At 72.5% G+C, this 52155-nt stretch carries 54 protein-coding genes and 1 pseudogene (1 of these 55 only partly in view); 35 read left to right on the top strand and 20 right to left on the bottom strand.

The window, feature by feature from the left end; translation table 11 throughout:
* Positions 1 to 144 precede the first annotated feature (144 nt).
* From ADL05_RS17885 to ADL05_RS32475, 6 genes and pseudogenes are all read left to right on the top strand, one after another.
* Positions 145 to 588 (top strand): hypothetical protein, encoded by a 444-nt coding sequence (locus ADL05_RS17885; RefSeq protein WP_156365892.1) that lies wholly within the window; start codon positions 145 to 147, stop codon positions 586 to 588.
* A 273-nt stretch (positions 589 to 861) separates the two neighbouring features.
* Positions 862 to 1326 carry a hypothetical protein gene (locus ADL05_RS30620; RefSeq protein ID WP_156365891.1) on the top strand — a complete coding sequence of 155 codons (465 nt, stop codon included), beginning with the start codon at positions 862 to 864 and terminating at the stop codon, positions 1324 to 1326.
* 339 nt (positions 1327 to 1665) lie between these two features.
* A pseudogene (locus ADL05_RS17875) lies at positions 1666 to 2013 on the top strand (transposase); the annotation flags it as partial.
* Positions 1971 to 2621, top strand: a complete 651-nt coding sequence (locus tag ADL05_RS32480; RefSeq protein ID WP_156365890.1) for a hypothetical protein — start codon at positions 1971 to 1973, stop codon at positions 2619 to 2621. The pseudogene ADL05_RS17875 and the gene ADL05_RS32480, both read left to right, overlap by 43 nt.
* Positions 2622 to 3092: 471 nt before the next feature.
* On the top strand, positions 3093 to 3581 hold the full coding sequence (locus ADL05_RS17865) for a VOC family protein (RefSeq protein ID WP_231640796.1): 489 nt from the start codon (positions 3093 to 3095) through the stop codon (positions 3579 to 3581).
* Entirely contained in the window at positions 3578 to 4039 is a 462-nt protein-coding gene (locus ADL05_RS32475; RefSeq protein WP_369800958.1) for a DUF397 domain-containing protein, read from the top strand. The genes ADL05_RS17865 and ADL05_RS32475 overlap by 4 nt, the downstream gene beginning before the upstream one ends.
* Here the strand turns inward: ADL05_RS32475 and ADL05_RS17860 are convergent.
* On the bottom strand, positions 3936 to 5795 hold the full coding sequence (locus tag ADL05_RS17860) for an acetolactate synthase large subunit (protein ID WP_369800957.1): 1860 nt from the start codon (positions 5793 to 5795) through the stop codon (positions 3936 to 3938). The genes ADL05_RS32475 and ADL05_RS17860 overlap by 104 nt on opposite strands.
* A gap of 376 nt (positions 5796 to 6171) precedes the next feature.
* The gene (locus ADL05_RS17855) at positions 6172 to 6906 is read right to left on the bottom strand and encodes a CPBP family intramembrane glutamic endopeptidase (protein ID WP_053618097.1); all 735 of its coding nucleotides are present in this window, start codon (positions 6904 to 6906) and stop codon (positions 6172 to 6174) included.
* 201 nt (positions 6907 to 7107) lie between these two features.
* On the opposite strand from ADL05_RS17855, the gene ADL05_RS17850 reads away from it, so the two are divergent.
* Together ADL05_RS17850 and ADL05_RS17845 are read left to right on the top strand one after the other, a co-directional pair.
* Positions 7108 to 8256, top strand: coding sequence for a sensor histidine kinase (locus ADL05_RS17850; protein ID WP_053618096.1), 1149 nt, complete (start codon positions 7108 to 7110; stop codon positions 8254 to 8256).
* Complete coding sequence (locus tag ADL05_RS17845; protein WP_053618095.1) at positions 8253 to 8855, top strand: DNA-binding response regulator; 603 nt, start codon at positions 8253 to 8255, stop codon at positions 8853 to 8855. Before ADL05_RS17850 ends, ADL05_RS17845 begins: the two co-directional genes overlap by 4 nt.
* An 85-nt stretch (positions 8856 to 8940) precedes the next feature.
* Here the strand turns inward: ADL05_RS17845 and ADL05_RS17840 are convergent, their stop codons facing one another.
* Positions 8941 to 9498 (bottom strand): TetR/AcrR family transcriptional regulator, encoded by a 558-nt coding sequence (locus tag ADL05_RS17840; protein WP_053618094.1) that lies wholly within the window; start codon positions 9496 to 9498, stop codon positions 8941 to 8943.
* 101 nt (positions 9499 to 9599) lie between these two features.
* Here ADL05_RS17840 and ADL05_RS17835 point away from each other — a divergent pair, with 101 nt between their 5' ends.
* The 5 genes from ADL05_RS17835 (at position 9600) to ADL05_RS17820 (ending at position 13465) form a co-directional block, all read left to right on the top strand.
* Entirely contained in the window at positions 9600 to 10217 is a 618-nt protein-coding gene (locus tag ADL05_RS17835; RefSeq protein WP_053618093.1) for a DUF2867 domain-containing protein, read from the top strand.
* On the top strand, positions 10214 to 10714 hold the full coding sequence (locus ADL05_RS17830) for a DUF6463 family protein (protein WP_197285838.1): 501 nt from the start codon (positions 10214 to 10216) through the stop codon (positions 10712 to 10714). Before ADL05_RS17835 ends, ADL05_RS17830 begins: the two co-directional genes overlap by 4 nt.
* Positions 10711 to 10881, top strand: coding sequence for a hypothetical protein (locus tag ADL05_RS30615; RefSeq protein WP_156365889.1), 171 nt, complete (start codon positions 10711 to 10713; stop codon positions 10879 to 10881). The genes ADL05_RS17830 and ADL05_RS30615 overlap by 4 nt, the downstream gene beginning before the upstream one ends.
* A gap of 431 nt (positions 10882 to 11312) precedes the next feature.
* A complete protein-coding gene (locus ADL05_RS17825) occupies positions 11313 to 11819 on the top strand; it encodes an RDD family protein (protein ID WP_197285837.1) in 507 nt (168 codons plus the stop codon).
* A 368-nt stretch (positions 11820 to 12187) separates the two neighbouring features.
* Positions 12188 to 13465, top strand: a complete 1278-nt coding sequence (locus ADL05_RS17820; protein WP_053618091.1) for an Ig-like domain-containing protein — start codon at positions 12188 to 12190, stop codon at positions 13463 to 13465.
* Between the two features lie 30 nt (positions 13466 to 13495).
* Here ADL05_RS17820 and ADL05_RS17815 read toward each other — a convergent pair whose 3' ends face one another.
* The 3 genes from ADL05_RS17815 to ADL05_RS17805 form a co-directional block, all read right to left on the bottom strand.
* Positions 13496 to 14158 carry an enoyl-CoA hydratase/isomerase family protein gene (locus ADL05_RS17815; protein ID WP_053618090.1) on the bottom strand — a complete coding sequence of 221 codons (663 nt, stop codon included), beginning with the start codon at positions 14156 to 14158 and terminating at the stop codon, positions 13496 to 13498.
* Between the two features lie 441 nt (positions 14159 to 14599).
* Positions 14600 to 14833 carry a BldC family transcriptional regulator gene (locus ADL05_RS17810; RefSeq protein ID WP_053618089.1) on the bottom strand — a complete coding sequence of 78 codons (234 nt, stop codon included), beginning with the start codon at positions 14831 to 14833 and terminating at the stop codon, positions 14600 to 14602.
* 71 nt (positions 14834 to 14904) lie between these two features.
* Entirely contained in the window at positions 14905 to 15432 is a 528-nt protein-coding gene (locus ADL05_RS17805; RefSeq protein WP_053618088.1) for an ATP-binding protein, read from the bottom strand.
* Positions 15433 to 15624: 192 nt separating this feature from the next.
* Between ADL05_RS17805 and ADL05_RS17800 the strand changes: the two genes are divergently transcribed.
* The 3 genes from ADL05_RS17800 to ADL05_RS17790 are packed head-to-tail and all read left to right on the top strand — an operon-like array spanning position 15625 to position 17583.
* The gene (locus ADL05_RS17800) at positions 15625 to 16428 is read left to right on the top strand and encodes a helix-turn-helix transcriptional regulator (RefSeq protein ID WP_053618087.1); all 804 of its coding nucleotides are present in this window, start codon (positions 15625 to 15627) and stop codon (positions 16426 to 16428) included.
* A 2-nt stretch (positions 16429 to 16430) separates the two neighbouring features.
* The gene (locus ADL05_RS17795; protein WP_053618086.1) at positions 16431 to 16619 is read left to right on the top strand and encodes a DUF397 domain-containing protein; all 189 of its coding nucleotides are present in this window, start codon (positions 16431 to 16433) and stop codon (positions 16617 to 16619) included.
* A 4-nt stretch (positions 16620 to 16623) separates the two neighbouring features.
* On the top strand, positions 16624 to 17583 hold the full coding sequence (locus ADL05_RS17790; protein ID WP_053618085.1) for an AraC family transcriptional regulator: 960 nt from the start codon (positions 16624 to 16626) through the stop codon (positions 17581 to 17583).
* A gap of 217 nt (positions 17584 to 17800) precedes the next feature.
* On the opposite strand, the gene ADL05_RS17785 is transcribed toward ADL05_RS17790, so the two are convergent.
* Together ADL05_RS17785 and ADL05_RS17780 are read right to left on the bottom strand one after the other, a co-directional pair.
* Complete coding sequence (locus tag ADL05_RS17785) at positions 17801 to 18649, bottom strand: NAD(P)H-binding protein (RefSeq protein ID WP_053618084.1); 849 nt, start codon at positions 18647 to 18649, stop codon at positions 17801 to 17803.
* A 97-nt stretch (positions 18650 to 18746) separates the two neighbouring features.
* Entirely contained in the window at positions 18747 to 19487 is a 741-nt protein-coding gene (locus ADL05_RS17780; RefSeq protein ID WP_053618083.1) for an AAA family ATPase, read from the bottom strand.
* Between the two features lie 317 nt (positions 19488 to 19804).
* Here ADL05_RS17780 and ADL05_RS17775 point away from each other — a divergent pair, with 317 nt between their 5' ends.
* Both ADL05_RS17775 and ADL05_RS17770 read left to right on the top strand, forming a co-directional pair.
* Positions 19805 to 19984 (top strand): DUF1918 domain-containing protein, encoded by a 180-nt coding sequence (locus ADL05_RS17775; protein WP_053618082.1) that lies wholly within the window; start codon positions 19805 to 19807, stop codon positions 19982 to 19984.
* 406 nt (positions 19985 to 20390) lie between these two features.
* Positions 20391 to 21191, top strand: coding sequence for a Crp/Fnr family transcriptional regulator (locus ADL05_RS17770; RefSeq protein ID WP_231640795.1), 801 nt, complete (start codon positions 20391 to 20393; stop codon positions 21189 to 21191).
* Positions 21192 to 21409: 218 nt separating this feature from the next.
* On the opposite strand, the gene ADL05_RS17765 is transcribed toward ADL05_RS17770, so the two are convergent.
* The 4 genes from ADL05_RS17765 to ADL05_RS17750 all read right to left on the bottom strand — a co-directional run bounded on the left by ADL05_RS17765 (position 21410) and on the right by ADL05_RS17750 (position 24681).
* Positions 21410 to 22459, bottom strand: a complete 1050-nt coding sequence (locus ADL05_RS17765) for an NAD(P)/FAD-dependent oxidoreductase (RefSeq protein ID WP_053618081.1) — start codon at positions 22457 to 22459, stop codon at positions 21410 to 21412.
* A 103-nt stretch (positions 22460 to 22562) separates the two neighbouring features.
* Positions 22563 to 22871, bottom strand: coding sequence for a hypothetical protein (locus tag ADL05_RS17760; protein ID WP_231640794.1), 309 nt, complete (start codon positions 22869 to 22871; stop codon positions 22563 to 22565).
* A 104-nt stretch (positions 22872 to 22975) separates the two neighbouring features.
* Complete coding sequence (locus ADL05_RS17755) at positions 22976 to 24160, bottom strand: helix-turn-helix domain-containing protein (RefSeq protein ID WP_053618080.1); 1185 nt, start codon at positions 24158 to 24160, stop codon at positions 22976 to 22978.
* 14 nt (positions 24161 to 24174) lie between these two features.
* Positions 24175 to 24681 carry a flavoprotein gene (locus ADL05_RS17750; protein WP_053618079.1) on the bottom strand — a complete coding sequence of 169 codons (507 nt, stop codon included), beginning with the start codon at positions 24679 to 24681 and terminating at the stop codon, positions 24175 to 24177.
* Between the two features lie 175 nt (positions 24682 to 24856).
* On the opposite strand from ADL05_RS17750, the gene ADL05_RS17745 reads away from it, so the two are divergent.
* The gene (locus ADL05_RS17745; RefSeq protein ID WP_197285836.1) at positions 24857 to 25312 is read left to right on the top strand and encodes a hypothetical protein; all 456 of its coding nucleotides are present in this window, start codon (positions 24857 to 24859) and stop codon (positions 25310 to 25312) included.
* An 82-nt stretch (positions 25313 to 25394) separates the two neighbouring features.
* Here the strand turns inward: ADL05_RS17745 and ADL05_RS17740 are convergent, their stop codons facing one another.
* A complete protein-coding gene (locus ADL05_RS17740) occupies positions 25395 to 26297 on the bottom strand; it encodes a metalloregulator ArsR/SmtB family transcription factor (RefSeq protein ID WP_053618078.1) in 903 nt (300 codons plus the stop codon).
* A gap of 93 nt (positions 26298 to 26390) precedes the next feature.
* On the opposite strand from ADL05_RS17740, the gene ADL05_RS17735 reads away from it, so the two are divergent.
* The gene (locus ADL05_RS17735) at positions 26391 to 27923 is read left to right on the top strand and encodes an NAD(P)-binding domain-containing protein (RefSeq protein ID WP_053618077.1); all 1533 of its coding nucleotides are present in this window, start codon (positions 26391 to 26393) and stop codon (positions 27921 to 27923) included.
* A gap of 290 nt (positions 27924 to 28213) precedes the next feature.
* Here ADL05_RS17735 and ADL05_RS17730 read toward each other — a convergent pair whose 3' ends face one another.
* Positions 28214 to 29293: an ArsO family NAD(P)H-dependent flavin-containing monooxygenase gene (locus ADL05_RS17730; protein ID WP_053618076.1), complete on the bottom strand. Its 1080-nt coding sequence runs from the start codon at positions 29291 to 29293 to the stop codon at positions 28214 to 28216.
* 76 nt (positions 29294 to 29369) lie between these two features.
* Here ADL05_RS17730 and ADL05_RS17725 point away from each other — a divergent pair, with 76 nt between their 5' ends.
* The 4 genes from ADL05_RS17725 (at position 29370) to ADL05_RS17710 (ending at position 35408) form a co-directional block, all read left to right on the top strand.
* The gene (locus tag ADL05_RS17725) at positions 29370 to 30275 is read left to right on the top strand and encodes an SDR family oxidoreductase (RefSeq protein WP_053618075.1); all 906 of its coding nucleotides are present in this window, start codon (positions 29370 to 29372) and stop codon (positions 30273 to 30275) included.
* A gap of 450 nt (positions 30276 to 30725) precedes the next feature.
* On the top strand, positions 30726 to 33731 hold the full coding sequence (locus ADL05_RS17720; protein ID WP_053618074.1) for a LuxR family transcriptional regulator: 3006 nt from the start codon (positions 30726 to 30728) through the stop codon (positions 33729 to 33731).
* Between the two features lie 40 nt (positions 33732 to 33771).
* Positions 33772 to 34398 (top strand): DsbA family protein, encoded by a 627-nt coding sequence (locus tag ADL05_RS17715; RefSeq protein WP_053618123.1) that lies wholly within the window; start codon positions 33772 to 33774, stop codon positions 34396 to 34398.
* Between the two features lie 35 nt (positions 34399 to 34433).
* The gene (locus ADL05_RS17710) at positions 34434 to 35408 is read left to right on the top strand and encodes a zinc-binding dehydrogenase (protein WP_053618073.1); all 975 of its coding nucleotides are present in this window, start codon (positions 34434 to 34436) and stop codon (positions 35406 to 35408) included.
* 114 nt (positions 35409 to 35522) lie between these two features.
* Here the strand turns inward: ADL05_RS17710 and ADL05_RS17705 are convergent, their stop codons facing one another.
* The 3 genes from ADL05_RS17705 to ADL05_RS17695 all read right to left on the bottom strand — a co-directional run bounded on the left by ADL05_RS17705 (position 35523) and on the right by ADL05_RS17695 (position 40519).
* Entirely contained in the window at positions 35523 to 37772 is a 2250-nt protein-coding gene (locus ADL05_RS17705) for a serine/threonine-protein kinase (RefSeq protein WP_053618072.1), read from the bottom strand.
* 223 nt (positions 37773 to 37995) lie between these two features.
* Positions 37996 to 38583 (bottom strand): TetR/AcrR family transcriptional regulator, encoded by a 588-nt coding sequence (locus ADL05_RS17700; protein WP_053618071.1) that lies wholly within the window; start codon positions 38581 to 38583, stop codon positions 37996 to 37998.
* A 49-nt stretch (positions 38584 to 38632) separates the two neighbouring features.
* The gene (locus tag ADL05_RS17695; protein ID WP_082376509.1) at positions 38633 to 40519 is read right to left on the bottom strand and encodes an MFS transporter; all 1887 of its coding nucleotides are present in this window, start codon (positions 40517 to 40519) and stop codon (positions 38633 to 38635) included.
* A gap of 357 nt (positions 40520 to 40876) precedes the next feature.
* On the opposite strand from ADL05_RS17695, the gene ADL05_RS17690 reads away from it, so the two are divergent.
* The 10 genes from ADL05_RS17690 (at position 40877) to ADL05_RS17645 (ending at position 48986) form a co-directional block, all read left to right on the top strand.
* Positions 40877 to 41209: a hypothetical protein gene (locus ADL05_RS17690; protein ID WP_231640793.1), complete on the top strand. Its 333-nt coding sequence runs from the start codon at positions 40877 to 40879 to the stop codon at positions 41207 to 41209.
* A 145-nt stretch (positions 41210 to 41354) separates the two neighbouring features.
* Positions 41355 to 41891 carry an NADPH-dependent FMN reductase gene (locus ADL05_RS17685; protein ID WP_082376507.1) on the top strand — a complete coding sequence of 179 codons (537 nt, stop codon included), beginning with the start codon at positions 41355 to 41357 and terminating at the stop codon, positions 41889 to 41891.
* A 142-nt stretch (positions 41892 to 42033) separates the two neighbouring features.
* Positions 42034 to 42546 (top strand): flavin reductase family protein, encoded by a 513-nt coding sequence (locus tag ADL05_RS17680; protein ID WP_053618068.1) that lies wholly within the window; start codon positions 42034 to 42036, stop codon positions 42544 to 42546.
* On the top strand, positions 42543 to 43346 hold the full coding sequence (locus ADL05_RS17675) for an ABC transporter ATP-binding protein (RefSeq protein WP_053618067.1): 804 nt from the start codon (positions 42543 to 42545) through the stop codon (positions 43344 to 43346). The genes ADL05_RS17680 and ADL05_RS17675 overlap by 4 nt, the downstream gene beginning before the upstream one ends.
* A gap of 14 nt (positions 43347 to 43360) precedes the next feature.
* Positions 43361 to 44203: an ABC transporter permease gene (locus ADL05_RS17670; RefSeq protein ID WP_082376505.1), complete on the top strand. Its 843-nt coding sequence runs from the start codon at positions 43361 to 43363 to the stop codon at positions 44201 to 44203.
* A 17-nt stretch (positions 44204 to 44220) separates the two neighbouring features.
* On the top strand, positions 44221 to 45330 hold the full coding sequence (locus ADL05_RS17665; RefSeq protein WP_053618066.1) for an ABC transporter substrate-binding protein: 1110 nt from the start codon (positions 44221 to 44223) through the stop codon (positions 45328 to 45330).
* An 87-nt stretch (positions 45331 to 45417) separates the two neighbouring features.
* The gene (locus ADL05_RS17660) at positions 45418 to 46557 is read left to right on the top strand and encodes an LLM class flavin-dependent oxidoreductase (RefSeq protein WP_053618065.1); all 1140 of its coding nucleotides are present in this window, start codon (positions 45418 to 45420) and stop codon (positions 46555 to 46557) included.
* The gene (locus tag ADL05_RS17655; protein ID WP_197285835.1) at positions 46554 to 47258 is read left to right on the top strand and encodes a cysteine hydrolase family protein; all 705 of its coding nucleotides are present in this window, start codon (positions 46554 to 46556) and stop codon (positions 47256 to 47258) included. The genes ADL05_RS17660 and ADL05_RS17655 overlap by 4 nt, the downstream gene beginning before the upstream one ends.
* A gap of 5 nt (positions 47259 to 47263) precedes the next feature.
* Positions 47264 to 48592 carry an NtaA/DmoA family FMN-dependent monooxygenase gene (locus ADL05_RS17650; protein WP_231640800.1) on the top strand — a complete coding sequence of 443 codons (1329 nt, stop codon included), beginning with the start codon at positions 47264 to 47266 and terminating at the stop codon, positions 48590 to 48592.
* A gap of 139 nt (positions 48593 to 48731) precedes the next feature.
* Entirely contained in the window at positions 48732 to 48986 is a 255-nt protein-coding gene (locus tag ADL05_RS17645; protein WP_053618062.1) for a DUF2795 domain-containing protein, read from the top strand.
* An 89-nt stretch (positions 48987 to 49075) separates the two neighbouring features.
* Here the strand turns inward: ADL05_RS17645 and ADL05_RS30610 are convergent, their stop codons facing one another.
* Together ADL05_RS30610 and ADL05_RS17635 are read right to left on the bottom strand one after the other, a co-directional pair.
* The gene (locus tag ADL05_RS30610; protein WP_053618061.1) at positions 49076 to 50074 is read right to left on the bottom strand and encodes a HEAT repeat domain-containing protein; all 999 of its coding nucleotides are present in this window, start codon (positions 50072 to 50074) and stop codon (positions 49076 to 49078) included.
* 280 nt (positions 50075 to 50354) lie between these two features.
* On the bottom strand, positions 50355 to 51311 hold the full coding sequence (locus ADL05_RS17635) for an acyl-CoA desaturase (RefSeq protein WP_156365897.1): 957 nt from the start codon (positions 51309 to 51311) through the stop codon (positions 50355 to 50357).
* A 207-nt stretch (positions 51312 to 51518) separates the two neighbouring features.
* Here ADL05_RS17635 and ADL05_RS17630 point away from each other — a divergent pair, with 207 nt between their 5' ends.
* On the top strand, positions 51519 to 52007 hold the full coding sequence (locus tag ADL05_RS17630) for an MFS transporter (protein WP_053618059.1): 489 nt from the start codon (positions 51519 to 51521) through the stop codon (positions 52005 to 52007).
* Positions 52008 to 52074: 67 nt separating this feature from the next.
* Here ADL05_RS17630 and ADL05_RS17625 read toward each other — a convergent pair whose 3' ends face one another.
* A protein-coding gene (locus ADL05_RS17625; RefSeq protein WP_156365888.1) for a hypothetical protein crosses the window boundary here: on the bottom strand, positions 52075 to 52155 show its 3' end. 1035 nt of this gene lie beyond the right edge of the window; the window shows 81 of its 1116 coding nt (coding positions 1036-1116); its start codon lies off the right edge, out of view; the stop codon is at positions 52075 to 52077.

The following is a 52155-nucleotide window of genomic DNA, read 5'->3' as shown; positions in this document are numbered from 1 at the left end:
CAAGGTCTACTGCGCGGTGGTGCTGGACGTGTGCTCGCGGCGTGTGGTCGGGTGGGCGATCGATTCCTCGCCCACGGCGGCGTTGACCACGAACGCGCTCGCACGGCAGGTGGCCGCCCTCCTGGCCGCTGGGGAGGGGGACCGGTGAGACCCGGAGAGGACTTCTGGAAGCGCCTCGATGCGGCACAGGAGTTGGGCGCCCGGATGCGCGCCCAGGACCGGTTGCGGCGCCTACGGTCCGGGAAGACCGTGCCGCGCACAGCCGACGAGGCCGCACAGTGGTGCGCGGACGTCGACGACCCGGCGCCGACCCTGCGCAGGATCACCCACGACACCAGACCGAAGATGGGGAAGGTCGTGGCCACCCCCGGGCCGCACGAGGGCGAACGGGTGTGGTGGGTCGACGGGGTGACCTACACGGCCGACCCCGACGTCATCCGGATGTTGGCGCGCAAGCGAACCGTGGTCGAGGACGCCCCGGACGGCATCCCCGCGGAGTACACGGCCCGCGTCGAGGCAGAGCAGCGGCGCCGGGCCGAACGGGAAGCACGCCGCGCGGATAGGCGCCCAGGAGCCACCTCCCATTGACCAGCCGTGGCATTTCCGCAGGTCAGAAGGTAGACCAATCCGGGCGTTCAGAGTGGTCTACCTTCGCCGCGTGCTATGTCCACTTATCGGACGGTTCTGACCTCCGATGACGGCAGCTGCGAGTGGGTGCTCGCGCGGGCCTCCAGCCTCTTCCGCGTAAGTGTGGCCACATCCGGCCATGCCGCACCCGCGCGCCCCTGAGGTCTTGGCTGATCGGCCATGGTGCGGCACACTGTCCTCGCCTATTTACCTTTGACACGAGGAGTTTCCGCCATGCTGTGGAAGAAGAAGGCCGCCGCGGCGGTAGCCGTCGCCTCCGTCGCACTCGGGCTGAGCCTGGCCACCGCCACACCCGCCGCCGCCGCGACCGGTACGTGGGTGCGGTACGGCAACACGAACCCGATCACCTCCAGCTCCAGCACCTGGCGCTGCGACGGCAGTGAGAGCGTTGGCACCAACCTGGTCGCACAGGTGTGCGCGATCAGATCGCCGAGTGGGGCGAGCGTGCAGGGGGCGGTGATCGTGCGGAACAACGGCAGATACAGCCAGTACGTCCCTGCACGGGTGGCCCTGAATAGCTCATATGCCGCCAATTGGGGCAACTGGGACTGTGGCACGGGAACCGTCCTGTTGAACTCGTGGTCGGTGTGCTTCGGGTCGACCATCGAAGTCGCTGAAAGCGTGTTTGCCTGGGGCTACGCCAATAGCTATTCCCTCGAGGGCTCACCGAGGGTCTGAGTAGCCGGAGCCGGAGAAGCCCGACATGGGGGTGTTCGGAGACGGCGAGTAACCCGACCACGATGACGGCCCCGCCCGAGCCGGGCGGGGCCGTTCGTGGGTGCGGCGACGCCGTACTCACGTCATGCCGTAGACACGGCACGGACCCGGGCGAGGAGGGCCGCTACAGCGGTTGGCGGTGGACCCCCGTGTTTGATCACGGAACGGTCACGGAACCGGTGGCGTAGGTACGTCATGCCGTAGGCACGTCACGCCCCGGTTGTGTATCAACTTCTGTATTAACCCCCGATAGCACCCTTTTAGAGCTCATCTCATTTGGATTCTCGGTAACCTGGCCGCGTGTCGATGGTTGAACGCCTTGTGCCGGATGAGCTGTGGGAACTGTTCCAGCGGGTGGTGCCCGAACCGCCCACCCGACCCCAGGGTGGCGGTAGGCGCAGACACGGCGATCGTGAGGTGCTGGCCGCGATCATCTTCGTGTCCACCTCCGGCTGTACCTGGGCGCAGCTCCCGCCGGTGTTCGGCCCGTCCGGGCCCACTGCGCACCGCCGCTTCACCGAGTGGACCCGCGCCCGGGTCTGGGCCAAGCTGCACCGGCTGGTCCTGGACGAACTCGGTGCTCGCGGTGAGCTGGACTGGTCACGGTGCGCCATCGACTCGGTCAACATGCGCGCCCTCAAAGGGGGGACCTGACAGGTCCGACCGGCCTCAAAATCGCTTCCATCCTGAGTTTTGTCATCGCCGGTCTATTCACGCTCAGCCTGCTCTTTCAGATCCTTATCGCGGCGATGACCCCGGATCTCGCTGATACCGGCCAACTCACCTATGCGGAATGCGTTGAGATGCTCAACGAGCCGGACAGCATTCTGGTGATGTCCGACTGCAGGGCCCTCGACGACCCCGACACCTCCGGACCAATCATCCAACGAGCCGTATCACTGGCGCTGTTCGTCGGCCTGGGGGTCACGTTCTTCGTCATCCGCAAGGTCAGGCGCCGAGCAGCGCTGGCCGACCCGATCCTGCAGAACGAGGCCGCGGCGAGGATCGAAAGGTGGGGGTTCGATCCGCTCACGACGCAGGGCCCGTCGTACGCATGGCACGAATCGCAGGGTTTCAACGGCTATGCCGACCGCATCGAACACATGGTGCGGACAGGCCCCTCTCAGCGCCCACAGCCCTCGCAGCTCATCCAGCTCCAGGTGCCGACTCCCCGTCCGCCTTCTGGCAGGCTTCCCGCCGAAGTCAACAATGTCCTGGCCTCGTTCCAGCAGGAGAACGAGAGCCTTTCCCGCTGACAACGAAGAGGTGGCGCCACACTGCGGGTGTCATTTCCACCGTGCACAGAGCAACCCCCATGGCGGCCGGCTTCGCGCACAAGATCACCGCCAGCCCCGCACAGCCCCTGTTCGAGGACGGGTGCTCCGGACCGGAATCGCTCCGTGATGGCTCCGGTGTTTCGGAACCAGGTAGGCCCCGGTGGTCTTGCACGGCCTCCGGCAGCCCCACGACGCCGGGGCAGAAAATAACAAACAAGCACATAACGGAACGAATCCCCCGCATTCACGTGGACTTTTGATCCGCGGGTTCAGGGCTCGATCCCCTGGACCACCCCTCCATTCTCAAGGTTTTCTCGTGTCCGGCACCTCGAAAGTGCTCCTGGTGTGCTCTTTGGTACAAGGCGAGTGCAACCCCACCTCGCGATGAGTTCGGCCGGCGCCGAAGGTCAGAGCGGGTGACCATGCCAGGCACACGGCGAACGGAGCCCCATGTCCTCGCTCACCGGCACACTCGTCATCAGCCTTCCCATCGCCGACCGGTGGCGCGCGATGGTGTTCAACCGCGAGGCCTTCGGCTTGGAACCCATGGGCGAACCGGCCGAAGACGGTGTTCCTGAACCGCTCCAGTTCCAGATCAACGACCAGGCACTGCTGATGCTCGTCCCCACAGGAGGGTTCGGCTGGGTCCTCGGTGACGACCGCGAGGTCGCACCGTCCGGGTCCAACGAGTGCCTGCTGAGCATGGCGGTCACCACCCAGAGCGACGTCGCCGACGTGATCGAACGCGCCCCAGGCACGCCGGGGGAGAGGTCGTCACCGAGCCCGAGCGGCACCCGTGGGGTTACTCGGGGGTCTGCGGCGACCTTGACGGCCATCTCTGGCAGATCATCGTCCAACCGTCGGCCGCTCCCTGAGCGGGACCGGCTCTGGACCCGCCCGAGGCATTCCAGCAGTGGCGCAACGACGACCCCCACATGACGAAGCAGACCAGGGCGCCCGCCACCGCGATCCGCACGGAGGAGGACCCGGCCAGGTCGGCGGCCCAAGAGGTCGAACCACCTCCGAGCGGCGGCCATCTCCCAAGAGCGTTCCCGCGACCTGATCCGAACCCGAATCACCGAACTCGACGCATGAACGAGGTCCCACAGATGAGCATCCCGACAGAGTCCTGGCACAAGTCCAGCCACAGCAACGAGGCCGGGACCTGTGTAGAGGTCTCGGAAGGGGCCGTCACCGGCGTCCGGGATAGCCAGAACCCCCACCTGCCCTCCCTGGAGTTTCCCGCCTCGGCCTGGACCGGCTTCCTCTCGGGGATCGGCTCTCTTCGTGTCCTCACGCGCCGTCGCCGAACGCCGCCTCGTGGTCGCGTGCGTACTGGATCCGGTCGTTGCCCACGCCCTGCGGCACCATCGGCCACACCATGGCGTCGGCGCTGACGACGAAGTCGATCAGGACCGGCCGGTCGCTGATCCCGAGTGCCGTCTCGATCGCCGCGTCGATCTCGGATTCGTCCTCCACCCGCAGAGCCGCGCACCCGTACGCCTCGGCCAGACGGACGAAGTCGGGGATGCGGGCGGTGTCCCGCCCGGAACCGAGGTCGCTGTTCGAGTAGCGCCGATCGTAGAACAGGTTCTGCCACTGCCGGATCATCCCCAGCGACGAGTTGTTGATGACGGCGACCTTGATCGGGATGTCGTTCAGGGCGCACGTCGCCAGTTCCTGGTTGGTCATCTGGAACGAGCCGTCCCCGTCGATCGCCCACACGACCCGGTCGGGTGCGGCGACTTTCGCGCCCATGGCCGCGGGGATCGAGTAGCCCATCGTTCCGGCTCCACCGGAGTTGAGCCAGGCGCGCGGGCGCTCGAAGCCGATGAACTGGGCGGCCCACATCTGGTGCTGCCCGACACCGGCCGTGTAGATCGCGTCCGGGCCGGTCAGCAGGCCGATCCGTTGGATCACGTGCTGAGGCGCGATACGCCCGTCGCTCGTCGGCGAGAAGCCCAGCGGATACCCCTGCCGGAGCCCTTCGATGAACGACCACCACGCGCGGAGGTCCGCTCGCGCGTCCTCCCCGAGCGAACGAAGTGTTCGGCTCAGCTCGGGGAGTGCGGTGCGCGCGTCGGCCACGAGGGGCACGTGCGCGTGCCGGAGCTTGGAGATCTCCGCCGCGTCGATATCGATGTGCACGACGCGCGCGTCCGGTGCGAACAGTGCCCGGTCCCCGGTAACACGCTCGTCGAATCGCGCCCCGATCGCCACGAGGAGGTCGGACCGCTGCATGGCGAGCACCGCCGGCACGGTTCCGTGCATGCCCGGCATCCCGAGATTGAGCGGGTGTGAGTCCGGCAGGATTCCACGGGCCATGAGCGTCGTGACGACCGGCGCTCCGACCAGATCGGCGAGTTCGCGCAGTTCGGCCGCTGCCCCGGCCTGCACCGTTCCGCCGCCCACGTAGAGCACCGGCCGGTGAGCCCGCGCGATCTCGTCGGCGGCACGACGGATCTGCGACCGGCTCACCTTGGCTGTGGAGACGGCGGGCGATTCGTGGCCCTCCGGCGGCCAGACGAAGGGGGCCGTGCCCTGTTGGGCGTCCTTCGTGATGTCCACGAGCACCGGCCCCGGCCTGCCGTCCAAGGCAAGCCTGTAGGCCTCGGCGATGACGCCGGGGATCTCCGACGCCTCCGTCACGAGGTAGGAGTGCTTGGTGATGGGCACCGTGATGCCCACGATGTCGGCTTCCTGGAAGGCATCCGTTCCCAGCGCCGCGGACGGCACCTGCCCGGTGATCGCCAACAGGGGCACCGAGTCGAAGCGGGCGTCCATGATCGCCGTGACCAGGTTCGTGGCGCCCGGCCCGCTCGTGGCCATCGCCACACCGACCCGGCCGGTGGCGGCGGCGTAGCCCTCGGCGGCATGTCCAGCGCCCTGTTCGTGGCGGACTAGGACGTGCCTGATGCGGGACGAGTCCATGAGCGTGTCGTAGGTGGGAAGGATCGCGCCACCCGGAATGCCGAAGACGTCCGTCACCCCGAGCATTTCGAGTGAGCGTACGATCGCCTCGGCGCCGGTCGACTCGGGTTCGGTCCGGGTATCAGTGGGTCGCTTCGCCACGGTTCTGGCCGCCGTGGACAGGCGACCGGCCGTGGTGGGCGGGAGGGGTGCGGGCGTGGACGGGCTGTGTGCCGCAGGCACCGATGAGAGGGACAAGAGGACACTCCTCGACGCGTTGGATCACGCACCGCGGCCCTGCCCACGACAAGGGAGGGCGGCTGCGATGCGAGGGGGACGGTCGCCGGGCTCAGAGTGATCCAGATAGGAACTGCCCACACCGTGGTCGCACTGCCGCGGCGGATGGCTCGCGGCGTCCGGGCGACCCGGCTGCGCCGGATACGGCCGGGCGGTCCCAGGGATCGGTACCGCCAAGGCTCCGAGCCAGCGTAGCCCACGCGGTCACGGACCGGGAAGCGGTTATGAAGGTTCGCATCCCTTCTGCCACTACTGGTGGCCTGGTCCCGCGGAAGGCGCCCAGTCTTCCGATCCTGTTCAGGCGGGCAGGTTCGGCTCCTGGTCAGGCCGGGCCGGTGGTGCCCGTGACGAGGACCAGCAGCGGCAGGGCGAGGTTGTTGACCGCGTGGACGGCCACCGCGGGCCAGACCGAGCCGCTGCGGCGCATCACCTCGGCGGCGATGACGCCCACGACGAACGCCGCGGGCAGGATGATGTTGATCCCGTGGAAGAGGGCGAAGACCGCTGAGCCGCCGAGGACTCCGACCATGGGGCCGTAGCGCAGCAGGGCGTTGGTGATGACGCCGCGGAAGAGGAACTCCTCCCCGATGGGGGTCAGCACGGCCAGGAAGAGAGCGGTCAGTGCCAGAGCCGGCGCGCCGCCGCCAGCCGCGTCGTAGTACATGCCCTGCGGGTTGCTGTCGAAGCCGGTCAGCGCGGTGATGCCGAGGATCAGCGCACCCTTGGCCGCGAGCGCGACCACTCCCCAGGCCGCGCCGATCATCATCCAGCGCCACGTGGTGCGCCGGATCCCGAAGGCACCGAGCGAGCGCACGCGCAGCACCGCGGCGGCGGCGAAGCCGACGAGCCCGGCGACGCCGGACCAGGCGGCCACGACGAGCCCGAGGACCACCGGGTCCAGGTCCAGGGGGCCGCGCGGGCCGAAGAACACGAGGGCGGCCGCGGTGGCCGTCAGCGCGAGCAGGCCGACCACGATCTCGGGCCAGCCCGGACGTACCGGGGACGTGGCACCGGCCGTGGCCGCAGGACGGGGGTCGGCGGAGTGGTCTGTCGGCATGGCGGCGGGCTCCCTGTTCTCTCGGTCTCCGATGTCCCGGTTCCGAGTACAGCCGTCGGCGCGCCCGTCCGGCAGTGGCGCCGCGTCACGACCGCGCCATGACGCATCGACGGGTGAAGAGGTGACGCGGCGTCACTGGTGGCCCCTTGGAGCCGGGTGAATACTGGGACCGACCCGCCGTCCCATCCCGGAGAGGCCCGTATGACGTCCGAGAACGCGGGGACGGCGCCGGAACTCCTGCGCGCCGTCAGCCGCTCGATCGTGACCGCTTCGCTCTCCGTCGTCGGGGCGCTGCTCGTGTCGATCGACGCGCGGACCTGGCAGGAGGCGGCCCTCCTCGCCCTGGGTCTGGTGGCGGCTCTGGTGGCCGTCTCACGGCGGGGGTCGGTCCGCGGCTCCCGCGTCCTGCTCCCCTGCCTGGCCGTCACCGCGGGCGTGTGGTTCGCCGGTGTCGTGCTGGCGGACCTGGGGACGGCCTCCTTCGGCCTCGGGGTGACGGGCACGCTCGCCGTCCTCGACCTGCCGCGACACCGCCGCGCCGCGGCCCTGGGGTTGTCCGCCCTGTTCTGCGCGGGGCCCGTGGTGAAGCTGTTCCAGGGGCAGGAGGACGTTCTCGGCGTGCTGCTCCGGTACGTCCTCGTCTCCGCCTGCATCGCCGCGGCCGCGGTCGTCCTGACCTTCCTCGACCGGGTGGTCGGCGACCTCGTCACGCGGTTGGAGGCGTCCCGCGAACGCGAGGCGGAGCTGGCCGTGGCGCGGGAGCGCGTGCGGTTCGCCGGGGACCTGCACGACATCCAGGGGCACACGCTCCATGTCGTGAAACTCAAGGCCGCCCTGGCCGAACGGCTGGTGCGCGCGGACGCCGACCGGGCCGAGGAGGAGCTCCGCGAGATCCACGCCCTGGTCGGGGACACCATCACCCGGACGAGGGAGCTCGCCTACGCGCAGCGGCGCCTCAACCTCTCCGCGGAACTGGAGAACGCCAAGAACCTCTTCGAGGCCGCGGGCATCGACGTGCGCGTCGACCGCGAGGCCGAGGCCGACACCCGCACGAGCGAGATGCTCGGCCAGGTCCTGCGGGAGACGACGACCAACGTCCTGCGGCACGCACAGGCGGAGCGGGTCCGGATCACCCTGACGGAGACGGGCATCAGCATCGTCAACGACGGCGCGGCGGCGACGGTACCGCCGGACCTGGCCGGGCTCGCCGCGCTCAGGGAACGGGTGGAGGGCGCCGGCGGCGAGCTGACCGCGGAGCAGGACGAGGGCCGCTTCGTGACCGCCGCGTCGTTCCCGCGCCTCGCCCCCCGGCCCACCGGGCAGGAACAGAACGTGGAGGACGACCGATGACCACCGTGGTGCTCGCCGACGACGAGGCCCTGCTCCGCAAGGCGATGGCGGCCCTGCTTCCCCTCGAAGGGGACGTCACCGTGCTGGCCGAGGCCGAGGACGGCGAGTCGGCCGTCGAGGCCACGCTCCGGCACCGGCCCGACGTGCTCGTCATCGACCTGGAGATGCCCGGCCTGGACGGCCTCGGCGCCGTGGCGCGGATCCGCGACGCCCTGCCCGAGCAGGTGATCCTCATGCTGACCAGGCACGCGAGGCCCGGTGTGCTCCGCAGGGCGCTCAAGCTCGGCGTGCAGGGCTTCGTGAGCAAGGCCGCCGAACCGGCGCACATCGCGTCGGTCATCACGACCCTGCGCGCGGGGCGCCGGTGGGTCGATCCGGACGTGTCCGCGCTCGCGGTCATCGACGACAATCCGCTCACCGACCGGGAGGTCGACGTGCTGCGGGCGACGGGTGAGGGCTACTCGGCCGCCGACATCGCCGCCCGGCTGCACCTGGCGGAGGGCACGGTGCGCAACTACCTCTCGAACGCCATGCAGAAGACCCAGACGCGGACCCGGCACGAGGCGGCGCGGTACGCGCGGGAGCACGACTGGCTGTAGCCGACGGATCGGCGATCGGCCTCGCGCCCCTGGGGCGAGGGGCGGGGCCCGGGCCGCGCCGGAGCCCGGGAACGCGAGGGCGTGCTCAGGCCAGCGGGCGCAGGAGGAGTTCGCCCGCCAGCATCACGGCTTCGCGCTGGGTGCGTCCCCCGTGGTCCGCGGCGATGAAGTGGCGGCCGATCGCGAGCCCGAAGGCCAGCGTGCACCGGGCCTCCACCTCGTCGGGGTCGTCGACGAACGACCGGAACGTCGTCCGGAGGAACTCCATCCGGACGTTGTCGACGCGCCGGAGCCGTGCGGCGACCTCCGGGTCCTGGCGGGCCCACTCGCGAACGGCGATGTCGATCCGGTGCAGGTCGTCGGAGAACGTCAGCTCGCCGACGCGCCGGAACCTCTCGGCCGGGTCCCCTCCCTCGGACTCGACCCGGGCGAGGACGTCGTTGGTGCTGCGGGCCTCCCAGGCGTCGAGCATCTCCCTCAGCAGTGCCGCGCGGCCGTCGAAGTAGCCGTAGAAGCCGCCCTTGGTGACGCCGAGGTCGGCGGCCAGGACCTCGACGCGCACGGCGTCGGGACCGCCCCTGGCCAGGGCGTCCAGACCCGCGTCGATCCAGCGGCCGCGTGGGGTACGGGCGGTCGGAGGCACGTGCTCACCTGTTCCTCGGGGTCCCGGTCTGTCGTGTCGATGATGTGTACGGTACCGTACAGAAACAATATACGGCTCCGTATAGAACGAGAGGTCGAAGCATGGCACGCCTCGCGAAGACCGCCCACACCGAGCACCCCTGGCTCATCCGCCGACTGGCGCCCGACTTCGAGGTCGAGGACGTGTGGGCCTACCGCACGCCCGGGGCCGGGCCCGACGACTTCCCCGTGATGCTGGAAGCGATGCGCGGGATCGACTGGGTCCCGCGGCAGGCGGGTCTGGCCAGGCTCCTGTTCGCCGTCCGGTGGAGACTCGGCGCGCTCCTGGGCTGGGACGACCCGAAGGCGGGAACGGGCGCGCGCGTCGCCTCCCTCCGCGACCGCCTGCCCGACGACCTGCGCGACGCCTTCCCGGGCCACGACAGCGACGACATGCCCTTGAAGGCGGTCTACGAGACCGCGACGGAGTCCGCCCGCGAACTCGCGAACAGGACCGTGCACACTGTCATGCACCTGGGATGGGTGCGGGGCGCGAACGGCGACCACGAGCTGAGGATGGCCGTCCTCGTCAAGCCGAACGGCTGGTTCGGGCGGCTCTACATGGCCGCGATCGCACCGTTCCGCTACCTCGTCGTCTATCCGGCGCTGACCCGGCAGTGGGAGCACGCCTGGCTCCACCGCGACGGCTCGCCGACGGCACAGGGCGGTGCGAACCGGTGACGCGCCCGGGCGTGCGCCTGCTGCGCTGGGCGAGCGGCATCATGATCGTGCTCGGCGCGGGGCACCTGTCGTTGCTGGCCGTCTTCTCCTGGACCGACATCGCGGGCTGGGCGGGCCGGGGCGTGTGGGCGGCCGTCCCGCTCGACCTGGCCGGAGCGGAGGTGACCGCGGCGGCCCTGCGGAACGCGCTGACGTTCTGGGCGGGGCCGGGCAGTTTCGCCGTCCCGCTGATCCTGCTCGGCTGTCTGACCTGGCACCTCGCCGGGCGCGGCGTGTCCGTGCCCGCGTGGCTCGGCTGGGGCCTCGCGGTGTGGTGCCTCGTCGGCGGTGTCCTGCTCGTGCCGTCCCCCTACTTCGTGGGCGCCATCGCCGGTGTGCTCGTCGTCCTGGCGAAGCGGAGACAGGACCGCGCGGACCGGGAGGGCCGGAAGGGCCGGGCGGACCGCACGGACCGCACGGACCGGGCGACCACGGCTCCGGCTACGTTCGACCGATGAACGGATTCGCGACGAACGAAGACCTGTCGGACGCGGTGCGCGAGGCGCTGGGGTCCGCCTACCGGATCACCGGCGTCGAGCGGCTCGACGGGGACTTCCCCGAACGGGAGGTGATGCTGGGCATCGCCGAGCACAACCTGGGGCGGGCGCTGGCCCTCCTGCCCTGAGTCCTGTGTCCGGACCGGACGCCACCACCCGCGCCCGTGCCCGCGAGTCCGGACCGGTGTGTCGAAGAGCCCCGGTCCGTGTGCCGGACCGGTATGCCCCACGCCTGCCAAGTCCCGATCAAGACCCCGGACATATTGGTGCAAAAGGAGAATCGCGCAGGTCGGACGGGGGATAACGCGGGCGACCGCGAGCAGCGGTCGGCACGGACGGCCACGCACGGCCCTTCGGGATCTCGGGAGGAAGCATGAGTACGGGAGAACACAGGCCAGATCCCGGCGATCCGCGCTCGGGAACCCGGGAAGAGCACCCCGCACCGCCCCCGCCCCGGCCCCACGCGGAGGGGCGGCCGCCGACGGAAGCGGACGTGCCCCACCAGGAACGGCGCGGACCCGGACGGCACGAGGCGACCGCCGGCCAGGAGGGAGAGGCGGTGCCAGTCGCGCCGCCCTCTGCCGCCGCCGCCTACCGGTCCGAGCCCGGCGACGTCAATGTCGTGTGGCGCAGGGCCGCGCAGTACATCATCGACACGGTGGTCACCGGGATCGCCGTCGCCATCGTCATCAGCCTCGCCTTCGCGGTGTTCGTCCCACTGGGGATCGCGCCCGGCCAGGACGGCGCGCTCGCGCCATGGGCGGCGGTGCTCGCCAACACGGTGTTCGCGGTTCTGGCCATCGCCCTCTTCCTGGCCTACTGGGCGCTCGTTCCGGCCATGAGTGTGAAGGGACAGACGCCCGGCATGATGCTGATGGGGATCAGGATCATCCGCGGTGACGGCAGCCCGGTGTCGGGGGCACGGCACCTCGTCCGTGTTCTGATGTTCATCGTCGACGGCCTGCTCTACGGCCTGGTGGGGCTGGTGGTCATCCTGGCCTCCGACCGGAACCAGCGGGTGGGCGACATGGTGGCGGACACGCTCGTAGTGCGCACCCGCGACTGAGCCGACGTGCGCGCGCAGGCACGGGCCCGCCCTCGTTCGGGGGCGGGCCCGACGCGTGGCGGCCCCGGTGGCCGCAGGCACGAACCAGCCGCCCCGGGCAGATGTACGTCGTCCCGGCGGAGACAGGCCTTCCCGGGCAGGCACAGGGCGCCCCAGGCATACACGAACCGATGGTTTCGGGCATGTACAGGTCATCCAGGGAAGATGTAGCTCGTTCCAGGCAGGTACGGGCATGAACCGGCCCCCACGGGGACGGACCACCCCCAAAGGTCACCAACGCATACCGTTCGGCGCCGTGTCCGAACCTTCCCCGCCCTCACGCGTCCCACTCCGTGAAGGGTGTGCGCGCAGCGGGGGGTACGGACGTGATGACCAGGATCCACCAGTCGGCGAGGCGGAGAACCGGTGCCGTGGCGGCGGTGCTCGTCCTCGCCGCGACCGCCTGCACCTCCGGTTCCGAGCCGCCGGCCGGCGCCGCGGATCCGGTCGAGGTGAGCATCACCCCCGAGGCCGGGGCCGAGGAGGTCGCGCCGAACACCCCCGTCCGCGTCAGTGCCGAGGGCGGCACCGTCACCGACGTGCGCGTGGAGCAGGTCGTGGTCGACGAGGCCGGCACGGTGGGCGACGAGGACGACGATCCCGCGCTCTACGAGGTCTCGGGAACGCTCGACGAGGACGGCGGGGCGTGGGTCGCCGACTGGGCCCTGCGGCCCGGCGCCGAGGTCGTCGTCACCGCCACCGTCGAGGACGGGTCCGGCGCGCGGAGCGAGGAGGTCGCCGAGTTCACGACCGCCCCGGCCGTCGCCGGGCAGCGCCTCGAACTGGTGCGGAACTTCCCCAACAGCGGCGAGACGGTCGGCGTGGGCATGCCGATCGTGGTCGAGTTCGACCTTCCGGTGACCAACAAGGCGCAGATCGAGAACGCCCTGGAGGTGGTCTCCGACCAGGGCGTCGAGGGCGCCTGGGGATGGCTCGACGGCGACCGGACGGTGGTCTTCCGGCCGGAGGAGTACTGGGAGCCCCACCAGAACGTCCGGGTCGACATGCACCTGGCCGGTGTGGAGGCCGCCGACGGCGTGTTCGGTGTCCGCAACTACAGCCTCGACTTCGAGATCGGAGCCGAGCGGATCCTGACGATGCACGTGCCCGACCACGAACTCGTCGTCACCACCGACGGCGAGGAGGAGCGCGTCATCCCCGTCAGCAACGGCCTCGCCAGTGAGCACTTCAACACCACGACCAGCGGCGTCCACGCCCTGATGGAGCGGCGGGAGACCGTGGAGATGGACTCCTCCACCACCGACAAACCGGACAACCTGCCCTCGTACAACACCACGGTCCAGTACGGGATCCGCGTCACCAACTCCGGCGAGTACCTGCACGAGGCGTCCTCGAACACCAACATCGGCATCGCGAACACGTCCAACGGCTGCACCAACCTGCGGATGGACGACGCGAGGTGGCTGTACGAGAACACCCTCATGGGCGACGTGCTGGAGACCACCGGCACCGACCGCGAGGTGGAGTGGAACAACGGCTGGGGCTACTGGCAGCGCTCCTGGGAGGAGTGGCAGGACCTGAGCGGCGCGGGCGGCTACGCCACGACCGGGGGAACCCCCGGGTCCGTGCACGGCGAGGGCCTGTGATCCCGGGGGCGGCCGTCGGCCGCCGCCGGGTCAGCCGCGTTCCCTGAGCAGCTCCAGGACCGGGCCGTACAGGCGGGACTTGATCGTCCCCAGGGTCGGGTGCGCCGCCTTGGCCGCCTGCGCGCCGGCGATCTCCACCGCGGTCGGGCGCACGTCGTCCTCGGGCACGGCGTGGTCGACGATCCCGGCGGCGAGCGCGTCGTCGCCGCCGTAGCGGCGGGCGGTGGTCATCGCCACGTGCGCGACCTGCGGGGCCAGTCGTGCCTGGATGAGCGCGGACATGCCGGGCGTGAACGGGATGTTGATGTCTGCCTCGGGCAGGCACCAGAAGCCGCGGTCGGCGCGCATGACGCGGACGTCGTGGGCCAGGGAGAGCATCGCACCGGCGGCGAAGGCGTGCCCCTGGACGGCCGACACCGTGAAGACCGGCAGGGACAGCATCCGTGCCAGGAGGTCCTGGACCCGCGCGACGTAGTCCGGGTGCTCCTCGGGGTGGGCGAACAGCCAGTCGAGGTCCAGTCCGTTGGAGTAGAACTTGCCGGTCGCGGTGGTCACCAGGGCGCGCGGGCCCTCGGCCTTCTCGACCTCGTCCAGGGCCGCGTCGACCCCGGTGAGCCAGTCGGGGTGCAGGCGGTTCTCACCGTCACCGAGGTCGAGGACGAAGACGTCGTCGTGGCGGTCAAGGGTGGGCATGCGGCTCCTCAGGGGGTGACGTCGGCCACTACTGATAAGTAACCTACACCGCCGCTGTCCGACGGCACGGAGAGCCCTGAGGGCTGCCGTCGCGCACCCGGATACCGGACGACCGGAGCCGGGGCACCTGACACGCGCTGCCGCACGCGACCTGGCCGAACGCTCCGATGGGCCGCTCGGCCGGGATCTGACCGAGCGCTCCGGTGGCCCGGCCGGGCCCTTTCCCGTACGAGTCCAGCCGGGCGCTCCCTTACGAGAGCCGGCCGAACGCTCCGCCGCGGAACTCGGCCGGAACCCGGCCGAGCGCTCCGGTGGCCCGACCGGGCACACGCCCGCGAGACCCGGCCGACGGCTCCGGTGGCCCGGCCGGGCGGGGGGCGATCCTGGTGGGCGCCCGGCCGACGGTGTTCCCACGACCGGGCCCCGGCTCGGGCGACCCGGTCAGCTCCGGATCGGGGTGTGGCTGCGGGCGAGCAGGGCGTGGACCTCGCCCGAGGGGAAGCGGCGGTGTCCGCCGGGGGTGCGGAAGCTGGGCAGGCGGCCCTGGACCGCCCACCTGGACACGGTCTTGACGTCGACCCGGAAGAGGGCGGCCACCTCCGGTGACGTCAGCAGGTCGTCCTCGTCTTCGAGGGAGGCGCTGGAGTGCGCGGGGAAATCGGGGTTCGGGGGCACGTGAGGGTCCTTTCCTGGAAGGGCGGGGGCGGGGTCCCCGGGGGTTTCGCGGGTACGCGGTACGGCGGCGCTCACCGGCACACGCGCGACGGACCGGGCAGGTCGAGGTCGAACCACACGCCGGTGCGCCCGTCACCGGGGTGTTCCACGCCCCAGCGCGCGGCCTCCGTCGACACCACGCGCAGTCCGAGTCCGCCCGGTTCGTCCAGGTCGAGCGGCCGCACGTGCGGGCCGCCGACCGACTCCGGACGGGGGCCGTCGTCGACCATCCGCACCCGGATCCGGTCGGGCCACTCGTACACGCCGACGGTGACCGTCCCGCCCGGGTCGCCGCTCCGGCTGTGCAGCACGGCGTTCGCGAACAGCTCGGAGCCCATCCACACCGCCGGGGCCGCGGGCACCGGCAGGTCGGCGGTGAGGTCGTGCAGGTAGCGGCGGACCGCGCGGGCCTGGGACGGCAGGCCCGGCACGGTCAGCTCCAGGGCCACCGGCCGCCCGCCTTCGGGCAGGACCGGTGCGAGATCGCCGGGCGATCCCGGGCGTCCGATTCTGGCCTCGGTGAGGCTGATGTTCACGGACAGGGCGGGTCGAGTGTCCACGGCTGCTCCCGGTCGGCGTCAGGGCCACGACTGTGCACGGCCGCGGACATCCGGTCCGCACCCGTGGACTCCACGATCCCGCCGCGACGACCTCGGGGGAAGACGTTCGGTAGCGCTTCGGATACCTTCCGGAGTCACCGGAATCTTCCGGAATAGCTCCACGGCGGAGGTGCCGTGTGCTGTGCTAGACCTATGCCCCCTCACAAGCAAGCGCTCCTTCGCTACGGGCGGGAAGTGCAGCGTCTCCGCAACGAGGTGTCCTTGACACAGACGGCTCTGGCACGCCGCGTCAACAGCAGTAAATCCCAGATCTCGGACATCGAACGGGGAAAGGCGAACCCCTCGGCCCAGTTGCGTTCGGCGCTGGACGGGGCCATTGGATTCGGTCAACTGGAGCGTTTATGGGACGATCTCACCGGCGGCAGACGGCCGGCCTGGTTGGACGAGATCGCCACCGCCGTACAAGAAGCGGAAGCGGTGTACGAATACCAGGCCCTGGCCTTTCCGAGTTATCTTCAGACCGAGGGGTGCGCACGCGCGCTCATCCGGTCCGCACTCCCCTGGCTGCCGCCGGACGAGATCTCCGCCCGCGTGCGCGAGCGCATGGACCGGGCCCGCCATATGGACGAGTCCCTGCATCCGATGCTGTGGCTGGTCATCGACCGGTCATTGTTGAGCCGCAGGTACGGTGGTCCGCACGCCACGCGTGAACAACTCGCCCACATCGCAGCCCTGGCCGAACGGGAACGGCTCACACTACAGGTCGTCCCGACCGACCATCCGAAGCATCCTGGAAACTCCGGGTCGTTTCGAGTTCTCACGATGCGCGATGATCCCGACATCGCCTATGTGGAAAGCGCGGAAGAGGGCCGCGTTCTCACGAATTCGACATCCGTGGCACGACGACGCATGCTGTTCGCCGCCCTCCAGGGCGTGGCCCTGGATCCGGAATCGTCACTGCGGGCGATCCACGAAGAGATGAAGAGGATGGAATAGCGATGGCTGATGAATGGCACAAGTCGACGTACAGCGGCGGCAGCAACGACTGTGTCGAGGTCCGGGAGAAACCGGACGGCGCGGACGTCCGCGACACCCGCCACCGTGCGGCCGGCCACCTGTCGTTCTCGCCCGCCGAGTGGCGCGGCTTCGTCCGCGGGTTGCGGGGGGACGGGTCCCGCCTACAGTGACGGCATGGACGTGGTCGACACACTGCTGAGCGGGGTCAGGGGACGCGGTTCGGTCTTCGGGAAGTCGGTCCTGCGACCGCCGTGGTCACTCCGGTTCACCGACGCCCCCTACCTCACGCTGTGCACACCGCTGCGCGGCGCGGGCTGGATCGTACCGTCGACCGGAACCCCCCGGCGCGTCGCGACGGGCGAGGCGGCGATCGTCCGGGGGCCGGATCCCTTCTCCTTCACCGATGACCCGGCCGCGTCCGGCCCAGTCCCGTCACGGGAGGTGGGCGGTGCGTCCCCCGCGACCGTCCAGGAGGACCCCGGGGAGCTGTCCGGCCGCACCGTGCTGCTGGCGGGAGCCTACGACGTGCGCGCCGAGGTCCCCCACCACCTCCTGCGTGTCCTGCCCACGGTGCTCGTGGTCCCCGACAACGGCGACTGCGGCCCGCTGCGCGACTACCTGGAGGCGCAGATCGCCACCGGTGGTCCGGGTCGTCAGACCGTCCTGGACCGGATGCTGGACTGGCTGCTGGTGTGCGCGCTGCGCGACTGGTTCGACCGGCCCGAGGCCGAGCGGCCCCAGTGGTACGGGGCCCTGGGCGACGACGTGGTCGGCCCGGCGCTGCGGGCCCTGCACGACCGTCCGGCCGAGCCCTGGACCACGGCGTCACTGGCGGCCCGTGCGGGGGTCTCGCGCACGACGCTGGCCAAGCGGTTCACCGAGCTGGTCGGCGAGGGCCCGGTCACCTATCTCACGCGGTGGCGGATGACCCTGGCCGCCGACCTGTTGGCCCGGCCGGAGCTGACCGTCGCCGCCGTCGCCCGCCGGGTCGGCTACGCGGACGCCTTCGGGTTCAGCGCCGCCTTCAAGCGGGTGCGCGGGGTGAGCCCGACCGCCTTCCGCCAGGGGCTCGCCGCTGGGGAACCCGACAACACGCGGGCCCCGCGGGTGGAGGTCGCCGACCCGGTCGGTTGAAACCGGCCGTGGCCGCGGGGTCACGGACCCCAAGGAGAACGCGTGGCCGGTTCGGGTCCGGCACGGGCGGGTCAGGCACAGTGCCCCTGGGAAACGGGGCCACGACCGACCAGGCCAGACCCGACGGGTCGGGCACGGCCCCCTGGGCCGGACACCTCGGCCAGACACGGGCCCCGGGCCGGACACTGGCCCCGACCGACCGGGAGGCCCGTCCGGGTCACTGCTTCCAGGCGCCTCGGGCGTGCTCGTCCCGAAGGACGTCGGCGATGTCGCGCGGCTCCCGGCCCAGGGCTCGGCGCACTCCGTCGGCGACCACCGCGTCACCGCTGCTCCGGATCGCGTACAGGGCGTCGGACCACAGCTTGGCGTCCGCCGCGGAGACGCCCTCCGCGACCAGCGCGTCCTGGAAGGCGGTCTCGCTGACCGGCACGTAGCTCGTCTCGATCCCGGCGATCCGGCCGATCTCCCCCAGGAGTTCGGCCAGCCCGACCGCGCGCGGCCCCGTCAGTTCGTAGGTCGTGCCCGCGTGGCCGTCCTCGGTGAGGGCGGCGACCGCCACGGCCGCGATGTCCTCGGTGTCGACGAACGCCGCCCGGCCGTCCCCGGCGGGCAGCGCCAGCTCGCCCGCCACGATGGCGTCCCGGAAGTCGCCCTCGCTGAAGTTCTGCGCGAACCAGCTCGGCCGCAGGATCGTCCATTCCACCCCGGAATCGCGTACCGCGCGCTCGCCCGCCAGGTGGAGCTCGCTGGCGGTGGTGTCGGTCCCGAAGTAGCCGGGCACGTCCACACCGCGGGCGCTCAGCAGCACCAGGCGGCCGACTCCCGCGGCCACGGCGGCCTCGACCAGCGCCGGTGTGCGCGAGGGCGGCGCGTCCAGGGGCACGACGTACACCCCCGACACCCCCTCCAGGGCGGGCTTCCACGTGTCCGGATCGGCCCAGTCGAACCGGACCTCTCCCGAGCGCGATGCCGCCCTGACCTCGATGCCCTGCTCCCGCAGGCGGGCAGTAACCCTGCGGCCGGTCTTGCCGGTCGCTCCGATGACGAGTACTGGCGCGTTGTCCATACCGGAATCCTGGCGCGCGGCACGGCCCGGGGCCATGCGCCGGAGTCCGCCGCGCATAGGCGTGCGTACACCGGCGGCCCCGCGGCCGGGCGCGCGGTCAGGGCTCGATGACGTGGCGCAGGTACGTGCCGGGGTCGGACAGGTAGCGCCGCCAGTGGTCGACCATGTCCAGCTCGTCCCACCGCACCCGGCGGGCGCCGTGGTCGCCCACCTCGATGACGTCGGCGCCCGGGAGCGCCGCGAGCAGCGGACTGTGCGTGGCACAGATGATCTGGGATCCGGACTCGGCCAGGTCGTGCATCACCCCGACCAGGCGCAGGCACGACAGGAAGCTGAGCGCCGCCTCGGGTTCGTCCATCAGGTACAGGCCCGGCTTGTCGAACATGCTCCGGAGGATGATGAGGAAGCCCTCGCCGTGGCTGTGTTCGGCCAGGTCCTCCGGCCAGTAGCCGGGCAGCCCCGACACCGCTTCGGCGAGCCCGAAGGTCGTCTCGGCGCGGAGGAAGAACCCGGTCTGGGAGCGGCGTCCGAGCTGGCGCTGTCGGGCGGCGCGCCGGGACAGGTCCAGGCGCAGCCGCTGTCCCAGGACGCCCTTGGGACGGTTGTTGGCGTACTTGCGCCCGGCGCGGCCCCCGCGCCCGTCCAGCCCGTAGGCCTCGGCGATCCCCTCGACGAGGGTGGACTTGCCCGAGCCGTTCTCGCCGACCAGGAAGGTGATGGGGGCGCGGAACTCCAGCGGGTCGGAGAGCAGTCGGCCCACGGACGGGACCGAGTAGGGCCACTCGGTGGGGTCCACGGGTTCGAGACCCTCGGGAATGTCGATGCCTTCGACGAACACGCCGCCTACCTCCGTCGTTCGGTGCGCGGGCGAAGCTACCGCACGGCACGGACATCCCTGGGACGGGCGCCGTGCTCATCGCGTCCGCGGCCGCGTTCACCGGGGCCGGCCACCGGTCCCTTCCATGGGTGCCCGGCCCCGGCGGGCCCGGCTCCCCGGCACTGACACGGCGGAAACTGTCAAGACTCGACAGTCGGCCCGCCACGCCGCTCCACAATGAGATCAACTTGATACTTTCCGTAGTCATCGGCGCCTCATCCGCCCGAGTCCGTGGCGAAGCGCCGACCTTGAGAAGTTCGAGAACGGAGAACATCGAGATGACGTTCAAGCAGGGCGACCGCGTGGAGTTCCGTAGCAGCCGTCACGACGACGAGGTCCGCACCGGCCGGATCCAGGCGGTGCGGGGCAAGGGCAACGGTGCGCAGTTCACGATCACCGATGACGAGGACCAGCAGTCCGTCAACGTCCTCAGCCACCAGATCCAGCAGAAGCTCTAGGCGGAACACGCTCTAGGCGGCCGCATGCTGTGAGGGGCGCACGACCCTGCCGTCGGGCGCCCCTCGTCGCACTCCCGGCACGCGGACCGGCTTCCGCTCGATTCGTGGCCGAACGACCGGTACCCGCCTCCGCGCGTTCGGCGCCTCCCCTCGTCCACACCGCACGACACCGTCGAAGATCCGCGGTTCTCTCGCGCCAGAGTGGATTTCACGAGGTCGAAGGGGTTGGCTGACCTCGACGCTCCCGACGAGTGAGCGCATCCGAGGAACGAGCGACCAGGACGTGGACGACGACGGCGCACAGTCCAGGACCAGGGGACCGACGCGTTCGGTCCCGCCGACCGATGCCCCCCGAGCGGGCGCGTTCCCCCGCGGCACCCGCAGCGCCCGCTCCGCGACACCCCACATGAGTTCAGTCGAGGAGTCACTGGAGAACATGCCGGGAACACGCGCAGACCAGACCGATACGCCACGGGCCACGCCTCCTCGGGCCACACCTCCTCGAGTCGCGCCTCCCCGGGCCGGTCTCGGAATCCTGGAGTCGGAACGCCTCCGCTGGGCGGAGTGGACCGTCTCCTGCCTGGACAACCGGGGTCGCGCGCGGCCAGGGCACGAGGAACTCGTCGCCCTGGCGTCCTGCCTGGAACCCCGGTCGCTCCGACGCGGTGATCTCGCCTTCGGGGAGGGCGACCGGGAGGCGGCGGTGTGGATCGTGCGTTCGGGACGGCTCGAACTGGCCGTCAAGGAGCAGGAGCGACCCGTGATCCTGCAGATCCTCCGGGCGGGAGGCATCGAGGGTGACGTCCAGTTGCTGCTGGGGATCCCCTTCACCTACCGCGCGCGGGCACTGGAGGACTCGGAGTGCCTGACCCTGACGGCGGACGCCTTCGATGGGCTCCTGACGGAGCACCCCGCGATCGCGCGGCTGTGGATGTCGGGCATGGCCGAGCGCCTGTCGCTGTCCTACGACCGCGTCGTGGGCATGCTCAGCCGCTCGCTGAGCCAGCAGAGCGCACGGCTCCTCCTGGACGAGTCCCAGGCCGGAGCGGTCGAGGTACCGCAGCAGACGCTGTCGGAGATGCTCGGCGTCTGTCGGCCCTCCCTGAACAAGGTGCTCAAGGAGTTCGAGCGGCTCGGGCTGATCCGGTTGCGCTACGGCGCCGTGGACATCCTCGACCACTACGGACTCGCCCAGAGGGCCGACTGACGGCGTGCGCCGACCGGTCTACGGTGCCCGCTGGTGCCGACAGGGCGGCAGACGCCGGGGCCAGTGCCGGGGCCGACCGGGCGGCCGGGGCCGGGGCCAGTGCCGGGGCAGCCAGGCGGCCGGTGCCGCCAGGCGGCGGGCGCCGAGGGGGCCGGTGCCGCTAGCGTTCCGTGCTGACACCGGTACCACTACCGACGGCGGTCCCGGAGTCCGACGGGTCAGGGCGTGCGTGCGGTGAGGACTCCCCGCACGACGCGGTGGGCGTCGCGGCCGACTCCGCGCAGGCTGGCCGAGGAGTAGCTGCGCTGGAACTCCAGCCCCACGTACCCCAGTCCCGGGACGGTGGTGGAGACACCGCCGGAGTGCAGGGGGCGGCCGTCGGCGTCCAGGGCCCCGGTGCCGTCCAGGAAGTCCAGTGCGGGCCGGTAGCCGGTGGCCAGCAGCACCGTGTCGACCGGTTCCGTGCTCCCGTCGGCCCACTCGACGCGGTCTCCGCGCAGGCGGGTGAAGAGCGGTCGGCGGTCCGGGTTGCCGGTGGCGAACGCCGCGCGGAAGCGGCCGTCGTCGATGACCGGTGTCCGCACCCGCTCCCACCACCGGCCGACCGGGGCGGAGTCCACGCCGGTGACGGCGCCCCACCAGTGGACGTCGCGGCCCAGGGGGCGCTGGTCCACCCAGGCGATCGGGGCGCGGCTGGCGAGGCTCACCCGGGCCACCCGCGCCAGTTCGGCGGCGATCTCCACCCCGGAGTTCCCAGCGCCCACGACCACGATCCGCTGCCCGCGGAAGGGCTCGGGGACCCGGTACTCGGACGAGTGGAGCACCGTGCCGGTGAACCCGTCCAGGCCCGGCAGCGGCGGCCGCTGCGGACGGGTGAAGGTCCCCGAGGCCGCGACGAGCGCGCGTGCGCTCCGCCGGACGCCGTCGGCCGTGGTGACGGTGAAGCCGCGTCCGTCGCGTTCGACGGCGGTCACCTTCTGTCCGAAGCGGAAGTCGGCGTCCAGCTGCTCGGCGTAGTCGCGCAGGTAGGCCGTGACCTCGTCCCGGTGCGGATAGGTCGCTTCGCCGCCGGGCATCGCCCGACCCGGAAGCGAGGCGTGGGGGGAGGGCGAGAACAGGGTCAGGCTCTCGTAGTAGTGCGGCCACGACCCCCCGGCCGTGTCCGCGGCCTCCAGGACCAGCGGCCGGACGCGGTGGCGGTTGGCGGCCTCCACGGTGGCCAGTCCGGCCTCTCCGGCACCGATGACGACCACGGGGGACTCGGACATGGGGATCCTCTTCCTGCGGCTCGGGAGTGCCGGGAAGGAAGGTACCAAGGCGCGCCGGGGCGGTGCCCGCCGAGGTGGGACCGGCGCAGGCCGGAGGCCGCGGCTACCAGGTGCCCCGGCCGTGGCGCCACGGGGACGGCAGCGGCCCTCCGTTCTTGATGTGCGTGTCCAGCGCCGTCAGCAGCCGGTCGGCCTCCCGGATGACCCGGTGCGCCTCCCCCGCGTTGCGCGGACGCACGCGCAGCATCTCGGACAGGGCGTCGTACAGCGCGTCCGACGTCGGGTACTCCGCGGCGCCCCTCATCGGCAGGCGCCCACCGTCCGACGGTCTCCGGTCGGGTGTCGAGCGCGGGCGCAGCAGTCCCGCCAGCTCGTCGAGAGTCACCCCGTGATCGGAGGAGTCGTCCGTCATGCAGCCTCATCTCAGCGGCTCGCGTGGTCGGCTCGACGTTAGGCCTGGTCACCCTTGGTGACGCACAGCGGAGTGAAGGTAAAAGACCCGCAGGAACCTGCGGGTCAGGCCACTCCGGCGCGCTGGGCGAGCGGGCGCAGCTCCGGCGTGGACGGCCGGTGCTCGCGGCGCATCAGCTCCTGGAGCACGCGCCCGGTCGACGGGTCGTGCCGGACCAGTTCCGGGGCGATCCGCTCGGCGTCCAGCAGGGTGTTCACCGCCGCGGCGTCCTGTCGCGTCTGCGTGTAGGCGCGGGCCACGTCCAGGCACACCTGGGCACGGCGCCCGACCAGTCCCGCGGGCAGCGAGTCCACGTCCAGCGCCTCCCCCGCCGCGACCGCCGCGCGCGCGTCGCCCACCTTGGCCCGGGTCGAGATCGTGTGGATGGCCACGTTGGTCGGGCCGAACGCGGTTCCGTGCAGGTTCATGTCGCGGCCCAGACGGTCGGCCGCGCGCTGTGCCTGGCGCAGCAGCCGGGGCACCGCCGCCTTGTCGAACTCGGCCGCGGCGGCGGTCGCCGCGGCCAGGTGGAGGCCGCCGTACACGCTCAGCTCCTCGGCGGTCCCCGGGCGCATCTGCCGCTCCAGGACGGCCGCGGCGGCCATGGCCAGGTCGGCGGCGGCCGCGGGCCTGCCCCGGGAGACGAACACGTAGGCGAGCCGGTAGGCGCCCACCGCCGAGAGCAGGGTCTGGTCCGCCCACTCGGCGGCGGACATCGCCCGGTCGGCCGCCTGCCAGGCGAGGTCCTTCTGGCCCACCCGGCGGAGCACGGCCGCGGTGGTGTTGTAGACCATCGCGCGCACCGAGCACACCGCCGGGCGGTCGGCGCCCCGCCGGTGCGCGGCGGCCTCCACGTCCCGGATCAGGCGCGGGAGCCGGCGGCCCACCTCGCCGTAGCGGGTCGCCTGGTAGGCGGCGTGCGCGCGGTGGGCCTCGGCGCGCAGGCGCGGGAGGTCGACGGGGCCGTCGGACACCTCGGGGTAGCGCATCATCGCGCGCTCGATCTCCGCCGCCGCCGTGTAGCGGGGCGCGGGGACGTGGTGGTCGGTTCCGGTCAGTTCGGTGAGGGGCAGCCGGAGGACGTCGGCGAGCCGGGTCAGCACGTCGTGGGAGTCGACGGTGAGGATGCCGCGTTCCACCTGCGAGAGCCAGGATTCGGAGCGGCCCACCAGCCCCGCGAGAACGGCCTGTGAGTAGCCGCGCCGTGTGCGGTTGCGGCGGATGATCTGGCCCCTGGCGGCAGCGTCCACGCCGGGCCTCCCGTCTAGAGGGTGCGAACGGTGGAAAGGACCCGCTCCCACGCGGGCATGCGGGACTCGTAGGGCGCCTGGTCGTCGTAGAGGAGTGTGACCGAGGGCAGGGAGCGGAGGGTGTCGAGGGAGCGGGCGAAGGCCGGGTGGCTCGCGAGCTGGGGTTTGCAGTGGGGGACCACGACGGTGGGGACCGCGTAGCCGACCATCTCGCAGAGCAGGCCGATCGCGAAGTTGTCGGCGTGGCCGTCGGCGAACTTGTTCGTCGAGTTGAAGGTGAGCGGGCAGGCGACCACGAGGTCCGCCGGGGGTAAGGGTCTGCCGGTGCCCGGATGTCTGTACTCGACACGCACCGGAGCACCGGTGAGGGCCGCCAGCTCGTCGGCGTCGTGGAAGCGCTGCCCCGTGGGGGTGGACAGGCACCGCACGGTCCAGTCGTCGGCCTGGAGCAGCCGGACGAGCGCGGGGAGGCCCTCGGGAGCGGGCGCACCGGACATGACGAGATAGAGGGTTTTCGCCATGCCGCGAGTGTAGCCCCGGATGTCCGGTGTGCGTGGTGCTTCGCATGAGTCGGATGAGGCTGGGGAGGCATCTCTGACCTGGGACGAAGCCGATGCGGAGCCCGTTCCGCCCCGCCGCCGACGGGGGCCGGGGCATGATGGACCCGCCCGCCCCCGCGCAGAGAGCGAGATCCCCGTGGACGTCAACGGCCTGACCGCCGAGGTGGAGCAGGTGTCGCGCCGCTACGCGGCCCGTTTCGGCATCGAACGGAACGCCGACTGGTTCGTCCTCAAACTCCACGAGGAGATGGGCGAGCTCACCCAGGCGTTCCTCGCCCTGGACGGCCGGGGCCGGGCCAAGGGGCTCGACGACCGGGAGCGGTCCGCGCGGTTCCGGGCGGAGCTGGCGGACGTGTTCTGCCACGTGCTCCTGCTGGCCGACCACCACGGCGTCGACCTCACCGCCGAGGTGCGCGCCAAGTGGCTGGACCGCTGGGGCGCGGGCGCGGGCGTGCCCCGGGACGCGGTCGGCGGCGCACCTGACGGATCGGGCGGCGGTCCGGTCGATGGCCCGGGCGACGGCCTGGGTGGCGAATCGAGTGGTGGGCCCGGCGGCGGATCGGCCCAGGGTTCGGTCGGCGGCGTTCAGTAGCGTCAGCTGTTGGATCCCTCGACCACGCCCGCCCGTTCGTGCGCGTCGCGCGGCGCCGGGAAGGGCTCGTCGTACCGCGATCCTAGGAATCAGCGGTGACGGAATCCGGTCGCGGGACCGGGTCGGGCAGGTCCTGCACACCGGCGGCCTCGGGGGCGACGGTGTCGTCGCGGCGGCGTTCGAGGACGACGACGTCCCTCCACTCCCCGCGGTGCCGGACGAGCCTCTCGCGCACGGCGAGAGTGCGGTAGCCCGATGCGTGCAGCAGAGAGAGCGCGGCCTTGTCCTCGGGTAGGACCGAGGCTTGCAGGGTCCACAGTCCGGCCAGGTCGGCCTCGACCACCAGCGTGCGCGCGAGCGCCTTGCCGACGCCCCGGCCGCGCTCGCCCCGGGCCACGTGGACCCTGGTCTCGGCCACGCCCGCGTAGGCGCTGAGCCGGGAGACGGGCCAGGCGGCGGCCCAGCCCACGACCGTCCCGTCGCGCTCGGCCGCCCACGCGTGCCCGTCGAGCCAGCCGGTGTCCAGGTCGGCCCCCTCGCCGAGGATGTCCCCGGCCTCGGCGCCGGCCGCGTGCAGGTGGCGGACGGCGGGCAGGTCCGCGTCGGTCAGGGCGCGCACGGTGACGTCCTCGGGGACCTCGGTGGGGCAGCAGGGGCGCGCCGCCAGCATGCCCATGACCGCGTCGGCGGCGTGCGGCAGGCCGGTGCAGCAGGCGGCGTTGACGGCGACCCGGGTGGACGTGCCGACGCGGGAGGTGGTCACGAACCCCACCTCGGCGAGTTTGCGCAGGTGATGGGAGACGGTGGGCTGCCGCACTCCCACGGCCTCGGCGAGCTGCCCGACGCTCACGGCGCCCGGATACGTGGCGATGGCGTGCAGCAGGCGGACCCGTGTGGGCTCGGCCAGGCACGCGAACCACGCGGCGTAGGTCTCGGCGTCCTCGGTCGGCAGCAGCTCCGCGCTGTGTTCGTGCGTGACGGTCATGTTCCCAGTATCGACGACGATCTATGGTTGCGTCCATCGATGTTCGTCTATAGAGTCCCGTTTCATAGACATGCATCGATGAAAGGAAGCGTCATGACCGAGGCACACCCCGTCGTCGTGATCGGTGCCGGGCCTTCGGGCCTGGCCGCGGCCGCCGAACTGGTCCAGCGCGGCGTCCCCGTCCAGGTCCTGGAGCGGGGCGCCACCGCCGGTGCCGCGATCGCCGAATGGGGGCACGTCCGCCTGTTCTCCTCCTGGCGCGACCTCGTCGCCCCGGCCGCGGAGAAGCTGCTCGCCGCCACCGGCTGGCGGCGCCCGGACGACGACGGCTACCCCATCGGCCGTGAGTGGGTCGACGCCTATCTGGCCCCGCTGGCCGCCGCCCTCGGCGGGCGGGTCCGCTACGGCGCCGAGGTCACCGGCGTCAGCCGCCTGGGCCGGGACCGGGTCGTGGACGCCGCACGCGACGAGCAGCCCTTCACCGTCCGGGTCCGCACCGAACGGGGCGAGGAGCGCCTGCTGGCGCGTGCCGTGGTCGACGCCTCCGGCACCTGGGGCTCGCCCAACCCCCTGGGCGGCGACGGCCTGCCCGCCCTCGGCGAGCGCGACGCCGCGTGGGCCGACCACGTGTCCTACCGCGTGCCCGACACCGCCGACCCCGCCGTCCGGGCCCGCTACGCCGGACGCCGCACGGCCGTCGTCGGCAGTGGCCACTCCGCGCTCACCGCCCTGGTGTCGCTGTCCGGACTCGCCGCGGACGACCCAAGCACCCGCGTCGTGTGGGTACTGCGGCGCGGAGAGGCCGGGGACGCGTTCGGCGGCGGTGCCAACGACCAGCTCGCCGCCCGCGGTGCCCTGGGCACGCGCGCCAGGAAGGCGGTCGAGGCCGGGTACGTCGAGACGGTGACGGGCTTCCGCACCGCCGAGATCCGCGCGGGAGGCGCGGGGGCCGTGGAGAGCGCGGAAGGCGCCGAGAGCGCTGTGGGAGCAGTGGGGGCAGTGGGCGCGGAAGACGCCGAGAGCCCGAAGAAAGCGGTCGCCGGGGAGAGCCGGAAGGCCACGGCGGGCAGGCAGGGCGCGGGGGCCGCCGAAGGCGCCGCAGACCCGACGGACGTGACGGGCGGCACCCTGGTGCTGGTCGACGGCGACGGCCGCGCCCTGGCACCGGTCGACGAGGTGGTCGTCCTCACCGGCTTCCGCCCGGACCTGTCCTTCCTCTCCGAGATCCGGCTCGGCCTGGACGCCACGCTCCAGGCACCGGTCGCGCTGGCCCCGCTCATCGACCCCAACGTCCACTCCTGTGGCACCGTCTACCCCCACGGCGCCGCAGAACTGGCCCAGCCGGAGTCCGGGTTCTACCTGGCGGGGATGAAGTCCTACGGCCGCGCGCCCACGTTCCTCGCGCTCACCGGATACGAGCAGGTGCGCAGCATCGCCGCCGCGCTGGACGGGGACCACGAGTCCGCCGCCCGGGTGGAGCTCACCCTGCCCGAGACCGGAGTCTGCAAGGGCAGCGGTCTGACCGATCCGGACGACGCGGCGGAGGCCGCCGACGAGGGCGGCTGCTGCGGGGCACCCGGCCCCGCGACCGTCGACCTGGTCTCCGGTTCCGCCGCCACCCCGTGAGCCGACCCGCCTCTCCCGCCGGGACTCGCATGCGCGAACCCCGGCGGGCCCCGGGGCGGGGTCGGTCAGGGCCGCGCTCTGCGTCACTGGCACGACCGGCCACGGCGCGCTCAACGGCCTGCTGCACACCGCTCATGCTGGCGACCGCGCTGGCGCCCTGGGCTGCCCCGCCAGCGGAGCACTGCTCGCTCCGGCGGCCCGTACCGAACCGACACGCGACAAGCACACCCGTGGAACACGTACCGCTGATGGTGGTCGACGCAGGCCAGGCGGGCCCGGCCACCGCCGAGTCAGCGCGCCCGGCCCGTGCCCAGGTCCTCGGCGATGCGGGCGACGGCGGCCTTGGCGGTACGCCCGGCCCCGATCAGCGTGGCGGAGGCGGCCCCCGTCCAGTCGCCGTAGCCCAGCAGGTGCAGGCGCGGCTCCCGTAGGGACCGCGAACCGTCGAGCGGGATCCGCCCCTCGGCGTCGAACGGCTCCAGCGGCGCCAGGTGCTCCAGCGCCGGGCGGAATCCGGTACACCACACGATCGCGTCCGCCGCCATCGTGCTCCCGTCGGCCCAGGCGAGGCCCGTCCGGGTCAGCCGCTCGGCCATCGGCTGCGCTTTGAGGACGTCCCGGTCGCGCGCCTCGCGCACGCTCGGCACCACCACGATGTCGCCGAGGGCGCCGACACCCCCGTCCGTACCGCCGAGCGTGCGCCGCGTGGCCACGTCGAACAGGACCCGCCCGTCGACGTCGTCGGGCATCAGGCGCGGCGGGCGCCGGGTGAGCCAGGCGGTGTGCGCGACCTCGGAGAGCTCGGTCAGGATCTGCGCCGCCGAGTTGCCTCCGCCGACCACCACGACCCGCTGACCGGCGAACTCCTCCGGGCTCCGGTAGTCGACCGTGTGGAGCTGCCGACCCTCGAACAGGTCGCGCCCGGGCACCTCGGGGACGTACGGACGGCGCCAGGTCCCCGTCGCGCTGACCACGTGCCGCGCCCGCCACGTCCCGGCGGTCGTGGCCACCGCCAGCGCGTCGCCGGCGCGGCGGACCTCCGTCACGGCGACCGGCCGACGCACCGGCAGGTCGTACCGGCGCTCGTACTCGGCCAGGTAGTCGGTCACGTGCCGTGCCGAGGGGTACTCGTGCCCGGGTTCCTCCGGCATCCACCAGCCGGGCAGAGGGCTGTGCGCGGCCGGGGAGAACAGCCGCAACGAGTCCCAGTAGTCGCCCCAGGCCCCGCCAGGTGACTCGCGGTCGTCGAGGATGACGAACCGTGCCTTGGCGCGCCGGAGGAAGTACCCGGCCGCCAGTCCCGCCTGGCCGCCTCCGACCACCACGACGTCCGTCTCGGCGTGCGTCCCGGTGTCCGCGGATGCGCCCACGTGTCCTCCTCGCGGTGACGGTCGACAGTCACATGACCGATGCTGCGGCGACGGCCGCCTCCCTAGTGTCGGCGACATGGAAGACCAGAGCGAAAGCCACGGAAAGTACCTCGTCACCGGCGCCACGGGCAAGGTCGGCGGCAGCGCCGTCCGGCAGCTCCTCGACGCCGGCCACTCCAACGTCCGCGCGCTGGTGCGCGACCCGGCGCGCGCCCGGCTCCCCGCGGGCGTGGAGGTCGTGCGCGGCGACCTGTCCGACCCCGCCTCCCTGGACGCCGCGCTCGACGGCGTCACCCGGGTCCTGTTGGTCTGGCCCACCCTCCAGGCCGACGACGCCGCGCCTGAGGCCGTCGCCCGGATCACCCGGGACGCGCGGCGGGTGGTGTACCTGTCCGCCATGGGCGCGGAGGCCTCCTCGGACGCGAACCCCGTCGCGGCCTCCCACGGGCGGCTCGAACAGCTGATCCGCGGCTCCGGTGCGGAGTGGACGTTCGTGCGCGGCGGCGGATTCGCCGGGAACGACCTCGGCTGGGCCGACGAGATTCGAGCCGAGGGCGTGGTCCGCGAGGCGTTCCCGGGGTGGAAGCGCTCGCTCGTCCACGAGGCCGACCTGGCCGCCGTCGCCCTGCGCGCCCTGACCACCGACGACCACGTCGGCGCCGCCTACGAGGTGACCGGGCCGGAGAACCTGGACCAGGCCGACCGGGTGCGGATCATCTCCGAGGTCACGGGCCTGCCCCTGCGCTTCGAGCCGCTCTCGGTGGAGGAGGCCCGGGAGGGCTACCGGGAGTGGCTGCCGCCCGAGGTGGTGGAGGACACGCTCAGGTACATGGCCGAGGCGACCCGCGAGCCGGAACCCGTCACGACCGCCGTGGCGGAGGTGACCGGTCGGCCCGCCCTGACCTACCGGCGATGGGTGGCCGACCACGTGGCCGACTTCCTGCCCGACCCCCGCGCCACCGGCTCCACCGCCAGGGGATAGACCGGCGACGACGATGCCCCCGGCGTGAAGCGCCCCGAGCGTTCCGACAGGGGTTGAAGGTCAGCGGTTCCGCCCCCCGGAACGACAGGGGGTTGATCCGGGCCGAAGCGAGGCACGAGCGGAGGCCCAAAGGGAACACAGCGAGGGCGCCGACGGGGTTCTGGAGGGCCTGGAGGTGCACTCCCGAGGAACGAGGGCGTGCACCGCAAGGGCCGAAGGTTCCCGTTCTCAAGGCGCCCGAGAACGGGCCGAAGCAGGGAGGACCGCGCCGCAGGCGTCCGTTGAGGGTGGTGGCGGGCGACGGTGCGGGCACGAGCGGAGGCCGTGAGGGGCGCGCCGGTGCCTGCAGGAGGAGTCTCTGCCGCCAGCGAGGAACGAGCCAGGCAGTAGCGACGACGAAGGACCCGGCGTGAAGCGCCCCGAGCACCCCGAGCGCGGTAGCGTGGGCGCGTGCTGCGCGGACGTGACGAGGAGACGGCGAAGGTCGACGCGGTCCTCGCCGCCGCCCGTTCCGGCCGCAGCGGGGCCCTGGTCCTGCGGGGCGAGGCCGGGATCGGCAAGTCGGCCCTGCTCGACCATGCCGAACGCGGGGCCGCGGCCACGGGCACACGGGTGCTGCGCGGCGCCGGTGTCGAGTCCGAGAGCGATCTGCCGTACGCGGGCCTGCACCTGCTGCTGGGCCGCGCGATGGAACACGTGGACGCGCTCCCGTCTCCGCAGGCCAGAGCGCTGCGCGGCGCCTTGGGACTGGCGGACTCCGCGTCGCCGAGCCGGTTCCTGGTCGGCCTCGCGGTCCTGACCCTCCTGGCCGAGCTGGCCGCCACGGGTCCGGTGCTCTGCCTGGTCGACGACGCCCACTGGCTGGACCGGGAGTCCGCCGAGGCGCTGCTGTTCGCGACCCGGCGGTTGGAAGCCGAGGGGGTCGCGGTCCTCCTGGCCGTCCGCGAACCGCACGCCCCACTGCTGGCCACGCCCCACATCGACGAGCTGCGGCTCCGGCGGCTGCCCAGGACCGACGCCGAGGCACTGCTGCGGGAGCACGCCGTCGGCCTGCCCCGCCAGGTGCGCGGACAGGTGCTGGCCGACGCGGCGGGCAACCCGCTCGCCCTTCTCACCCTGGCCGCCGCCCAGCGGGACGGGTACTCCAGCACGCGGATGGGCGTATCGGGTCGCATCCAGGACACCTTCGCCGACCAGGTCGCCGCTCTCCCCGAGCGGACCCGGGCGCTGCTGCTCGTCGCGGCGGCCGACGACTCCGCCGACGCCGCCACGGTGCTGCGCGCCGCCCGCGACCTGGACGCGCGCCCGGACGACCTCGGTCCCGCCGAGCGCAGAGGGCTGCTGCGGGTGGCGGAGAACCGGGTGGAGTTCACGCACCCGCTGATCCGCGCCGCCGCCTACGAGAGCGCCGCGTCCGAGGATCGCGCGAGGGCCCACCGCGCCCTGGCCGGGGTGTACGCCGACCGCCCGGAGGCCGCCGACCGCCGGGCCCGGCACCTGGCCGCGGCCACGCCCACCGCCGACGAGGAGGTCGCCGCCCTCCTGGAGGCGGCCGCCGAGCGGGCCCGCGCCCGCGGCGGTCTGTCCGCCGTGGCCACCGCCTACGAGCGCGCCGCCGCCCTGTCCCCCGAACCGGCCGACCGGCGCCGCCGCACGATCGCCGCCGCCGAGGCCGCGGCCTACGCGGGCGACCCCGCGCGCGCGGCGGAGCTCCTGGTAGGTGTCACCGGTACCGACGACACCGGACAGCGGGTCACCGTGGCCAGGCTGCACTCGATGCTCGCCGCCGCCGAGGGGCGCGCCGACGCCTCGTACCGGGTCCTGTTCGCCGCCGCACTGGACGCCGAGGCCCAGGAAGAGTCGGGCGCGGTGGTCGGGGCCGAGGTGACCGCCGGAGACGCCGGGACCAACGGGATCGCGGAGGCCAACGAGGACGACGCGACCGCCCGGAACATCAGAACCACTGCGGCCACCGGGTCCGCCGGAGACGCTGGGGACACTGGGGACGACGCGACACCCGCAGCCACCGGGGCAGCCGTGTCCGACGTGCCCACCGGTACCGCAGGGGCCTTCGGGTCCGCCATGGGAACCGGTGACCGTGCGGGGGCCCCGCGGACGGCGGAGAGCGGAAGGCTCCTCCTGGAAGCCGTGCGGGCGGCGTGGGTGGCCAACGACTTCGACTGCGTCGCGCGGATCGGCGACCACGCCGCGCGACACCCCGGCGGCGCCCCCGCACGGACGCTCGCCCGGGCCGCGCTCGCCACCAACCAGCTCGAACAGGGCCGCACCGCCGAGGGCGTGGCCGCGCTACGCGCCTCCCTGGACGGCCACGACGCCCTCGTCGACCCGACCCTGAACGACCGCGTGCTCTACGCGCGTCTGCACCTGATCGCCGGGGACCACGACGCCGCGTACCGGGCCGCCGTCGACCTGGAGTCCGAGTGCCGGGCCCAGGGCGCGCTCGCCGTCCTGCCACAGGTCCAGGTGGTTCTCGCGCGCACCCAGTTCTTCCACGGCCGCCACCGCGACGCGCGCGCCACGGTGGAGGACGGGCTGCGCACCGCGACCGACGCCTGCCAGCCCACGCCTCTGGCGGAACTGGCCGCGATCGGCGCCGAACTCGCCGCCGTCCGAGGCGACTCCGAGCTCTGCCGCGCCCTGGCCGCCGAACCGCTCGAACGCGGTGTGGCGCCCGCGTCCGTCCACGCCGCCGTCGCCCTGAGCCTGCTCGACCTCGGGCAGGGCCGCCCCGAGGAGGCCCTGGTCCGGCTGGAGTCCGTCGTCGAGGGCACCCGCCCGATGGGGATCGTCGGCAACCTGCCGCTCCTGGTCGAGGCCGCGTTCCGGCTCGGGCGGACCGACCGCGCCATCGAGGCCGCCGACCGCTACACCGCCTGGGCCACCGCCCTCGACCGGCCGTGGGCCGTGTCGTCGGCCCTGCGCTGCCGCGCGCTGCTCGACGGCTCCGAGGACGCCTACCGGGGCGCGCTCGCGCTGGACGCCGCCCCCTTCGAGCAGGCGCGCACCCGGCTGCTCTTCGGTGAGTGGCTGCGCCGTGCCCGCCGGGCGACCGAGGCCCGGGAACAGCTCCACCTGGCCGCCGACGCCTTCCGCCGCTGGGACGCCCGGCCCTGGGAGGAGCGGGCCCGCGCCGAACTGCGCGCCACCGGCGAGACCCGCGCGACGGACACCCTGGCGCGCGACCGGTCCGAGGACCCGCTGGACCGGCTCACGCCACAGGAGCTCCAGGTGGTCCGGCTCGCCGCGACCGGGCTCACGAACCGCGACATCGGCGCCCAGCTCTTCCTGAGCCCCCGCACGGTCGGTCACCACCTCTACAAGGCCTATCCCAAGCTCGGGGTGGCCTCCCGGGCGGAGCTCGGTGCCCTGGGCCTCCACCGTGACCAGGAACGACGACGCTCGGACGGAGAACAGGCCGAGGCGCCCGTCGGATGACTGATGCTGTCCCCGGGTGACCGTCCGTAGCGTCGTGCCCATGACGACAGCACATGTGGAGATCACCTTCGACGTCGGATGCACCTGGTCCTACCTCGCCTACACCCGGTTCCAGCGGGCCGCCGCACGCTTCCGGGCCGGGGGCGGCACCCTCGACGTGGCGTTCCGCCCCTTCCAGCTCGACCCCGACGCGTCACCGCACGGAGAGCCCAAGCGGGAGGTGCACCGCCGGCACTTCGGCGCGGACTTCGACCACGAGGCCGCCATGGACGAGATGAGCGCCCTGGGCGCGGACCTCGGGCTGGTGTTCGGCCACGACGCCGTCTGGGCCGACAGCTTCGAGGCGCACCGGCTGGTCGCGGCGGCCTCGGCCCAGGGACGCGGCGAGGCCATGGTCGAGCGGCTGTTCCGCGCCCACCACGGCGAGGGCCTCAACATCGGCGACGAGGCGGTCCTGCGCCGCCTGGCCCGGGAGGCCGGGGTCGAGTGGAGCACCGGCGGAGCCGACGAGCTGCGGGCCGAGCTGGCCCGGGTCCGCGCCGACGGAAGCCGCGGCGTCCCGGTGTTCGCCTTCTCCGGATCGCGCGTCCCGCTCGTCGGCGACCAGAGCGAGGCCGCGCTCGACACGGCCCTGCGCTCGGCCGCCCGCGCCGACGCTTCCGCCTGATCCGTCCCCTTTCGACCGACACGAGGAGTACTGACATGAGATTCATCGAGGTGGGCGGATTCGGCGCCCCGGAGGTCCTGACCCTGCGGGAGGGCCCCGACCCCGTCCCGGAGGCGGGCCAGGTCGCGGTGGAGGTGTCCGTGGCCGACGTCATCTTCCTGGAGACCGCCATCCGCCGGGGCGAGGCCGCCCAGTGGTTCGATGTCCGGCCGCCCTACGTGCCCGGCGGAGGCGCCGTCGGCACGGTGTCGGCCGTCGGCGCGGGGGTCGACCCCTCCTGGGTCGGCCGACGCGTGGCGACCACGGCGGCGCGGGGCTCCTACGCCGAGCGGGCCCTGGTCCCGGCCGACCAGCTGGCGGCGGTCCCCGACGGGCTCGACGCGCGGACGGCGGCGGCCCTGGTCCACGACGGGGTGACCGCCCGGTCCATCGTGACGGCGGTCCCTCCCGAGCCGGGCCAGTGGGTGCTGGTCACGGCCGCGGCCGGGGCGATGGGGCTCCTGCTGGTGCGGATGGCGCGCGAGGCCGGAGCCCGTGTCGTCGGCGCGGCCCGCGGGGAGCGCAAGCTGGAGCTGTTGCGGGCCCGGGGCATCGAGGCCGTGGTCGACTACTCGGAGCCGGGATGGACCGAGCGCGTCCGTGAGGCCACGGGCGGGCGGGATCCGGAGGTGGTCTACGACGGGGCCGGCGGGTCGATCGGCAGGGCGGCCTTCGCGATCACGGCGTCCGGCGGACGCTTCTCCGCCCACGGGGCACCGAGCGGCGGGTTCGCCGGGATCGGCCCGGAGGAGGCGGACGAACGCGGGGTGACCCTGTACTCGCTCGCCGACCTGCACCAGGACGGGGAGTCCGGGACGCGGAGCATCGAGGAGGTGTTGTCCGCGGCCGCGGCGGGACGGATCGTGCCCGTGATCGGTCGGACGTTCCCCCTGGAACGGGCCTCTGAGGCGCACACGGCACTCGAAGAGCGCACGATCGTCGGCAAGGCGCTCCTGGAGGTCTCGCGCTGACGGGCGCCGGTCCCCTGGGCCGGGTCGGCGGTGCGGCGGCGACGCCGGACCGCCGGACCGGCGGCACGCGGACCGGGGCGACGGCGTCCGCCGCGTCGGCCGCCTCTCATCCCGCTACCGACCGGGGCGCGGCACCTGGGCCCGGATCCGGTCCAGCGCGGCGATCCTGCCGTCCACGTCCGCGATGGCCGCCTGGGTGCGCGCGAGCTTCGCCCGGTGGCCGGCCACGGACGGGAAGGGGTCCCTCGTGCCGACGGGGACCCCGGTCCCGTGGCCGACGATGTCGCCGATCGCCCGGTAGGCCACGAAACCGAAGGCGGCGACGATGACCCCGGCCAGGAAGACCGTCTCGGCCGAGGCCAGCAGGCCCCACAGGGCCAGTCCCGCCAGGACGGCCAGGCCGCACACGCCCAGCACGGCACCGAGCGCGATCCTGGCCCCCCGCTCCTGCGCCTTCCTGCTCCGGATCTCGGCGCGCTCCTGGACATAGCCCTCCAGGAGGTCCGCGTCGGTCACCAGGCGCGCGTACTGGGCGGAGAGTTCGCGGAGCAGGCGGCACATCCGGCGGAGCACCATGCCGTGGGCCAGGCGTTCACTCAGGGGCGCGTCCCGCGGCGGAAGCGGCGGCAGGCCGGACCGCCACGACTCCTCCAGTGAGTCGCGCTCCTCGGCGACGTCCCGCTCCCACGCCTGCGGGGCCAGCGCCGCGAGGACGAACTCCGCGTCCGCTACGCGCTCCACGGGTCCGCTCAACTGCCCGAGACCGGCCGCGGCCTGCCAGTGGGCGTAGGGAGCGATCGCACCGGTGTAGGCGCTCCGCGCGGACCGGGCGTCCTCGACCAGGTCCCGGTACTCGGTACAGCCCCCGCCCGGGACGCAGGGGTGGGCGGCGTCCCGGCAGTCGTACTCGGCCATCACTTCGAGCACCTCGGGCAGGACCACGCCGGGGTCGGCCGGTCCCGCCTCCCTCCGGGCGGCCATCTCCCGCAGCGCGGGCAGCCGCATGTCCCGCCCCCGGTACCTCGGCGGCAGGTCCGGGCGGACCTGCCCGACGAAGCCCGCCACGGCGAGGGCCGGGTCCACCGGCCGGGTACGGAACAGGCTCCGCTCGACCCGGGGGTCCGCGAGGTCCTCGACGACCCAGGCTGCGAGCAGCGCCCTGCGGTCGGAGTCGCCGAACACCTCCTCGGCGGCGCTCCCGTGGGCGTGCATGGTCGCGGCGAGTTCCTCCAGGGTGCGGTGGAGCCGTCCGGCGAACCGGAACGGAGGGCTCGTGGACCGGCCGAGCGGCTCCGGAACCCGGTACGGATCGGGACGGGAGCCGACGGACTCTCCCCAGTCCGGGCCCGCGTCCTCCCACTCCGGACCCTTCCCCTCCGGCTCCGGCTCCTCCACACCCTCCGGCCCAGTCCTCCTCGTCCCCTCCGCCTCCTCCGGCTCGACCGTCACACGCCGGGTCTCCAGGAGGGTCGGCTCCAGGCCGGTGCTCTCCGGGGCGACGACACTGGTCACGGCCGTGCTGCCCCGCTCCATCGAGTCGTCGACGCCGACACTCTCTCCCGCGCCGCCCCCGCTGTGCCCCAGCAGGGTTTCGAGCACCTGGTGGGCGGTCGGGCGCCGCTCCGGGTCCTTCTCCAGGCACCGGACCACGAGCCCGCGCAGTTCCCCGGGCACCGCCGAACAGTCCGGCTCCTCCACGAGGATCCGCTTGATGACGGCGGTCTGTGTCCGGCCCGAGAACGCGTGCCGCCCGCTCGCGGCGTAGACCATGACCGCGCCCCAGGCGAACACGTCCACGGCGGTGGTGAGGTGGCGTGCGTCGTCCAGGCGTTCGGGCGCCATGTAGTGCAGCGTCCCGACCCTGGAGGTGGCGGTGAAGACCCCCGTCTCCTCGAAGGCCCGCGCGATCCCGAAGTCGATCACCCGCGGCCCGTCCGACGCCATCATGATGTTCTCCGGTTTGAGGTCCCGGTGCGCGACCCCGGCCCGGTGGATCGCGGTCAGCGCGGTCGCGGTGGAGATGGCCAGGCGTTGCAGGTCGGCGCCGCGCCGTGGCCCCTCCGCCTCGATCTCCGCCATGAGCGTGCGGCCCTCGATGTACTCGCTGGCGATCCAGGGCCGCTCCGCGCGCGGGTCGGCGTCCAGGACCTGGGCCACACAGAACGGGCTGATCCTCCGTGCCGCCTCCACCTCCCGGGCGAACATCTCGGCGAAGCGCGGATCCACACCGGGCCCGGTGTGCAGGAGCTTCACCGCCGCCCTCGTCCCGTCGGCGGTCTCGCCCAGGTGGACGGAACCGAACCCGCCCCGGCCCAGCTCCCGGATCAGCCGGTACCCGCCGACCACTCCGACTCCCGCGTCCATGCGTCCCCTTCCGGGCCCTGGACGGCCGTGCCAACGCCCCGCGATCAGGGGGTCGACCGCCAGATACACGTAAGATTTTTCTAGAAAAAATATCTATTTCTAGTCTAGAGTGACCGTCGGGACGGCATCGCGGCGGCCCCGCGCCGCCGCGGTGGACCACGCGGGCCGGGCGATGGCCCGGCCCGCGTTCAGGCGGGAGTGCCGAAGAAACCCGTGCGGTCCGCTACTCCGGCCGCAGGGAGTTCCAGATCCGGTCCGGCAGCGCCCGCGCGGCCTCGGCGAGGTCCACGCTGTGGGGGCTGGCCAACCAGTACCGCGCGAGCGCGACCACCGGCCCCATGGCCAGCGCCTCGATCACCGGGCCGGGCAGGGGTGCGATGTCCCCGGCCTCGACGCGTCGGCCCACCCACTCCGAGAGGCCCCCCAGCATGTGCGCCCGGATCTGTTCCGTGTGGGACTCGATGAGGCCGGAGGAGACGGCGGAGTGGAGGAAGAGCGCCACGTCCGGGTTCTCCTCGATGAAGCGCAGGTAGGTCACCACGAGCGCGCGGATGCCGCTGCGGGCCGTACGGGTGGGCGTGACGGCCGCGCCCAGCTCGTCGAAGAGCTGCTCCGTGCACCTGAGGCACAGTGCGACGGTGAAGCCGTCGAAACTGCCGAAGTGGTGGTAGAGGCTGCCGAGGCTGACACCGCTGGCCGCGGTGACCGCGTTCACCGTGAAGCCCTGGTCTCCCGACGAGGCGTAGACCTGGAGTGCCGCGGTGAAGAGCCGTTCGACGGTCGCCTCGCCCCGCTTCTGCTTAGGAGGCATGGCGTGGGCTGGTCGGCGTCATACCGGCCAGGATATGTCTTCGGACGCGTCACTCCCGGGCACCCGGACCGGCGTCCGACACGCAGACGCGCTCTCCCCGTTCCGACACCGGAGCGCTCGGCCCGGGCTCCGGTTCCGGCACGAAGGCGCCCGGTACGGAAGCACCCCGTGCGGACTCCGGCACGGAAGCACCCCGTGCGGACTCCGGCACGGAAGCACCCCGTGCGGGCTCCGGTACGGAAGCACCCCGTGCGGGCTCCGGTACGGAAGCACCCCGTGCGGGCTCCGGCGCCGAGCCGTCCTTCCCGGGCTCCGGCGCCGCGGCACCCGGGCCGCGTTCCGGTACCGGGGCGCCCGACCCTGACTCCGGCTCCGGTGCCTCTCCAGTCCGGTCGGCGTCGTCCAGGCGGACCTTGCGCAGCAGCCACAGCACCCCCAGGCCCACGGGGAACATGAGCGCCGCCGCGAAGCCGTATCCGGCCTGGACGGCGGTCGCGTACGCCGCGTTCGCCGCGTCCACCAGTTCGGCCCCCGCGGGCCCCGGCACGCCCTCGGCCACGGCGGCGGCCCCGCCGATGCTCTCCTGCGCCGCCTCGCGGGCGGCGTCGGGCACCTCCGGCGAGAGCTCCGCTCCGGCCAGCCCCCAGCGGTAGACCACCGCGGCCAGGCTGCCCAGCAGCGCCAGACTGAGCGCGTTGCCGAACCCGCCCGCCACGTCCCCCATCGCCGTGGCCGAACCCGTCCTGTGCAGCGGCGCCGAGACGACGATGAGGTTGTAGCCCAGGGTGAACAGCGGGCCGAGCGAGAAGGCCAGCAGCATCGCCGCGAGGACGATCGCGACCGTCTCCCGCCGCTCCAGCGCCCACACCATCGCGGCCGCGGCCGCCGAGGCGGAGAGCAGCCCGCCGCCCATGATGACCGACGGCCGCACCCAGCGGGCGAGCAGCGGGGGCAGCATCCCCCCGACGATCGAGACCACGGCCGGAGCGATCAGCAGCAGACCCGCCCGCCCCGGTGACAGCCCCAGGACCGACTGCAGGAACTGCGCCAGCAGCATGTCCACACCGCCCGCCGCCAGCAGCATCAGCAGCATGGCGCCCAGGGACACCGAGAACGCCGGCGCCGCGAACAGCCGGATGTCCAGCAGCGGGTCGGGCAGGCGCAGCTGGCGACGCACGAACACCGCGCCGAGCGCGAGGCCCACGACCACCACCACGGCGTAGGGCCACAGCGGCGCGCCGAGCGCCGCCGCCTGCCGGTCGGCGATCTCCTGCAGGCCGAAGATCACCGAGATGATCGCCGCCAGCGACAGCGCGACGCTGGTCAGGTCGAGCCGTCCCCCGCCGCGCCGTCCGGGCATCCTGGGCAGCAGCGGCACGCTCAGCAGCAGCACGGCCGCCACGGGGACGTTCACCAGGAAGACCGATCCCCACCAGAAGTACTCCAGCAGCAGACCGCCCAGCGGCGGCCCCACGGCCATCCCCGCGGAGAACGCGCTCATCACGACCGCGACGGCCACGGAGAACTGGCGGGCGTCGGTGAACATCACGCGCAGCAGCGAGGTGATGCTGGGCATGAGCGAGGCGGCCGCCACACCCATCACCGCCCGCGCGGCGATCAGCACCGCCGGGTCGTCGGCGAACGCCGCCGACAGCGAGGCCGCTCCGTAGACAGCCACCGCGGCGGCCAGCAGGCGTCGGCGGCCGATCCGCTCGCCCAGCCACCCCATGGTCAGCACCATGCCGACGGCGAGGAACTCGCCCAGGTGCAGGGTCCACAGCAGCTGGGTGCTGCTCGGGGCCAGGTCGGCGGCGATGGAGGGCAGGGCGAGGAACAGCACGGTCATGTCGGTGGCGGTCATCAGCAGGGGCAGGGTGAGGACGGCCAGTCCCGTCCACTCCCGCCACGTCGCGCGTCGGGGGGTTTCGGTGTCCACTCGCGTCTCCGCTTCCGTCGTGCAGTCGGCGCCGCCCCGGGGTCGGCTCGGGTCCCGAAGCCCCCGGGACGACGTCCCTCGTCTCCCACGACGCTAGAACCTCAACTATTGTTGAGGTAAAGCGCACGGCCGCGGAATGTGACTCATGACACACTGTGAGACCAAGGTTCCAGGTGAGGGGCGCAAGGGGCTTCTGTTACGGGTGTTACAAGCGCACAATCCCCATGACGGCGGAACTCCCGTGTACTAAGGTCTGCCTATATGGCGCGTTCAGTGGTCGGTCCCCCAGCAGACACCCTCGCCCGGGACGACGGCACGGAACTCTCCCGAGCGCTATCCGCGCTGCTGGGAACCCGTGTGGCACCCCGAGCGTTCACTCTCCCGGACGGAACCCGGGTCGGAGTCGACTTCGCGGACGAGGGCCACCCCACGGTCCTCGGCCAGTGCGCGCCTCTGCGGGGCCCGGTGAAGTCGGTCCAGCGCAACAAGCTCATCGCCGACGCGTTCAAACTCGTCTGGCTGCGCGACACCCACTTCCCCGACGCCCGCGTCGTCCTGGTCATGGGCGAACAGCTCTCCCGGCACCTGGCCCGCGGCTCCTGGCTGCGGTCGGCCTTCGCCACACACGGGATCGCCGTCGCCCTGGTGGACGACGGCACCACCGTCCGGTCGCTCGACACCATCACGTGACCGGGACGTCATAGTCAGTTAAAAGCGCGTCACTAGCTTTGACGCGTCAACGATCCCCGCGGGCCGTCGACTCACCTGCTTCCGCCCGCTCTCCACCGTTCTCCTCGGTGTTGCCAACCGAGGACAGATACCTGGAGGGTGTCCCGTGGGTCCTTCCCATGTGGCCGCACTTGTCGGCAATCCCCGCCCGGGCTCGCGTACGGCCCGGACCGCCGAGCACGTCGCCCGACTGCTCGCCCCCCTCGCGGGCGGCGACCACGTCACCACCATCGACCTGTCCGACCACGGCCCGGCGGTCCTCGACCCCGGCGACGCCGCGGTGGACGAAGCGGTCGCCACCGTCCGCTCGGCCCGGCTCCTGGTCGTGGCCAGCCCCGTCTACAAGGGCACGTTCACCGGCCTGCTCAAGGCCTTCCTGGACCGGATGCCTCCCGAGGGGCTGCGCGGCACGGTCGCCGTCCCCCTCATGGTCGGCGCCTCGGACGGGCACGCCCACGCCGCCGAGTCGGCGCTGCGCCCCGTCCTGGTCGAACTCGCCGCCTCCTGTCCGGCCCCGGCGCTGTACGTGCGCGAGCAGTCCCTCGGGGAACTCGGTACCGACACCGATCCCGCCCTGGCCTGGTACGACCGCCACTCCGCCACCCTCTCCTCCGTCATGGGCACCGCCACCGCACCCCTGTGAGCCGGACGGCCCCGGCCCGGGTACGGACCGTCCGGCGGACCCGCCGGCCGGTCCGCCCCGACACCCCGGCGCCCACGGATCCGTCGACCGCGCACTCCACCGGCGACGGAGTGCGATGGCTCACACACATTGAGGAGTAGGAATGACCGCACCCGAGCCCGTCCCGGGCTCCACCGACATACGACACGAGCCCGCCGCCCTGCGCGACGGCCTCGCACGCATGGCCACGTCCGTCAGCGTCGTCACCGCCGAGGTCGACGGCCGCCGCCACGGCTTCACCGCCAACAGCGTCGTCTCGGTCTCCGCCGACCCGCCGCTGGTCGCGATCTGCCTCGCCTCCACCGCCGAGTGCCACGACGCCTTCACCCGCGCACGGACCGTCGCGGTCAACGTCCTGGCCGAGGGCCAGGAACAGCTGTCCGGAGTGTTCGCCACCCGCGGCGCCGACAAGTTCGACGCGGCCCCCTTCACCACCGGCGACCTGGGCGCGCCCGTCCTGCCGGGATCCGCCGTCGCGCTGGAGGGCACCGTCCACTCACGGCACAGCGCGGGCGACCACACGATGATCCTGTTCGACGTCGCCTACGTGCGGATCGGCCGATCCGCGCCGCTGGTCTACCAGGAGCGCAGGTTCCACCGGCTGGACGCGGCATGAGCGACGACCGCATCGAGGTGCGCGGCCTCACCAAGACCTATGAGGGCGGCGACCCCGCCCGCCCCGCGCTCGACCGGGTCGACCTGGACGTCCCCCGGCGGCACTTCGTCAGCCTCATCGGCCCCAGCGGCTGCGGCAAGTCCACGCTGCTGCGGGTGCTCGCGGGCCTGGAACGGCCCGACTCCGGGCACGTCGCCGTCTTCGGGTCCACCCCCGAGCGGATGTGCGCCGCCAAGGCGGTGGGCCTGGTCCCCCAGACGCCCGCGCTGCTGCCGTGGCTGAACGTCCGCCGCAACGTGGTCCTGCCCTCCCGGGTCAACCGCCGTGCGGGCAACGCCGCCGGCGATCCCGACGAACTGCTGAGCATGGTGGGCCTGGAGGACGTCGCCCGAAAATACCCGCACCAACTCTCCGGAGGCATGCAGCAGCGCGTCGCGATCGCCCGCGCCTTCGGCATCCGCCCGGACGTCCTGCTCATGGACGAGCCGTTCTCCGCCCTGGACGAGTTCACCCGCGAGGCGCTCCAGCTCCACCTGCTGCGCCTGTGGGAGCACATGTCCACGACGGTCGTGTTCGTCACCCACTCGGTGCGTGAGGCGGTCACCCTCTCCGACCGGATCGTGGTGATGTCCGCCCGCCCCGGCCGGGTGCACGAAGTACTGCCGGTCGATCTCCCCCGTCCGCGCGGTTCCGGAGTCACAGCCGACCCCCGCCTTCACCGGGTGGAGGACCGCGTCCGCGCGTCGCTGCAGGTCGCGTGGGAGTCCGGCGCCGCCCCCGACGACCTCGTACCACTGTGAGAGGACTACCGGACATGGCCACGGGCACTTCCCCGGACGTGCGTCCCCGCCCCACCACCGTTCCCGCCGCGCACCCGCGGCGCCGGCGGCGGTCGGTCCTGCACCCCGCCCTGTGGCTGCCCACGGTCGTGGCCGTGCTGCTGGTCGGCACCGCCTGGACGGTGATCGCCGCCGAACAGCCCTACATCCTGCCCACGCTCTCCGAGGTCGGCACCACCCTGGTCGACGACCCGGGGTTGTTCGTGCGGAACGCCTGGTCCACCCTCCAGATCGCTCTCATCGGGGTGGCCTGGGGTGCCGGACTGGCGTTCGTGCTGGCCCTGCTGATGTCGGAGATCCCGATCCTGCGCCGGGCGATCATGCCGCTGGCCGTGGTGCTGAACGTGACCCCGGTCATCGCCCTGGCGCCCGCCCTGGTCGTCGCGTTCGGTTTCGGCATGACGCCCAAGGTCATCGTCACCGCGATCATCACCTTCTTCCCGGTGCTGATCAACGTCACGACCGGGCTGCGCTCCGTCCCGCCGCCGGTCCTGCACGTGTTCTCCACGCTGCACGCCTCACGCTTCGAGGTCCTGTTGCGCCTGCGCGTCCCGAGCAGCCTCCCCTACACCCTGGCCGCCCTGCGGGTCGTCCTTCCCCTGTCCATCGTGGGCGCCGTCGTCGCGGAGTTCGTCGCCGCCGGCTCCTCCAGCGGACTGGGGACGATGATCCGCAACGCGGCCTCCAACGCCCAACTGCCGCACGTCTACGCGGCCGTGGCCTGCCTGGCCGCGATGGGCGTCCTCATGCTCGCGTTCACGGCCACCGTGGAACGCAGGCTGCTGTTCTGGCACGAGTCGCAGCAGAGAACCCCCTGATGATCGGAGCAAACCGCATGTCCAGCCCCACCGCCAACCCCAAACGCCTCCTTCTGCGCTCCGCCGCGGCCGCGACGACGGCCTCCGCCGTTCTGCTGGTCTCGGCGTGCGGCAGCGGAGAGGCAGAGGACAGCGAACCGGAGGTCGCCGCCGTCATCGATGACGAGCGGTGCCAGACCAACCGGGACGCCGGAACGATCACGTACATCACCGGCTACCAGTACCAGGCCTCCGTCAGCATCCTGGAGGCCGTCGCGGCCGACGCCCTCGGCTACTTCGACGCCGTGTGCCTCGACGTCGAGATCCAGCCCGGTACGGGTGACACCATCGGCAACGCCCAGACGGTCGCGGCGGGCACCGCCCAGCTGACCTCGATGGGCAGCGAGTCCGAGATCCTGATGGCCCACGACAACGACATCGACGTCATCGGGGTCGCCACCTACGGCCACGTCCCGATCGCCACGCTGCTGACGGGCACGGACATCGACGAGCTCAGCGACCTGGAAGGCACCACCCTGGGCCACAAGGGCAACATGCCCGCGCCGCTGGAGGCGATGCTCGTCTCCGACGGCGTCGACATGGACTCCATCGAGCAGGTGGAGGTCGGCTACGACCCGAGCGTCCTGCCGCGCGACCAGGTCCAGGCGCTCACCGGCTTCCGTTCCAACGAGCCGTTCCTCCTCAGCGACATGGAGGAGGAGTACAACGAGTGGCTGCCCGAGGACTACGGGGTGGTCGGCTCGTTCGGCGTCATGGCCACCAACCGCGACTTCGCCGATGAGAACCCCACGGTGATCGAGGACGTGCTGCGGGCGATGTCCCGTGCCTTCGACCACTGCGTGGACAACGGCGAGGAGTGCGTGGAGTTCGCGGCCGACCTCTCCGAGTCCGGATACGACGTCGATCACAACCTGCGGGTCTGGAACGCCGAGCACGAGCTGGTGACCGCCTCCACGCAGGAATCGTCCCCGGCCGGATACATCGACCTCACCCTGACCGAGGCCGAGGGCCAGACCCTCGTCGACAACGGCCAGCTCGACGAGCTGCCGGACCTCGAGCCGCTGTTCGACCCCCGCTACCTGGAGGCCGTCCACGTCGCGGGCGACGTGGCCTGGCCCGCCGAGTAGCACCCCGGGTCCGGGCGGCCGGCGGACGACCACGCCGGCCGCCCACCCCTCCCCCACACCGTGAACACGAAGAACGAGGAGCCACGCATGGCGGCACCGGCTGGAACGGCCGACACGGAGTACGGGATCTTCCTGCCCATCGGCAACGGTGGCTGGATCATCTCCGAGACGGCACCGCACCCCGAGGCGACCTACGACTACAACAAGAAGGCGGCGGTGCTGGCCGACGCCCACGGCTTCGACTTCATCATGTCCATGGGCAAGTGGCGCGGCTACGACGGGTCCACCGACCACTGGGGCCGCACGTTGGAGTCGATGACGATGATGTCGGGGCTGGCCGAGGCCACGGAGCGGGTGAAGGTGTGGGCCACCGTCCACACCAACCTGTTCAACCCGGCCATCGCCGCCAAGATGTACACGACCCTGCAGGACATCAGCGACGGCCGCGCCGGCATGAACATCGTGGTCGGCTCCTACGCCGACGAGTTCGGTCAGATGGGCCTGTGGAACGAGGACCTGGACCACGCGGCGCGGTACCGGTACACCGAGGAGTGGACCTCCCTCCTCGAACGCCTGTGGACGGAGGACTCCGTCACCCACCAGGGCGAGTTCTTCACCCTGGACGACTGCCGCTCGCGTCCGCACCCGAACCCGGCGCCCACGCTGATCAGCGCCGGACGCTCCGACACCGGTCTCGACTTCCAGGCCCGCCACTGCGACGGATCGTTCCTGACCGCGCAGGACCTGCCCGGGCTGCGGGAGGCGAGCCTCGACGTGAAGGCCCGCGCCGAGAAGCAGGGCCGGACCATCCGGACCTACTCGATGCTCACCGTCATCATGGACGAGACCGACTCCGCGGCCGAGGAGCGGCGGCGCGAGTACGGACGCGGCGCCGACGTGGACGCGATCGTCAACATGAAGCGCTCCTGGGGCCTGCCACTGGACAAGGCGCTGTCCCTGACCGCGGAGAACCCCGAGGACGAGGCCTTCCAGACCACCTTCGTCACCGGGTCCCCCGACACCGTGACCAGGCGCATCCGGGAGATCGTCGAGTACGCGGAGCTGGACGGGCTGATGCTCATCTTCCCCGACTACCACGCGGACCTGGCGGAGTTCGGCGAGAAGGTCATGCCGCGGCTGAGGGACTCGGGCGCGGATGCCGACGCGGCCGCGGCTCCGGCCGGCGGGGCGGGCGCGGCTCCGGCCGGCGGGGCGGGGGCGCGTTGAGCCAGGGGACGGGCCTCACCGACGTGTCCGGGCGCGTGTGGGCCCCGCCCGGCCCCGCCCGGGAGTGCGCGCTGCTGGTCGTCGACGTTCAACGCGACTTCGCCGACCCGGCCGCGCTCACCTGGCTGGACCAGGCGGACCTGGAGCGGGTCGCCGCCGCCGTGCGGCGGGTGACGGCCCTGGTCGGCGCGGCCCGCGCCGCCGGTGTGCGCGTGGTGTGGGTGGGGCTCGGACAGGACCCGGCCGAGCCGTGGGCCGCGTCGCGCTGGCTGCGCGGCCTGCCGGAGGACCCGGCCGAGGACGAGGCGGAGGAGCCCTGTGTGGAGGGGTCGCCCGGCGCCGCGTGGTTCGGGGCGTCCCCTGAGACCGGTGAGGAGGTCGTGGTCAAGCGGCGGTACTCGGGCTTCCACGGCACCGGCCTGGCGGACACGCTGCGGTCGGCGGGCACGACATGGATCGCCGCCGCCGGCCTGACCACCGAGTGCTGTGTGGACGCCACCGTGCGGGACGCCTTCCAGCTGGGGTTCCGGACCGTGGTGGCGGCCGACGCCACGGCGGCCTACGAGGAGGACGCCCACCGGCACGCGCTGGCGGCCCTGGCCCAGAACGCGGCCGTGGTCGCCACCGCCGACGCCCTCGCGTCGGCCTGGGGCTCCGAAGCACGGACCACGGCGACGCACGGACGGAAGGTGACCGCGTGAACCGGATGAAGCTGGCGTTCGACCTGTCCTTCACCCACACCGAGGGCGGCTGGTCGGCACCGGGGTCGTGGGTGGGCGCCGCCTACCCCGACGTGCGCATGTTCACCGAGCTGGCGATCGCGGCCGAGCGCGGCGGGATCGACATGCTGTTCTTCGGGGACGGCACGGGGATCCCGGACACGTGGGAGTCGTCGATGGACGCGGCGGTCCGGCACGGCGTGCAGTGGCCGCGCCAGGACATGAGCCCGTTCGTGGCGGCGATGGCCCAGGCCACAAGCCGGATCGGGTTCGGGCTGACCTACTCCTCCACCTACATGCACCCGTTCTACGTGGCACGGCTGCTGAACTCGCTGGACCACGTGACGGCGGGCCGGATCGCGTTCAACGTGGTGGCGTCGGGCCGGCTGGCGGACGCGGCCAACTACGGCCACGACGGCCTCATGGACCACGACGCGCGCTACGAGCGCATGGAGGAGTTCGTCGAGGTCTGCCGCCGGCTGTGGGACTCGGTCGAACCGGGGGCGATCGTCGCGGACCGGGAGACCGGCGTGTTCGCCGATCCGTCGAAGGTGCACCGCGTCGACCACGACGGCGCGCACTTCCGGGTGGCCGGGCCGCTGCCGGCGGTCCCCAGCCCGCAGGGGCGGCCGGTGCTGGTGCAGGCGGGGGCCTCCCCCCGGGGCATCGCGGCGTCGGCGGCCTTCGCCGACGTGGTGTTCGGGCTGGGCGGGCACCTGCCCTCACAGGTCTCGCACCGGACCCGGCTGGACGAGGCGCTGGTCGCGGCGGGCCGCGCGCCCGAGGACGTCGGCATCCTGTGGGCGATCCAGGTGGTGCTCGGCGAGACCGAGGACGAGGCCCGGGCCAAGAAGGAGCGGATGACCGGGAGCCTGCCGCCGGAGGCCGTGGGCGCCTACCTGTCGTACAACCACGGGTTCGACTTCTCGACCCTGCCCGCGCGGTTCGCGCTGGCGGAGGTCGCGGAGGCGATCACGGCGGCCCAGGCGACGCAGGCGGGCTTCCTGCAACGGCTGATCGCCCAGCGGGGCGAGGACGCCGAGATGGAGCGGACCGAGTTCTTCGACGAGGGCTGGCGGTTCGCCACCGGTTACGACCAGACGATCGCCGGTACGCCCGCCACCGTCGCCGACGAGCTGGAGAAGCAGTTCGCGGCGACCGGGTCCCGCGGCGGGTTCATGGTCTGCAACCCGATGTCGATGCCCTCGTCGCTGCTGGACGTGGTGCACCTGCTGGTCCCCGAGCTGCGCCGACGCGGTGCCGTGGCCTCGGACTACGAGGGCACGACCCTGCGGGAGAACCTTCTGGGTGCCTGACCCCCTGGGGAAGGGAACGCCCCCGACCGATCGCCGGGCCCGTCCGTCCTTCGGGCCCGGCGATTGAACCCTGTGCCACCGGGTAGTCACCCATCGTTGCCAGCACGGGTTCCGATCGCGGTCGAACGAGGGGTGGAACATGGGCGTCAAGCGCGGTGTCGACGGTCTGCGGCAGATCCTGGACGCCATGGACTTCCCGGCCGACAAGGACACCATCGTGGAACGCGCTCTGGCGGCGGACGGGGACGAGGAGATGCTCAGCGCACTGCGCTCGATGCCGCCCGCCGACTTCAACGAGCCCAACGAGGTCCTGCGGGCGGTCCCGCTGCCCGAGTCGGAGCCGCGATCGCACACCGAGTCCGCCCGAGCCCGGGAGCGCGGCCAGGAGGGTTAGGCAGCGTTCCCGCGGCACCGCGGACACCACCGGCCGCGCCGGGAACGCCGGGCGCCGGTGCCGCCGGACCCGGACGACCCGACTCCAGGTCAGGCGAACGGGTCGGAATCGACCGCCGCGCGCGCGTCAGGGCGCAGCATCTGCGCCACGCAGCGGGTGAGTCCGGCGCCGTGCTCGTCGACCGCCCGCATCCACGGGACCGCCGCCATGAGCCGGACCGTGTCGTCGGTGACGGTGTCGTCGAGGACGGCCCGCAGCTCCTCGGGAACCCGATCGTCCACCAGGCACGGCCACACCAGCGCGGCACCCACTCTGACCTCGGCGGGCCGCTCCGGGTCCGACCACAGGGCACGGGCCCACGCGACCGCGCGCCCGTCGGAGTGCTCCCGGGCCAGTTGACCGATCGCCAGGACCAGGCTCGCCCGGACCGCCGGCTCCTTCTCGGCACGAAACCGGTCGTGCAGCGCGGCCGAGATCCTGCCGACCGCACCGGAGGCGGTGGCCAGCGCGTAGCAGGCCAGACCCCGGATGCCGGGAACAGGGTCGTCGAGGAGGGCGAGGAGGATGTCGGCGTCGGCGGCGACGGCGTCCTGTGCCGCCTCGACGGACCAGTTCACGAGGTAGCCGTTGTTGTCCCACAGCATCCGGCCCTCCGTGCTCCGGAGGAGGCCCGCGCGGGTGCCGTCACCGAAGTGCTCGGGCCTCGCCAGCTCGGCGACCAGTTCCAGCGTGCCCGCTCGACCGTGCGCCGAGGGGTCGGCGGCGGCCCGGAGCAGGAAGGGAACCGCGAGCGCACCGGACGGGGACGTCGCGCCCTGGTGGCAGACGGTACTCCAGAGCGAACCGAGCGCCCGGTCCACAGGTGCCGCGTCGTCCGATCGGAGCGCCGCGAGCCCGAGCGGCACGGAGTCGTCCGTCCCGTAGGCGTGGGGGAAGCGGTGCCAGGGCACGCGGTCGAGGAGGAAGTGCTCCTTGACCTCGTGAGGCATCCGCGCCACCACCGCCCGCACGTCCAGGCCGGTCCCGGCGTAGATCTCCGGGCCGTGCTCCATGACGCGCTCGACGCTGTAGACCTCTTCCGCCGCCACGGGCTCTCCTGGTTCGTCGACGATCACCGACCACCATGGAAGCACCGGTCCAGACCGTTCGGGTAGCGGAGCGCCCGGGAACCGAAGCCGTCCGGGTACCGACGCGTCCGGGCTAGGTCGTGTCGTGTTTTTTGCAGCATTCCGGGCTCGCGGCCGCCAGGCTGCCTCTCGCCGCGCCTCTGCGCTCGTGAAGCACAACCAGGCTGAACTTCGCACATCGTCTTGCGAGAGATGGCCTGACGACCGCTCGCTCACCCGAAAGCCTTCAGAAAAACACTCCCTAGGCGGCCTGGCGGTGGCGCTCACGCAGGGGCGCGCCCACTTTGTGCATGTGGGTGAGGGCCTCGACGTGCGAGCGCACGAAGCCGGTCTCGTGGTAGGGCACACCGATCTCGGCGCAGTAGTCGCGCACGATCACCTGGGCGCGCCCGAGGTGCGGCGTGGGCATGTTGGGGAAGAGGTGGTGCTCGATCTGGTAGTTGAGGCCGCCCAGAGCGATGTCGGTGAACCAGCCGCCGCGCACGTTGCGCGAGGTCAGCACCTGCTTGCGCAGGAAGTCGAGCTTCTCGCCCTTCTTCAGCGTGGGCATGCCCTTGTGGTTGGGCGCGAAGATGCAGCCCAGGTAGACGCCGAACAGTCCCTGCTGCACCGCGATGAACGCGACCGCCTGGAGCGGGTCCAGGACCGCGAACACCGCACCGAGGTAGAGCGCGAAGTGCGCCCCCAGGAGCACGCCCTCCAGGGCGCGCTGCTTGGTGCTGCGGCGGAAGAGCGCCCGGACGCTGCCCACGTGGAGGTTGATGCCCTCCAGCAGCAGGAACGGGTAGAAGAGGAACGCCTGGTAGCGGCCGATGAAGGCGGGCAGGCCGCGAGCCGCCTGTGCCTGGCCCTCGGACCACACGAGCAGTTCGGCGCCGACGTCGGGGTCGAGTTCCTCGTGGTTCGGGTTGGCGTGGTGCCGGGTGTGCTTGTCCTGCCACCACCCGTACCCCAGTCCGATGCCGAGGTTGCCGACGATCCGGCCCAGGGCCACGCTCGGGGCGCGCTTGGAGAGGATCTGCAGGTGGGCGAGCTCGTGGGACACCAGTCCCACCTGCCCGAACACCGCGGCCATCGCCACGGCCGTCGCCAGCTGCCACCAGGAGTCGCCCAGAAGGAAGAACAGGGCCCACACGCCGACGAAGGACAGGGCGATCAGCGACAGCCGGACGGCGAAGTACACGGGCGTGCGCTCCATCAGACCGGCCTTCTGGACCCGGCGCGACAGCTCGGAGAAGTCGCTCCCCCGCCTGGTTCCTAGGGTCGCCGTAGACGGCGCCGTGCTCGCGTTGGGCATCCATTCCCCCTGGTGACGTGGTCGGCGGGTATAACGACCACGCTAGGCGCGGAGTGTGATCCGGGCCATGGCACCACCACGCCGCGAATTAGGGGTGCAGGCACCCCTGTGTTCTGGCGTTCGTTCGGGATCTACCCGCTGGTCACTTCTGCGGGGCGCCTGTCGGACACGTTCGGCCGCCGACGCGTCTACCTCACCGGCGCGACCCTGCTGGCGCAGTTCATCGGGCCCTACATGATGCTCGGCACCGGCAGCCCGTTCATGCTGGTCCTGGCCACCGTCATCGGTCTGGGCGTGCTGTGGTCACCGATCACCGCGACCATCGGCACGCTGTGCTCGGAGATCTTCTCCACCCGCGTCCGCTACACCGGGGTGAGCCTCGGCTACCAGCTCGGCGCCGCGCTCGCGGGGGGCACCCCACCACTGATCGCGACCTGGCTGCTGTCCCGGTTCGACGAGTCGTGGGTGCCCGTGGCGGGCTACCTGGTGTTCACCGCGCTGGTGTCCATCGTCGCGGTGTCGCTGGCCCGCCGGGCCTCCAACGCCGAGGGACGGCACCTGCCCACGAGCGTCGACGGAGCCCGCGCCGGCGCCTGACCGTGCCTCCTCCTCGGGCCGGGCGGACCCCGCCGTTCTGGTGGGGGACGCCCGGCCCGGCCGCGGGTCAGGCGCCGACGCGCAGGGCCCGGGCCTGCCGTCGTTCCCGAGCGATCAGCACGGCCGCCAGGCCCAGGCCGGTCAGGAG

The organism is Nocardiopsis sp. NRRL B-16309 (assembly GCF_001279585.1).
Taxonomy (GTDB): Bacteria; Actinomycetota; Actinomycetes; order Streptosporangiales; family Streptosporangiaceae; genus Nocardiopsis.
The sequence above is the reverse complement of the archived record's forward strand: the minus strand, read 5'-3'. Positions and strand labels throughout refer to the sequence as shown.

Bases quoted from the DNA above. Each gene is read 5' to 3' on its own strand.
- ADL05_RS17815 (WP_053618090.1), bottom strand. From the start codon at position 14,158: ATGCCCACCCTTGACCGCCACGACGACGTCTTCGTCCTCGACCTCGGT.
- ADL05_RS17670 (WP_082376505.1), top strand. From the start codon at position 43,361: ATGGCCACGGGCACTTCCCCGGACGTGCGTCCCCGCCCCACCACCGTT.
- ADL05_RS17675 (WP_053618067.1), top strand. From the start codon at position 42,543: ATGAGCGACGACCGCATCGAGGTGCGCGGCCTCACCAAGACCTATGAG.
- ADL05_RS17835 (WP_053618093.1), top strand. From the start codon at position 9,600: ATGGCACGCCTCGCGAAGACCGCCCACACCGAGCACCCCTGGCTCATC.
- ADL05_RS17715 (WP_053618123.1), top strand. From the start codon at position 33,772: ATGACGACAGCACATGTGGAGATCACCTTCGACGTCGGATGCACCTGG.
- ADL05_RS17800 (WP_053618087.1), top strand. From the start codon at position 15,625: ATGCCCCCTCACAAGCAAGCGCTCCTTCGCTACGGGCGGGAAGTGCAG.
- ADL05_RS17775 (WP_053618082.1), top strand. From the start codon at position 19,805: ATGACGTTCAAGCAGGGCGACCGCGTGGAGTTCCGTAGCAGCCGTCAC.
- ADL05_RS17795 (WP_053618086.1), top strand. From the start codon at position 16,431: ATGGCTGATGAATGGCACAAGTCGACGTACAGCGGCGGCAGCAACGAC.
- ADL05_RS17705 (WP_053618072.1), bottom strand. From the start codon at position 37,772: ATGGACGCGGGAGTCGGAGTGGTCGGCGGGTACCGGCTGATCCGGGAG.
- ADL05_RS17855 (WP_053618097.1), bottom strand. From the start codon at position 6,906: ATGCCGACAGACCACTCCGCCGACCCCCGTCCTGCGGCCACGGCCGGT.
- ADL05_RS17645 (WP_053618062.1), top strand. From the start codon at position 48,732: ATGGGCGTCAAGCGCGGTGTCGACGGTCTGCGGCAGATCCTGGACGCC.
- ADL05_RS17770 (WP_231640795.1), top strand. From the start codon at position 20,391: ATGAGTTCAGTCGAGGAGTCACTGGAGAACATGCCGGGAACACGCGCA.
- ADL05_RS17790 (WP_053618085.1), top strand. From the start codon at position 16,624: ATGGACGTGGTCGACACACTGCTGAGCGGGGTCAGGGGACGCGGTTCG.
- ADL05_RS30615 (WP_156365889.1), top strand. From the start codon at position 10,711: ATGAACGGATTCGCGACGAACGAAGACCTGTCGGACGCGGTGCGCGAG.
- ADL05_RS17760 (WP_231640794.1), bottom strand. From the start codon at position 22,871: ATGACGGACGACTCCTCCGATCACGGGGTGACTCTCGACGAGCTGGCG.
- ADL05_RS17700 (WP_053618071.1), bottom strand. From the start codon at position 38,583: ATGCCTCCTAAGCAGAAGCGGGGCGAGGCGACCGTCGAACGGCTCTTC.
- ADL05_RS17850 (WP_053618096.1), top strand. From the start codon at position 7,108: ATGACGTCCGAGAACGCGGGGACGGCGCCGGAACTCCTGCGCGCCGTC.
- ADL05_RS17680 (WP_053618068.1), top strand. From the start codon at position 42,034: ATGACCGCACCCGAGCCCGTCCCGGGCTCCACCGACATACGACACGAG.
- ADL05_RS17750 (WP_053618079.1), bottom strand. From the start codon at position 24,681: ATGGCGAAAACCCTCTATCTCGTCATGTCCGGTGCGCCCGCTCCCGAG.
- ADL05_RS17650 (WP_231640800.1), top strand. From the start codon at position 47,264: ATGAAGCTGGCGTTCGACCTGTCCTTCACCCACACCGAGGGCGGCTGG.
- ADL05_RS17725 (WP_053618075.1), top strand. From the start codon at position 29,370: ATGGAAGACCAGAGCGAAAGCCACGGAAAGTACCTCGTCACCGGCGCC.
- ADL05_RS32475 (WP_369800958.1), top strand. From the start codon at position 3,578: ATGACGAAGCAGACCAGGGCGCCCGCCACCGCGATCCGCACGGAGGAG.
- ADL05_RS17845 (WP_053618095.1), top strand. From the start codon at position 8,253: ATGACCACCGTGGTGCTCGCCGACGACGAGGCCCTGCTCCGCAAGGCG.
- ADL05_RS17665 (WP_053618066.1), top strand. From the start codon at position 44,221: ATGTCCAGCCCCACCGCCAACCCCAAACGCCTCCTTCTGCGCTCCGCC.
- ADL05_RS17785 (WP_053618084.1), bottom strand. From the start codon at position 18,649: ATGGACAACGCGCCAGTACTCGTCATCGGAGCGACCGGCAAGACCGGC.
- ADL05_RS17820 (WP_053618091.1), top strand. From the start codon at position 12,188: ATGACCAGGATCCACCAGTCGGCGAGGCGGAGAACCGGTGCCGTGGCG.
- ADL05_RS30620 (WP_156365891.1), top strand. From the start codon at position 862: ATGCTGTGGAAGAAGAAGGCCGCCGCGGCGGTAGCCGTCGCCTCCGTC.
- ADL05_RS17735 (WP_053618077.1), top strand. From the start codon at position 26,391: ATGACCGAGGCACACCCCGTCGTCGTGATCGGTGCCGGGCCTTCGGGC.
- ADL05_RS17865 (WP_231640796.1), top strand. From the start codon at position 3,093: ATGTCCTCGCTCACCGGCACACTCGTCATCAGCCTTCCCATCGCCGAC.
- ADL05_RS17740 (WP_053618078.1), bottom strand. From the start codon at position 26,297: ATGACCGTCACGCACGAACACAGCGCGGAGCTGCTGCCGACCGAGGAC.
- ADL05_RS17765 (WP_053618081.1), bottom strand. From the start codon at position 22,459: ATGTCCGAGTCCCCCGTGGTCGTCATCGGTGCCGGAGAGGCCGGACTG.
- ADL05_RS17660 (WP_053618065.1), top strand. From the start codon at position 45,418: ATGGCGGCACCGGCTGGAACGGCCGACACGGAGTACGGGATCTTCCTG.
- ADL05_RS17710 (WP_053618073.1), top strand. From the start codon at position 34,434: ATGAGATTCATCGAGGTGGGCGGATTCGGCGCCCCGGAGGTCCTGACC.
- ADL05_RS17635 (WP_156365897.1), bottom strand. From the start codon at position 51,311: ATGGAGCGCACGCCCGTGTACTTCGCCGTCCGGCTGTCGCTGATCGCC.